At 51.6% G+C, this 57,671-nt stretch carries 47 protein-coding genes, 2 tRNA genes and 1 pseudogene (1 of these 50 running past the window's edge); 35 read left to right on the plus strand and 15 right to left on the minus strand.

What is annotated here, in order from left to right:
- Both PORUE0001_RS08960 and PORUE0001_RS08965 read left to right on the plus strand, forming a co-directional pair.
- The coding region (locus PORUE0001_RS08960; RefSeq protein WP_007366141.1) for a conjugal transfer protein TraO at nucleotides 1–482 on the plus strand (482 nt) is incomplete at its 5' end.
- Nucleotides 483–494: 12 nt separating this feature from the next.
- Nucleotides 495–926, plus strand: a complete 432-nt coding sequence (locus tag PORUE0001_RS08965) for a DUF3872 domain-containing protein (RefSeq protein WP_039865848.1) — start codon at nucleotides 495–497, stop codon at nucleotides 924–926.
- A gap of 111 nt (nucleotides 927–1,037) precedes the next feature.
- Here the strand turns inward: PORUE0001_RS08965 and PORUE0001_RS08970 are convergent, their stop codons facing one another.
- The 10 genes and pseudogenes from PORUE0001_RS08970 to PORUE0001_RS09005 form a co-directional block, all read right to left on the minus strand.
- Nucleotides 1,038–1,409: a hypothetical protein gene (locus PORUE0001_RS08970; RefSeq protein WP_039865849.1), complete on the minus strand. Its 372-nt coding sequence runs from the start codon at nucleotides 1,407–1,409 to the stop codon at nucleotides 1,038–1,040.
- An 85-nt stretch (nucleotides 1,410–1,494) separates the two neighbouring features.
- On the minus strand, nucleotides 1,495–2,475 hold the full coding sequence (locus PORUE0001_RS08975; protein WP_039865862.1) for an IS30 family transposase: 981 nt from the start codon (nucleotides 2,473–2,475) through the stop codon (nucleotides 1,495–1,497).
- 178 nt (nucleotides 2,476–2,653) lie between these two features.
- A pseudogene (locus PORUE0001_RS10990) lies at nucleotides 2,654–2,785 on the minus strand (PcfJ domain-containing protein); the annotation flags it as partial.
- Nucleotides 2,751–2,873, minus strand: coding sequence for a hypothetical protein (locus PORUE0001_RS11075; RefSeq protein ID WP_007366163.1), 123 nt, complete (start codon nucleotides 2,871–2,873; stop codon nucleotides 2,751–2,753). The pseudogene PORUE0001_RS10990 and the gene PORUE0001_RS11075, both read right to left, overlap by 35 nt.
- Before the next feature lie 3 nt (nucleotides 2,874–2,876).
- Nucleotides 2,877–3,290: a PcfK-like family protein gene (locus tag PORUE0001_RS08980; protein ID WP_007366133.1), complete on the minus strand. Its 414-nt coding sequence runs from the start codon at nucleotides 3,288–3,290 to the stop codon at nucleotides 2,877–2,879.
- Between the two features lie 22 nt (nucleotides 3,291–3,312).
- Nucleotides 3,313–3,744 (minus strand): hypothetical protein, encoded by a 432-nt coding sequence (locus tag PORUE0001_RS08985; RefSeq protein WP_007366152.1) that lies wholly within the window; start codon nucleotides 3,742–3,744, stop codon nucleotides 3,313–3,315.
- Between the two features lie 359 nt (nucleotides 3,745–4,103).
- A complete protein-coding gene (locus tag PORUE0001_RS10995) occupies nucleotides 4,104–4,436 on the minus strand; it encodes a hypothetical protein (RefSeq protein WP_039865863.1) in 333 nt (110 codons plus the stop codon).
- 167 nt (nucleotides 4,437–4,603) lie between these two features.
- Nucleotides 4,604–5,077, minus strand: a complete 474-nt coding sequence (locus PORUE0001_RS08995; protein WP_007366138.1) for a DUF1896 domain-containing protein — start codon at nucleotides 5,075–5,077, stop codon at nucleotides 4,604–4,606.
- A gap of 27 nt (nucleotides 5,078–5,104) precedes the next feature.
- On the minus strand, nucleotides 5,105–6,346 hold the full coding sequence (locus PORUE0001_RS09000; protein ID WP_198400692.1) for a site-specific integrase: 1,242 nt from the start codon (nucleotides 6,344–6,346) through the stop codon (nucleotides 5,105–5,107).
- 360 nt (nucleotides 6,347–6,706) lie between these two features.
- Nucleotides 6,707–6,794 (minus strand) — tRNA-Ser (locus PORUE0001_RS09005).
- A 490-nt stretch (nucleotides 6,795–7,284) separates the two neighbouring features.
- On the opposite strand from PORUE0001_RS09005, the gene PORUE0001_RS09010 reads away from it, so the two are divergent.
- From PORUE0001_RS09010 to PORUE0001_RS09045, 8 genes are all read left to right on the plus strand, one after another.
- On the plus strand, nucleotides 7,285–7,890 hold the full coding sequence (locus tag PORUE0001_RS09010; protein WP_007366150.1) for a nucleotide exchange factor GrpE: 606 nt from the start codon (nucleotides 7,285–7,287) through the stop codon (nucleotides 7,888–7,890).
- A gap of 35 nt (nucleotides 7,891–7,925) precedes the next feature.
- Nucleotides 7,926–9,086 (plus strand): molecular chaperone DnaJ, encoded by a 1,161-nt coding sequence (gene dnaJ / locus PORUE0001_RS09015; protein ID WP_007366159.1) that lies wholly within the window; start codon nucleotides 7,926–7,928, stop codon nucleotides 9,084–9,086.
- A 46-nt stretch (nucleotides 9,087–9,132) separates the two neighbouring features.
- A complete protein-coding gene (locus tag PORUE0001_RS09020) occupies nucleotides 9,133–10,377 on the plus strand; it encodes a DUF4105 domain-containing protein (RefSeq protein WP_007366156.1) in 1,245 nt (414 codons plus the stop codon).
- Nucleotides 10,374–11,927: an alkaline phosphatase family protein gene (locus PORUE0001_RS09025; protein ID WP_007366135.1), complete on the plus strand. Its 1,554-nt coding sequence runs from the start codon at nucleotides 10,374–10,376 to the stop codon at nucleotides 11,925–11,927. Before PORUE0001_RS09020 ends, PORUE0001_RS09025 begins: the two co-directional genes overlap by 4 nt.
- A gap of 11 nt (nucleotides 11,928–11,938) precedes the next feature.
- Nucleotides 11,939–15,271, plus strand: a complete 3,333-nt coding sequence (secA, locus tag PORUE0001_RS09030; RefSeq protein WP_007366137.1) for a preprotein translocase subunit SecA — start codon at nucleotides 11,939–11,941, stop codon at nucleotides 15,269–15,271.
- A gap of 132 nt (nucleotides 15,272–15,403) precedes the next feature.
- Entirely contained in the window at nucleotides 15,404–16,297 is an 894-nt protein-coding gene (locus tag PORUE0001_RS09035) for a YicC/YloC family endoribonuclease (protein WP_039865865.1), read from the plus strand.
- A 19-nt stretch (nucleotides 16,298–16,316) separates the two neighbouring features.
- Entirely contained in the window at nucleotides 16,317–16,883 is a 567-nt protein-coding gene (gmk, locus tag PORUE0001_RS09040) for a guanylate kinase (protein ID WP_007366131.1), read from the plus strand.
- 174 nt (nucleotides 16,884–17,057) lie between these two features.
- Nucleotides 17,058–18,284, plus strand: coding sequence for a THUMP-like domain-containing protein (locus PORUE0001_RS09045; protein WP_007366148.1), 1,227 nt, complete (start codon nucleotides 17,058–17,060; stop codon nucleotides 18,282–18,284).
- A gap of 121 nt (nucleotides 18,285–18,405) precedes the next feature.
- Here the strand turns inward: PORUE0001_RS09045 and PORUE0001_RS09050 are convergent.
- From PORUE0001_RS09050 to PORUE0001_RS09060, 3 genes are all read right to left on the minus strand, one after another.
- Nucleotides 18,406–18,476: transfer RNA gene (locus PORUE0001_RS09050), tRNA-Cys, on the minus strand.
- Nucleotides 18,477–19,222: 746 nt separating this feature from the next.
- Complete coding sequence (locus PORUE0001_RS09055; RefSeq protein ID WP_007366134.1) at nucleotides 19,223–20,137, minus strand: dihydroorotate dehydrogenase; 915 nt, start codon at nucleotides 20,135–20,137, stop codon at nucleotides 19,223–19,225.
- The gene (locus PORUE0001_RS09060; protein ID WP_232501445.1) at nucleotides 20,131–20,946 is read right to left on the minus strand and encodes a dihydroorotate dehydrogenase electron transfer subunit; all 816 of its coding nucleotides are present in this window, start codon (nucleotides 20,944–20,946) and stop codon (nucleotides 20,131–20,133) included. Before PORUE0001_RS09060 ends, PORUE0001_RS09055 begins: the two co-directional genes overlap by 7 nt.
- Nucleotides 20,947–21,182: 236 nt before the next feature.
- Here PORUE0001_RS09060 and uvrA point away from each other — a divergent pair, with 236 nt between their 5' ends.
- From uvrA to PORUE0001_RS09155, 19 genes are all read left to right on the plus strand, one after another.
- Nucleotides 21,183–24,137: an excinuclease ABC subunit UvrA gene (uvrA, locus tag PORUE0001_RS09065; protein ID WP_007366171.1), complete on the plus strand. Its 2,955-nt coding sequence runs from the start codon at nucleotides 21,183–21,185 to the stop codon at nucleotides 24,135–24,137.
- A 22-nt stretch (nucleotides 24,138–24,159) separates the two neighbouring features.
- Nucleotides 24,160–25,545: a hypothetical protein gene (locus tag PORUE0001_RS09070; protein WP_007366164.1), complete on the plus strand. Its 1,386-nt coding sequence runs from the start codon at nucleotides 24,160–24,162 to the stop codon at nucleotides 25,543–25,545.
- A 1-nt stretch (nucleotide 25,546) separates the two neighbouring features.
- On the plus strand, nucleotides 25,547–27,883 hold the full coding sequence (locus tag PORUE0001_RS09075; protein WP_007366145.1) for an ATP-dependent helicase: 2,337 nt from the start codon (nucleotides 25,547–25,549) through the stop codon (nucleotides 27,881–27,883).
- Nucleotides 27,884–28,041: 158 nt separating this feature from the next.
- Nucleotides 28,042–28,998 (plus strand): NAD(P)H-dependent flavin oxidoreductase, encoded by a 957-nt coding sequence (locus PORUE0001_RS09080; RefSeq protein WP_007366154.1) that lies wholly within the window; start codon nucleotides 28,042–28,044, stop codon nucleotides 28,996–28,998.
- Nucleotides 28,999–29,016: 18 nt separating this feature from the next.
- Nucleotides 29,017–29,961 carry a 4-hydroxy-tetrahydrodipicolinate synthase gene (gene dapA, locus PORUE0001_RS09085; protein ID WP_007366183.1) on the plus strand — a complete coding sequence of 315 codons (945 nt, stop codon included), beginning with the start codon at nucleotides 29,017–29,019 and terminating at the stop codon, nucleotides 29,959–29,961.
- On the plus strand, nucleotides 29,958–31,076 hold the full coding sequence (gene recF, locus PORUE0001_RS09090) for a DNA replication/repair protein RecF (protein ID WP_007366147.1): 1,119 nt from the start codon (nucleotides 29,958–29,960) through the stop codon (nucleotides 31,074–31,076). The genes dapA and recF overlap by 4 nt, the downstream gene beginning before the upstream one ends.
- A 231-nt stretch (nucleotides 31,077–31,307) precedes the next feature.
- Nucleotides 31,308–32,390: a 3-phosphoserine/phosphohydroxythreonine transaminase gene (serC, locus tag PORUE0001_RS09095; protein WP_007366168.1), complete on the plus strand. Its 1,083-nt coding sequence runs from the start codon at nucleotides 31,308–31,310 to the stop codon at nucleotides 32,388–32,390.
- Between the two features lie 104 nt (nucleotides 32,391–32,494).
- Entirely contained in the window at nucleotides 32,495–33,415 is a 921-nt protein-coding gene (locus PORUE0001_RS09100) for an NAD(P)-dependent oxidoreductase (protein ID WP_007366173.1), read from the plus strand.
- A 93-nt stretch (nucleotides 33,416–33,508) separates the two neighbouring features.
- Nucleotides 33,509–34,753, plus strand: coding sequence for a DUF1015 domain-containing protein (locus PORUE0001_RS09105; protein ID WP_007366136.1), 1,245 nt, complete (start codon nucleotides 33,509–33,511; stop codon nucleotides 34,751–34,753).
- A gap of 329 nt (nucleotides 34,754–35,082) precedes the next feature.
- Entirely contained in the window at nucleotides 35,083–35,670 is a 588-nt protein-coding gene (locus tag PORUE0001_RS09110) for an L-threonylcarbamoyladenylate synthase (protein WP_039865852.1), read from the plus strand.
- A gap of 63 nt (nucleotides 35,671–35,733) precedes the next feature.
- A complete protein-coding gene (locus PORUE0001_RS09115) occupies nucleotides 35,734–37,119 on the plus strand; it encodes an exopolysaccharide biosynthesis polyprenyl glycosylphosphotransferase (protein ID WP_007366165.1) in 1,386 nt (461 codons plus the stop codon).
- 10 nt (nucleotides 37,120–37,129) lie between these two features.
- Complete coding sequence (locus tag PORUE0001_RS09120; RefSeq protein WP_007366177.1) at nucleotides 37,130–38,926, plus strand: chloride channel protein; 1,797 nt, start codon at nucleotides 37,130–37,132, stop codon at nucleotides 38,924–38,926.
- 10 nt (nucleotides 38,927–38,936) lie between these two features.
- Nucleotides 38,937–39,911: a methionyl-tRNA formyltransferase gene (fmt, locus tag PORUE0001_RS09125; RefSeq protein ID WP_007366161.1), complete on the plus strand. Its 975-nt coding sequence runs from the start codon at nucleotides 38,937–38,939 to the stop codon at nucleotides 39,909–39,911.
- A 32-nt stretch (nucleotides 39,912–39,943) separates the two neighbouring features.
- Entirely contained in the window at nucleotides 39,944–41,230 is a 1,287-nt protein-coding gene (locus tag PORUE0001_RS09130; protein WP_007366181.1) for a 3-phosphoshikimate 1-carboxyvinyltransferase, read from the plus strand.
- Between the two features lie 18 nt (nucleotides 41,231–41,248).
- A complete protein-coding gene (locus tag PORUE0001_RS09135; protein WP_007366144.1) occupies nucleotides 41,249–42,910 on the plus strand; it encodes a DEAD/DEAH box helicase in 1,662 nt (553 codons plus the stop codon).
- A gap of 310 nt (nucleotides 42,911–43,220) precedes the next feature.
- Entirely contained in the window at nucleotides 43,221–45,377 is a 2,157-nt protein-coding gene (locus PORUE0001_RS09140) for an elongation factor G (protein ID WP_039865853.1), read from the plus strand.
- A gap of 538 nt (nucleotides 45,378–45,915) precedes the next feature.
- The gene (locus PORUE0001_RS09145; protein WP_039865854.1) at nucleotides 45,916–47,145 is read left to right on the plus strand and encodes a site-specific integrase; all 1,230 of its coding nucleotides are present in this window, start codon (nucleotides 45,916–45,918) and stop codon (nucleotides 47,143–47,145) included.
- A 5-nt stretch (nucleotides 47,146–47,150) separates the two neighbouring features.
- A complete protein-coding gene (locus PORUE0001_RS09150) occupies nucleotides 47,151–48,317 on the plus strand; it encodes a site-specific integrase (protein WP_007366170.1) in 1,167 nt (388 codons plus the stop codon).
- Nucleotides 48,318–48,504: 187 nt separating this feature from the next.
- Nucleotides 48,505–49,152 carry a hypothetical protein gene (locus PORUE0001_RS09155; protein WP_039865855.1) on the plus strand — a complete coding sequence of 216 codons (648 nt, stop codon included), beginning with the start codon at nucleotides 48,505–48,507 and terminating at the stop codon, nucleotides 49,150–49,152.
- A gap of 111 nt (nucleotides 49,153–49,263) precedes the next feature.
- Here PORUE0001_RS09155 and PORUE0001_RS09160 read toward each other — a convergent pair whose 3' ends face one another.
- Both PORUE0001_RS09160 and PORUE0001_RS09165 read right to left on the minus strand, forming a co-directional pair.
- Entirely contained in the window at nucleotides 49,264–49,566 is a 303-nt protein-coding gene (locus PORUE0001_RS09160) for a helix-turn-helix domain-containing protein (RefSeq protein WP_039865856.1), read from the minus strand.
- A gap of 5 nt (nucleotides 49,567–49,571) precedes the next feature.
- On the minus strand, nucleotides 49,572–49,850 hold the full coding sequence (locus PORUE0001_RS09165) for a helix-turn-helix domain-containing protein (protein WP_039865857.1): 279 nt from the start codon (nucleotides 49,848–49,850) through the stop codon (nucleotides 49,572–49,574).
- A gap of 442 nt (nucleotides 49,851–50,292) precedes the next feature.
- On the opposite strand from PORUE0001_RS09165, the gene PORUE0001_RS09170 reads away from it, so the two are divergent.
- From PORUE0001_RS09170 to hemH, 6 genes are all read left to right on the plus strand, one after another.
- Complete coding sequence (locus tag PORUE0001_RS09170) at nucleotides 50,293–51,483, plus strand: VapE domain-containing protein (RefSeq protein ID WP_007366172.1); 1,191 nt, start codon at nucleotides 50,293–50,295, stop codon at nucleotides 51,481–51,483.
- A gap of 401 nt (nucleotides 51,484–51,884) precedes the next feature.
- Entirely contained in the window at nucleotides 51,885–52,829 is a 945-nt protein-coding gene (locus tag PORUE0001_RS09175; RefSeq protein WP_007366175.1) for a toprim domain-containing protein, read from the plus strand.
- Nucleotides 52,830–53,163: 334 nt separating this feature from the next.
- Complete coding sequence (mobV, locus tag PORUE0001_RS09180; protein WP_007366142.1) at nucleotides 53,164–54,420, plus strand: MobV family relaxase; 1,257 nt, start codon at nucleotides 53,164–53,166, stop codon at nucleotides 54,418–54,420.
- A gap of 660 nt (nucleotides 54,421–55,080) precedes the next feature.
- Nucleotides 55,081–56,493 carry an MATE family efflux transporter gene (locus PORUE0001_RS09185; protein ID WP_007366162.1) on the plus strand — a complete coding sequence of 471 codons (1,413 nt, stop codon included), beginning with the start codon at nucleotides 55,081–55,083 and terminating at the stop codon, nucleotides 56,491–56,493.
- Between the two features lie 11 nt (nucleotides 56,494–56,504).
- Nucleotides 56,505–57,656 carry a metallophosphoesterase gene (locus PORUE0001_RS09190; protein WP_007366174.1) on the plus strand — a complete coding sequence of 384 codons (1,152 nt, stop codon included), beginning with the start codon at nucleotides 56,505–56,507 and terminating at the stop codon, nucleotides 57,654–57,656.
- A 4-nt stretch (nucleotides 57,657–57,660) separates the two neighbouring features.
- Nucleotides 57,661–57,671 carry the beginning of a ferrochelatase gene (gene hemH / locus PORUE0001_RS09195; protein ID WP_007366182.1) on the plus strand. It continues 979 nt past the right edge of the window, so only the first 11 of its 990 coding nucleotides appear in the window; its start codon is at nucleotides 57,661–57,663; its stop codon lies beyond the right edge, outside the window.

Genomic DNA, 57,671 nt, shown 5'->3' on the forward strand with positions numbered 1-57,671 from the left:
AGCTGGTCGGCTCTATTCCGATTATCAAGGGGGAGAGACTATGCGCAAAGGAGAGCTTTGGGGTAGGTCTTGCGTTCGCACACTACTTCAAGCGGGCGAACTACGCTTTTCTCTTGGCGGAATATGAGCAGCAAGGGTTGACTTATCGCTCTTACAATGTTCCACTGCGTGATGCGCTACTGCATTTCGGCTATATGCACCCGATACTCTCAGATAGGGGGAAGAATATCTTTGGCTACTTGGGGCTATCCGCTCTCTGCGGTTATGAAGAGCTGAACGAGGATAAACGGTTACTACCCGATGGGGCTACACTCCTGGACCGATCTCGCTTTACTTATGGAGGAGCGATACATAGCTCGGTGGAACTGTTCCTAACAGACAATCTGCTCTTCGTCCTCAAAGCTCAAGGGCGACTGCTCTTCGGCTCTGACCTGCATCGTTTTCGTCCTGCTATCTCAGCAGGCTTCAAGTTTAACCTCTAAACACCAACAACAATGAAACAGAAAATGCTGAATACGCTTTGGGTAATGGGGGGACTCGCCCTTGCTCTGTTTTGTCTATCTGCTTGTAATCGGGAGCTGGATGTTCAGCAGTCTTATCCGTTCACTGTCGAAGCGATGCCCGTGCAGAAGAGTATAGCGAAGGGAGAAACCGCCGAAATCCGTTGCTTTCTCAAACGCGAGGGCAACTTTGCCGGCACTCGCTACACCATCCGCTACTTCCAGCCTGATGGCAAAGGAACGCTGAAAATGGACGATGGCACGGTCTTCCAACCCAACGACTGCTATCCGCTCACGAAAGAGGAGTTCAGGCTCTACTACACCTCATTCTCCACTGACCGCCAAACCATCGACATCTACGTCGAGGACAACCACGGACAGCTCCAGCATCTCTCCTTCGACTTCAATTATAAGCGTACTGAGTAATGAGATTTTCTTTATGATTTACTGAACAAGTGTATTAGTAACTTTTACGTGAAAGGCGACTGGCTGTGATAGCCAGTCGCCTTGAGTTTAGGGATTTGCGACTATTTTGTGTTAAAATCTATCCTCAATCATTATGCTGCTATCAAAATTAGTCCAGTCATATTCTTCAGGAGAGAAGTTTCTAGGAAGCAACATAACATTAAGACGTTTTAGAATAACGAATAAATCATTCATATCTTGTTCTTTCTCAAAACCTATAGATACGACCTCTTTCGTATCAGAGCTTTGATCCTCACAAATGAATCTAAAGGACAAATGTCCTTCTCCTGCATAAAAATCAATACCAATAGGTTTATACCTATCGGTATCAACTCCTTTTTGCTTGAGATATTTGTCCATATTAAACAAGGCATTTTCATGCCCATCAGCCGCAGAAGTTCCCTTTAAATCACCATACTGAACCGATGCATTCCAATCTTTCATATTTTCTATCTTTTTAACTGGTTAATACTGCGCAAATATACAGCTTTTATTCGAAACCACAAAGACAAAACAAGAATTCGTAGATTCAACTATCAAATGCAACTGAATTGGTTTCGTCGATCTTTTGATAAAAAAGCTGTCCAGGAGTTAGGAAGTTTAGCTTCTTGCGAGGTCTGTTATTAAGGAGCTTTTGTACTCTTCTGACCTCCTCCGTGGAGTAGTTGTTGAAAGCGACTTTCTTCTTAATGTATTGTCTTATGAGCTTGTTGGTGTTTTCTATGCAGCCCTTTTCCCAAGAGCAGTATGGGTGTGCGAAGTAGATGTCTACGTTGAGAGCTTTGGCAATCTCTTTGTGTAGAGCGAATTCAGAGCCATTGTCTGTGGTTATGGTTAACACGGCGTTGTGTTTCCTGTATGGAGCTAGCATCAAGTAGACGGCATTTGCTACGTCTTCTGCTTTTTTACCATTGGACAGTTTCCGAATCAGAGTCATGAGCGTATTCCCCTCTACAAGGGTAACCATTGCTCCTTGGTTGTTTGGCCCCACGATAAGGTCAAGCTCCCAGTCTCCGAAACGCTCTCCATTAGCTTCTTTAGGTCTGTCATCTATGAAGGTCCTGTCTTTGATAGGTCCGGCGTTCTTTCCGACAGAGCGTTTCCGATGCTTCAGGCTGTGGCGACAGTGTTTGTAAAGAGAGCCGTCGCACTCTTTATCTTCGCGGATAAACTGGTATATACGTTCGACTGAAACCATTGGGATGTCCTTATTCTTGCAGTGTCCTACGATTTGCTCTGGAGACCACTGATGCTTGGTGAGAAAGAGTTTTATAATTCGCTCCATCTCACTGGTGAATGTTCGGTAAGAGCGTAAGCGTCTCTTTCTTTTGTCTGCTTTCATTTGGGCTTCAGTGGCTGTATAGGTTCCATCTTTGTTGCTGTTACGTTTGATTTCTCTTGAGACGACCGACTTGTCTTTTTCTATAGTCAGAGCAATCTCTTTTTGAGTTTTACCCTGTTTGAGTAATTGCGCAATTGTGTATCTTTGCTGTGCGGTTAGTTGACTCATATCTTGGTATTCATTGGACCGACCGCTAAGATAACAATTATCCGCTTCAGTAGGAGCAAGAGGGAGAGCTTTTCTCTCTCTGCTTCTCTGAATAATATGTTGGATTGTGCTTAGGGTGCGATCCATTTTTTTTTGCAGGTATGAGTTGCATTTACTAATTGAATATACGCACTATTGGCTTGAGGTGGTATTCGCTGGCAAACACGCAGTGGTGCACCGCAGTCCCTTCCTCTAAGTACTATTGTACACTCTCAAGCAGTCGTACTTGAATCGGGTCATCGGTAAAGGCAATCCCGAAGAATTGGCTCTTTTGCCCACTCCTTTTGAGCAGCGGTTATCTCGGGGAGGTGATGGCTCAGTTCTGCCACCTCCTTCTGTAGTATAGTTCTTGGTTTCATAGGTCAAAAGAGTGTCTTTTGAATAGTTACTGCTTCTGCTTGTTTGGCAGTACGTGCCTTAGCTCGCTTGCTGAGCTGTTGGTACTGCTCGTATTGGTAGCGATGAAGTGCTTCTTGTCGTGCTTCTGCTTTCTCTTTCTCCGTGAGTTCCACCACGTGATTGACGGCTACTCGGCAAGAGATAGGATTACCCACCTCAATGTTGTCTTCATCGTAATAATGGACTGCCATTGAGTAGATTTCATCATCGGCAAAGCCGTTGCACCCGCTTCTCTGTACCTCATTCAAAATGTAGGTGATGCACTCCTCAATGCTCTTGTTTGGCTTCTGTAGGTTGGGAGCAAATAGAGGGTCGGTTATAGCACGCTGATTGAGATATTCGGCTATCGTTCGGGTAAAGTGTTCTGTTCCTTTCATCGTCTTATCTGTATTTATGTTGTTAGTACTTGGGTATCTCCACGATTTGGTTGATGCGTCCGTATAGGTAGGCTCGTAGTGAGGTACGGTCGGGGGCATAGTATTCTGCCCATTGTCCGTATTGATTGACGAGGTATTTCTTCAAGACGTCGAAGAAGTCAAATCTCCAACCTTGTAGCGGTACGGCTGTGCGGAAGTAGCTGTTGCTATTCACAGCTTCACAGAGCCAATCCTTTTCCTCTCGGCTCATTCGCTCGCCACGATTCAGTTTTACACGCAAGAGGTAGACCTTGCTCGCTTGTAGGCTCTCCAATGGATTCACGTCCCACTGCACGAACTTACTCGCCAATGGTTGCTCACTTACACTCAAGTCGTTACTTATGCGGTAATGAGAGGAGGAGCTATATCCTTTTTCTTTCATTGATGATGTCATGTTTACTTTCTGCTTATTCATAAGAGACCTTTTTTTATGCGTTCAAAGATCGGAGTATGCTGATTCCTTTTTTCAAGCAAAAACAAGGTAGCGGGGCGAGACTTACACAAGGTTTTGGCGGAAAATACTACCCGAAGCGAACAGCATAGGGGTGGAGATTTTCCAGACAAACCGAATGGCCTGACCTTGGGAAAGTTTTTAAGCCCCGTACTACCTTTGCGATGAAAAAGGAACAGCATCCGTCTTGGCTCCGCATACGGGGGAACAATGAAAAGGGAAGCAAACGCGCCACGCCCAAAACAGAGAAATAAAAAGGGTGACCGACTCCTAAGAGAGCCGATCACCCAAAGTGTGTTGTGGGATAGAAACCTTGTGCTACGTCATAGCACGCAAAGCAGTATTACGGCTAGTACAACAATCCAAAAGAGGTAGCGTAGCAGCGTAAATGTGATTTGCAGAACGGTACGAACGATGAATCGTAGTACCACAAAACCAATCAGTATCAATAGAGCTGTTACGACCTGTGCTGTGACTAACTTAGAGAGTAAGTACACTCCACCCGATAGGATACCTATAAGTAAGGTAAGTCGGATGATGCGAGACCATTTGATCTCGTTGCTTGGAGTTGTTTTGGACGCAGCTTGTAGTGGTTCCTCTTTATCTGCAGGAACACTTGCCCGTATGAAGGCTGGACTGTGCAGGTCTTTGTTCATGAGAAATCTATTCATATTCTGAGTCTTTTAGAGTTTTCAAGAGCAGAGCCAAGAGACTATGCGACATAAAGACAAGAGATAGAATATACTCTTGACGTATGGAGCAGAGAGACTATCTTGGCTCTTGAAGCTCAAAAGGCTCACGAGATAGGGATAAGCTACATTGTCTACTCTAATGCACTCACATCGCCTATCATGGGAAGTTGATTAGCTTCGATAAGAAGTACAACTGTTCCTGTCAGTTCTGTGTAGAGCGTATCATATTCAGGTGTTGCAACAAATTCATCCGTAAGATTGTATTTGTCAAAGGTCCCTTGGATCGCTCGATTCTTTAGCAATATCGGAGCAAGTCGTTCGGGGAGTGGGGAGGGAAGCTCCTTTTCAAACTCATTCTCCAAGACGGACACAAGCGTGTCGTATTTGGAGAAATGCAGGTCACGATACAGTACTTCACTCGCCATACTCTCTGCCTCGGGATATGAGAATCCTTCTTCCACAGCATCACAGTAGGTAGTAAGAGCTTCATCAGCTCGTGCCGTGATAAATGGTTTGTCTTCCACCTTTTCAGGGAAATGCTCACTAAGGTAGCTCTCTAGCTTTAAGCGAAAGTAGGATAGTTCTTTCTTATTCGTTGTCTTCATCTTCTTATTTGGTTTTAATGGTTGCACTTATTGCCAGCTATTCTCCCCGATACCCATTGCCGTATTGAACTTGCCTAGCTTGTCAGCAAACTGCTCCATGTCATGTTCAATCTTCTTATTGGTGATACGGGCATAGATTTGCGTTGTTCGGATATTGGTATGCCCTAGCATTTTAGAGACACTCTCTATCGGAACTCCCTTGCTCAGTGACATTGTCGCAAAGGTATGTCGAGCTAGGTGGAAAGTCAAGTTCTTCTTGATACCACATATATCTGCAATCTCTTTGAGGTATGAATTGGTCTTCTGATTGCTAAGGATAGGGAAGAGCTTGCCATCACGATATGTTTGGTGGCTATATTTACTGATAATGCGCTTAGGGATGTCGAGGAGCAGCACATTGGTCTCCACGCTTGTCTTCTGTCGCTTAGTCATAATCCACTCTTTGCCACCAAGCATCACGATATTGTCGGGTGTAAGATTAGCCACATCAATGTAAGCTAAACCTGTAAAGCAGGAAAAGATGAAGATGTCTCGTACCAGCTCCAATCTCGGGATATTCAACTCCTTGTTGACGATCTGTAAGACCTCTTCATCAGTCAAGAACCCTCTATTCACTGGTTCTAAGTGAAATCGGAAGTTGACAAATGGATCGTGATGTAGTACGCCCAACTTTTGCCCCAAAATGACGATAGTCTTGAAGGTCTTCATCGTTTTAGTGGCGGTATTAGGATTTTGCCCCACCACTGTGCGTAGGTATAGGTCAAAATCATGTATGATCATATAGGTTAGCTCCGTGAGCTTGAGGTCGCTGCGTCTGAGTTTATCTTTTAGGAACTCAGAAAAGCGTCTTTTGCAGACCTTATACTTTTGAAGAGTGGGCGCAGAGACTGAGATGCCAACTCGAGCTGCAACATCTTCATTGTGTTTGTCGAAGAGTTGCATGAGGGTATCTATATCTTGTTTTTTGCCAAGATGTTCTGACTTGATACGCTCTAACGAAAGCTCATCTGTCATTTCTAACTTGCGAAAGATGGCTTGTAAACCACTTTGGATGTTATCCAGTTGCAAGTTCGTATTTAGAGCTTCGGTGTGACGCCCTTTTACTCGCTCTTTTTCGCGATCCCATTGGGACTGCACGATGGTGATGCCAGTGGAGCCTAGTGACATCCGCTCATTGTTGAGATAGATGCGTAGCATTACTGGCGTTTTTCCTTCCTTGTTCACATAGTTGCTACGAAGGTAGAATGCTGTTCTGAAAATTGATTGCATACATTGTCTGTTTTTATTGTAGCCAAGCATAGAAAGTTTGCAACCAGAAAAGCTACACATTTACGGTGCCAAGAACTCTCTACAACTCGCCTACAAAGTTGCACATAATTGTTTGAACTACAGCAATCTACAAGTACTCTAAACAGACTCTCTACGTACTCTTGGCTACAATTATTTTTTGCGAGAAAAAAGTGTAGCCAGATTGTAGCCATTGGAGAGTATTTTGGGCGTTTCGGCTATCTCTGTAACTACTCTGAAGAGGTAGAGGACTATAAAACAAAAGTATCGTAACTCGTTGGAATTACGATACTTATACTTTTTCAGTAGTACTCTCTGGCGGTGCTGCCAGAGTACTTAAAGCGGAGAGAGAGGGATTCAAACCCCCGAAGCGGACAAGCCGCTTTCCGGATTTCGAGTCCGGCCCATTCGGTCACTCTGGCATCTCTCCTGAAAGGGTGGGCGAGGCCTCCTATTAGGCTCTCGTCTACGGAGTGCAAAGTTAGCAACTATAATCGGAATGAGCAATAGGCAACTTGATCTCTACCGAGGAAATCGGAAATCTCCAGCGAGCAAACGAAAATCCTTCACGGAGGGCCGAAATAAAAGTTCGGAAGAATGAAATGAAACTTCGGAAGAAAGAAATCAAAGTTCCGAAGAATTCTTTCGTTTCTCCGTGGATAATCAAAAAACTTCACCGAAGAATTGCCCGATTTCCTTCAATATAGACGTAGATGAACCGAACTTGTATCATGCGTCAGACCTGAGCGCTTGGCTAGATAGGGGAGACGGCAAGGAATTTAGTTGTACATTTGTCCTGCATTATGCGATATGTTAATGAGACTTGGTGACAGAATGGCTGAATTTGGGTGGACGGTGTCGCTGTTGCGCCTCTTTGGCAGGGTTATTGTATGGTCTCGTGATAGAAATATAGAGCTACTATGAAAAAGGACAATAAGAAAGGTGGCAAGCCTACGGAGCCACAACATATAGAAGCCTCTCAGGAGACTGAAAATAAGCAGGATGCATCACAGAATAGCTGTGAGGCGACTGATGAGTGTGAGACGGATGCGGCAGCGACTCAGTGTGAGGAGCAGCGACTGGCTGAGCTACAGGAATCTCTGAACAAGCTCAATGATCAGCACCTCCGCATGCTGGCTGAGTACGATAACTATCGCAAGCGTACGCTACAGGAGAAGAGCGACCTGATCAAGAATGGGGGCGAGCGAGTCCTCAAGGAGTTGCTCCCGATCGTGGACGACTTTGAGCTCGCGGTCAAGCATGCCCGTGAGAGCAAGAGTGAGGAGGATCCGATTATAGAGGGACTACTCCTTATATATAATAAGCTGATTGGTTATCTAGAGAAGCAGGGTGTCGTGAGGATCGAGGCGACTGGTGCGCCCTTTGACGATAACCTACATGAGGCCGTAGCGATGATTCCAGCACCTACTCCAGAGCAGAAGGGGCAGGTGATCGACTGCGTTCGCACGGGCTATATGCTTCACGACAAGGTGCTACGCCATGCGCATGTGGTCGTCGGCAACTAAGAGGCATGGAGCTTTGATCTGCACAAGATAGATATATGGCAACGAAGAAAGACTACTATGAGCTGCTGGGTGTCTCACGAGACGCTTCGGCAGATGAGATAAAGAAGGCTTACCGCAAGCAAGCCTTAAAGTATCACCCCGACCGTAACCCTGGTGACAAGGAGGCTGAGGAGCACTTTAAGGAGGTTGCTGAGGCTTACGATGTGCTGAGCGATCCCGACAAGAAGAGTCGCTATGACCAGTTTGGGCATAGTGGCGTAGACGGAGCCAGTGGCTTCGGCGGCTTTGGCGGTGGTGGCGGCTTTACGGTAGATGATATATTCTCCCGTTTTGGCGACATCTTCGGAGGAGGCTTTGGCGATTACTTTGGCGGCGGTAGAGGCGCTGGCTCAGGTAGAGCGCAGCGTCCTATGGGTAGTGACCTGCGCGTTACGGTGCGTCTCACGCTAGAGGATATCAATAGTGGGGTGGAGAAGAAGCTCCGCGTCAAGAAGTTGATCCAGTGTGATAGCTGTCATGGTCAGGGCACCACAGAGAGCGATGGCAAGCGCAGCTGCTCGACCTGTGGAGGTGCTGGTGTCGTTTACGACGTGCGCAACTCAATCTTTGGTCAGATGCGTACGCAGTCAGTCTGTCCTACCTGTGGAGGCTCTGGTGAGGTGGTCACGAAGCCTTGCGCTAAGTGCCACGGCAAGGGTGTGACGCAGGGTGAGGAGGTTGTCTCCTTTCGCATCCCCGCAGGAGTCGTGGGCGGTATGCAGCTGACCCTGCAGGGCAAGGGTAATGCAGCCCCCCAAGATGGCATCCCTGGTGACCTGCTTGTTGTGATCCAAGAGGAGCAGCACAAGGACTTCATACGCAACGGTAATGACCTGATCTACAATCTGCTTATCCCCATTCACACTGCGATACGTGGTGGACAGGTGACGGTACCGACGATCGATGGTAGTGCACGACTCAAGATAGAGCCTGGTACGCAGCCTGGCAAGGTGCTCCGTATGCGTGGCAAGGGACTCCCCTCTGTACAGGGCTACGGACGTGGCGACCTGATGGTCAATGTGAATGTCTTCATTCCGCAGAAGACCTCTGCAGAGGATGAGTCACTGATTGATCAATTGGCAAAGGCTGAGCACTTTAATCCGACGGAAGCCGATCGTAAGGCTATAGACAAGAAGTATAGGGAGATGCTTGAGTAAGCATCCCCTATACCTTAATATATGGGATACAAAGACCGCTAATCGTATGGTACGAATGAACGCTGTGTGGGCTAGACTCACACTACTTATAGCATCGCTCTGCATAGCTCTGAGCAGCACAGCCTCAGCGCAGGAGCCTCTCAGTACTGACTCGCTGATTACTGCGACTGCCGAGGGGCATCATCGTATCATCAGTATACTACTCTGTACACCCTCGCAGGCAGATGCCTACACGATCTATGGACACGCAGCGATGCGGGTGCGTAGCTTAGACGACCTAGAGGACGACTATGTGTACAACTACGGGGTCTTTGACTTTGACCAGCCAGGCTTCTACACTAAGTTTATCAAAGGTGAGACGGACGGTTACTTCGTTCAGCAGGAGCCGTGGAACTACTTTATCTACCGCTACCATACTTATGGGCAAAACGTCTATGAGCTAGAGCTAGACCTCTCTCCCGAGCAGGAAGAGGCGATATGCTCTTACCTAGCGTGGAACATTAAGGAGGAGAATAAGTACTACCTCTACAACTTCGCCTTTGACAACTGCGCTACACGACCATATTCTATTGTCAAGCAAACGCTCCCTAAGGGATGGCGCATAGAGTTGCCTCAAGTGGCAAAAGAAGAGTCGCTACGCAGTCTCATCGATGCCTATGCGGATTACCATCCGTGGTATCGTCTCAGTACGCAGCTAGCCTTGGGAGCGCCGGCCGACACGACTATGACGGTCGAGGATCGGCTCTTCCTACCGATGGAGATGGATCGGCTCTTGCAGCAAGCGACACTGGTCACTCCGACGGGTGCGAAGCCTCTCGTGAGCAATCGCATCGTCTATGAGACACCGACACCAGCTCCGCAACCAGTGGCTCATTGGTGGCAAGAGCCTGTCGTATGGTTCTCACTCTTATTAGTCGTCTCAGGCGTGCTGTGCTACTTGCGTCGTAGTCGCTACTGGATACCTTTAATGATGACGGCCTACGCTTGTGCGGGCTTCATCTTGAGCTTCCTAACATTTGTCTCGATACATCCCTGCACCGATCCTAACTACAACTTGCTGGTCTTTCATCCGCTCCTGCTCTTGGCTTGGTTTGCCTTGGGAAGGGGAGGCAAAGCTCAGCGCATTGCACGCTACTTTCACTCAGTAAACACGTTGGCAGTAGCGCTCTTCCTGATCTTGGTCGCTTGTGCTGTGCAGACTAGTTCGTTGCCCATCATCTTGCTCGCCATTCACTCGGCACTTCTCTCGGTAGCCTACCTGACCTATTCTAAACGACAAACACGCAGATGAGATCTATTCGCTATCTACTCCTCGCATTGACCTTGCCACTGGCACTCTCCGCACAGCGCGCAAGACCTGACATACTGGTGCAGATCTATGTCAAGGGGCTGCGCACCGACCTGCTGGATAGTTATCGAGCAGGGTGGGGAAGCAATGGATTTAACTGGGTGATGAAGCAGGGGACTGTGGCGCCTGACATTCGCTATCCATATCCATTGCTAGACGAAGTGGCACGACTGGCTTCGCTCTCTGCTGGTGCTATGCCGGAGATACATGGCGTGTACCAGGCTGAGCGGTATGATGCGGTGACACAGCGCTCGGAGTCTACCTTTGCCAATAGAGACTATCGTGGCATCAACAGCGCAGAGCAGCTAGCTCCCGCAGGTGCTTTGCGCAGCGAACTTCTCACAGACGTACTCAGAGGCTCTTCTCAAGGCGATGCGATTGTCTATGCGATAGCTAGCCGTGCCAACGATGCCATTGCTGTGGCGGGGCACGATGCCGAGGGCGCTATATGGATCGATAAACACAGCGGTTGGTGGGCTACGACCAACTTCTATGGCGGTTTGCCTGCTCTAGCTCTTAAGGCAAACAATGAGCAGCACATGCTGGGCGGACGCACGACACCAACCATTTGGAAGCCTCTTGCGAAAGGCGCGAAGGAGGGTAGCTTTGCGCATACCTTCGAGGGAGCTTGGCGTATGAGCGACCTCTTGACCTCTCCTTTTGCCAATGATGCGATCACCGACTTGTCTAAGGAGTTCATACGCTACGCTCACAAGGCGCATCGCACGTCGCCTACGCTCATCGTTATGGTCTTAGACCTGGAGGTGGGCGCTCGTGGGGTCGCCTATGCGGACTATTCGCCAGAGCAACAAGACGCCTACGCTCGGCTTAATGAGCAGGTGCAGCAGACGACTGCTCTGCTACAAGAGTTGTACGGCACAGACCATTATGCGCTCAATATCATCGGAGTTCCTGTGGCGAACTTAGCTCAGCCGAAGACTCCTTCTCGTCGTTCGGTCGTCACCTTTGACCCTGCGAAGTGTATTGCACTGGCCAATCTTTACCTCTCGGCCATCTATGGACGCAACGACTGGGTCATCGCCTACAGCCATCAGACGCTCCATCTAAATAAGAAGGAGATAGCAGATAAGAAGGTGGATATGGAGGATATGAGCAATAATCTTGCTACTTTTGTATCCGAGATGGAAGGTGTCATCGGGGCAATCCCCGCATATCAACTACAGAGGGGGCTGTCACAGCCTGCTTGGGCTAAGCCTCTGTACTCGCGTAGCTATCGTAGCTATGCGGGCGATGTGCTACTAGCTCTAGCTCCCTTTGCAGTGGTGGCTGGAGAGAAGCAAGGCACTGAGCAGCAGAGGCAGAGACGTGTCTCAGCGCCTTTTATCTTGATGGCTCCAGGAGTAGCTTCTCAAAGGCTTACGGAGCCTATATCCTATGACGCGGTCGCACCTTCGCTCGCATACCTACTCTGTGTCCCTCAGCCGATGAGTGCTGACGGCACGCCACTCTTTACCCTATTCAATCAGAAATAATAAACCACTTTATGGCTCTCAGTAATATCATCACAAAGCTCTTTGGTAGTAAGTCTCAGCGAGACCTCAAGGAGATAACACCTTACATTAAGAAGATCGAGGAGGTTGAACCCTCCATACAGGCTCTCAGCGATGATGCTCTGAGAGATCGGACACAACAGCTACGCAATGAGATCAACGAGTACGTTGCCTCGGAGCGTGCAGAGATAGCTAAGCTCAAGGAGGGCATCGAGGATCTCGACATAGATGCCCGTGAGGAGGCTTGGTCTAAGATTGATAAGATAGAGAAGGAGGTACTGGAGAAGATCGAGGTCAAGCTCGACGAAATCCTCCCCACGGCCTTTGCTATTGTCAGGGAGACTGCACGACGCTTTGCTAATAATGAGCAGATCATCGTCACCGCCACGCAGATGGATAGAGATCTATCGATAGACCACGACTTCGTAGAGATCGATGGCGACAAAGCGATCTATCACAACCACTGGGTGGCAGGAGGCAACGAGATCACCTGGGATATGGTGCACTACAAAGTACAGCTCATCGGTGGTGTCGTACTGCACAAGGGTAAGATAGCCGAGATGGCGACAGGTGAAGGTAAGACGCTCGTCGCTACCTTGCCAGTATTCCTCAATGCGCTACCAGGGAATGGTGTCCATGTGGTCACGGTCAATGACTATCTGGCTAAGCGTGACTCTGAGTGGATGGGGCCGCTCTATATGTTCCACGGGCTGAGCGTTGACTGTATCGACAAGCACAAGCCTAATAGCGAGGGCCGTCGCAAAGCTTACAATGCGGACATTACCTTTGGTACGAACAATGAGTTCGGCTTTGACTACCTGAGAGACAACATGGCGACAGCGCCCTCAGACCTCGTCCAGCGTCCGCACAACTACGCAATTGTGGATGAGGTGGACTCGGTCCTTATCGATGATGCCCGTACACCTCTGATCATATCTGGTCCTACGCCTCAGGGAGAGGATCAGCTCTTTGAGGAGTACCTGCCCAATGTCGAGAAGGTGGTCAACGCTCAGAAAGATTTAGTCTCTAAGCTGCTCGTAGAGGCAAAGAAGAAGATCGCGAGCGAGGACAAGAAAGAGGTAGACGAAGGCTTCCTCCTCCTCTTCCGTGTCTTCAAGGGACTACCTAAGTACAAGCCTCTGATCAAGTTCCTCAGTGAGCCAGGCATTAAAGCCTCTATGCTCAAGACCGAGGAGATCTATATGGCGGAGAATATGCGTCAGATGCACGTCGTCACCGATCCGCTTTACTTCGTCATTGACGAGAAGATGAATAGCATCACCCTCACCGATAAGGGTATTGAGATGCTTTCGAAAGGTGCAGAGGATGCCTCTTTCTTCGTCCTCCCAGACATTGCCTCTCAGCTGGCCGAGCTGGAGGGTGAGGGGCTTGCTCCCTCTGAGTATGCTGCTAAGAAGGACGAGCTCATTACCAACTACGCGATCAAGAGCGAGCGTGTCCACACGGTCAATCAGCTCTTTAAGGCTTATGCCCTCTTCGAGCGTGATGATCAATATGTGGTGATAGACAATAAGGTGATGATCGTCGATGAGCAGACCGGTCGTCTCATGGATGGCCGTCGATACTCGGACGGTCTGCACCAAGCTATCGAGGCTAAGGAGCGCGTCAAGGTCGAGGCCGCTACGCAGACCTTTGCAACCATTACCCTGCAAAACTACTTCCGTATGTACCACAAGCTGGCTGGTATGACCGGTACGGCTGAGACCGAGGCGGGAGAGTTTTGGGACATCTACAAGCTTGACGTGGTGGTCATCCCGACCAATCGCCCCGTCATCCGTGATGATCAGAACGACCGTATCTATAAGACGGCTCGCGAGAAGTACAATGCAGTCATCGAGGAGATCGAGCGCCTCATAGCGGCTGGTCGTCCAGTGCTAGTAGGTACGACTTCGGTTGACATCAGTGAGTTGCTCAGTCGTATGCTCTCGCTGCGCAAGATTCCCCACCAGGTGCTTAATGCTAAGCTACACCAGAAGGAGGCTGACATCGTCGCTCAGGCTGGTCAATCAGGCACCGTGACCATCGCAACCAACATGGCTGGTCGTGGTACCGATATCAAGCTTTCGCCAGAGGTGCGAGAGGCTGGTGGACTCGCCATCATCGGTACGGAGCGACATGAGTCACGTCGTGTGGATAGACAGTTGCGTGGTCGTGCAGGTCGTCAGGGAGACCCGGGTAGCTCTGTCTTCTTCATCTCGCTAGAGGATCACTTGATGCGACTCTTTGCGAGTGATCGTATTGCTTCGCTGATGGATCGTATGGGCTTTGGCGAAGGTGAAGCTCTTGAAAATAAGATGCTCAGCAACTCTGTGGAGCGTGCGCAGAAGAAGGTCGAGGAGAACAACTTCGGTATCCGTAAGCGCCTCCTAGAGTACGATGATGTGATGAACTCACAGCGTAAGGGTATCTACGAGAAGCGTCGCCACGCCTTGATGGGCGAGCGCATCGGTATGGACGTGCTCAACATGCTCTACGACGTGACCGAGGCGATTGTCAATAAGAATAAGGAGGCGGACGACTACGAGGGCTTCCGCAACGAACTCCTCTCGGTGCTAGCCGTAGAGACTGAGTTCACGCCAGAGACCTTTAAGTCGGCTCATACGAATGAGGTAGTTGACAAAACCTTTGAGACAGTTTATCAGGCACTCAACCACAAGGGGGAGAAGATCGCCTCCGTCGCTTACCCGATCCTGCACAACCTCTACGAGACGCAGGGCGACAAGTTCAAGCGCATCATCATCCCGATCACGGATGGTAATAAGGTGTACAACATTCCTTGCGACCTCGCCGAGGCAGACCGCACCGAAGGCAAGAGCATCGTCAAGGAGTTTCACAAGACGATCATGCTCTACACCCTAGATGATGCTTGGAAGGAGCACCTCCGTGAGATGGACGAGCTGCGCAACTCCGTGCAAAACGCTAGCTACGAGAACAAGGATCCACTCCTCATCTACAAGCTAGAGTCTTACGAGCTCTTTAGCGACATGCTTGATGGGCTCAATCGCAAGACCGCTACGATCCTCACGCGTGGTCGTATCCCAGTCCCCGAGAACGATGAGAACGGCTCTAGTCTCTCCGTTCGTGAGGCTCAGACCGAGCGACGCACAGACCGTAGCCAGTACCGTGAGACCAAGGACGAGATCGCCAGCCAGCAGGAGGCGCAGCGTCAAGCTGGACAAGCCGCCACACAGGCTTCACAACCTAAGGCTCAGCCTATCGTCAAGGAGCAAAAGATCGGTCGCAACGACCCATGCCCTTGCGGTAGCGGTAAGAAGTATAAGAATTGTCACGGGCGCAACGCCTAGGCATTATCATATAGGGGCAGGCTTTGGCAAAAAGCTTTGCCCCTTTTTGCTATTTCCAAAAGTCAATAGGGGCGCAGTAGGGTAGTGTACGAAGCTACCTTTGCTTTGATCCCCACCACACAGCGTAAGACTATGATTTACTCTATGACAGGATATGGTAGCAGTCAGCTACTCCTAGAGGGTGTCACCTACGAGGTCTCGATCCGCTCCGTCAATAGCAAGCAGCTCGACCTCTCGCTCCGACTTCCCTCCATCCTACGAGACCGAGAGATAGAGCTTCGTGGCATCTTGATCCCCGCACTCTTCAGAGGCAAGGTCGACGTGACCATTCGCACGGCCGACAATTCGCTAGGCACCTCCCCCCATGTGCAGATCAATGCCCCTCTCCTTCATGCTTACTACGATCAGATCCATAGCGCTATAGAGGCCGAAGGGATACCTCAACCAGAGGATCTGACACGTCTCTTGCTCAGCTACCCAGGCGTCATCGTAGAGCAGGGCGAAATGCCCCTCACCGACGAAGATATGCAGCTACTGAGCCAAGCTATCGGGGAGGCGATTGATCAGTTCAACGCTTTTAGAGTGCAAGAGGGCGCATCGCTCGAGCGCATCTTTGTGGAGAAGCTAGATCGCATCGCAGCCTTGCTCGCAGAGGTTGACCCTTATGAGCAGAGCCGTATCACAGACCTTCGGAGCAAGCTCGAGGAGCGACTAGCCCAGCTCACCTCCATACAGTACGACGAGGCTAGGCTAGAGCAGGAGCTCATCTACTACATCGAGAAGCTGGACATCAGCGAGGAGAAGAACCGACTCGCCAACCATATCCACTACTTCCGTGAGGTGCTAGCCCAGACAGGTGACCCCGATCCCTCTAGAGGCAAGAAGCTCGGCTTCATCGCTCAGGAGATGGGGCGTGAGATCAATACACTCGGCTCTAAGAGCAACAACGCCGCCATGCAGCAGCTCGTCGTCCAGATGAAAGACGAGCTAGAGCAGATCAAGGAGCAAGTCCTCAACGTACTATAAAACCTAAGCGACAAAAGCTATGTCACATCTCATCATTATATCTGCCCCCTCAGGCTCTGGCAAAAGCACCGTCATCCAGCAGCTCATGCAAGACGAGAGCCTGCGCCTCTCCTTCAGCATATCCGCCACGAGCCGTCCGCCACGTGGCAATGAGCAGCATGGCGTGGAGTACTACTTCTACACGCCTGAGCAGTTCAAGAAGTTGATTGCCGAGGATCGTCTCGTTGAGTATGTGGAGGTCTACCCAGGCAAGTACTACGGCACGCTCCGTAGCGAAGTTGATCGGCTAGGTGCTATGGGACGCAACATCCTCTTTGACGTCGATGCCGTTGGGGCGATGCGCATTCAAGAGGCTTACAGAGACAAAGTCGTCAGCATCTTCCTCATGCCACCCACCTTTGCGGAGCTGCGTCGTCGGCTAGAGTCACGAGGCACCGAGAGTCCTGAGCTGGTCGAGGAGCGCATGCGTCGTGCTTCGTATGAGATCAACTTTGCCGAGCAGTTTGACCACACCGTTGTCAACGACGACCTCAAGCTCTGCGTCTCGCAGGTCGCACAGATCATCCGCGACACCATCAGCAAGTAGCGCACATAGCGTAAGTCTGCTTCATCAAGAAATAGAAGGCTCAGTCGTCTCCATATAGACGGTTGAGCCTTCTTTCGTTCGTATCGTACTGGTTCCATACAGAGAGGCGGGGTAGGGGAGCTTTGCAGATATCTGCTTATCTGCTAACTTTGCGCTGTAGACAACGAAGTCAGTATGTTATCACAGCAAGATATAGAGCAAGCAGTGTCGCTGAGTAGGCTTTGGGCAGACAGATCGCCCGATAGGATTCTCTTCGAGCGGAGTGAGTTGGAGCCTGAGCTGAAGCGCCAGATCGCTCTACAGGTGTCCCTCCTACCGAAGATGCAACGCAAGGTGCCACACTTCCTCCAGGGTGGCGGATATGTCCCGCACAGGGTCAATTTCGAGCAGTCTAGCAGTGAGTTTACGGCACGCTACAAGCAGGAGTTTGTCACGGACCGTGACCGTGTCCTAGATATGACTGGCGGGATGGGGATTGATGCGCTATCTATGGCTTCTGTCGCAGAGTGTAGCTTGATCTATGAGATAGATCCAGTGATGGCGCAAGCCTTGACTTACAATGTACACAAGCTCCTGCAGCGAGACAATGTGACGGTGCGCTGTGGAGATGCACTCGCGGAGATGGATAGCTCTACGCTAGAGGGGGTAACGCTCGTCTATGCTGATCCAGCACGACGCGATATGGACGATCGAAACAAACGACTCATTAGCATGGATGAGTATAGTCCAGCACCTCTTCAGATCATAGCTCGGCTACAAGAGCTGGGCTATGCGGGGCGTCTGCTACTCAAGCTCTCTCCCATGCTAGACATTCACTGGATATTGGAGCAGCTGCCACAAGCCGCTGAGCTTCATATCGTACAAGTGCAAGATGAGGTCAAGGAGCTACTGGTTGCCATCTCAATGGCTCCGCAAGAGACAAATGTAGCGCTTCATCTAGCTCTGATAGATCGCTTGGGAGAGGTCAGTCGGTGGAGCTTTCCCTACGAAGCATTGTCCTCAGTCCGCACGCCCTATGCGACTAGCGTAGAGCGGTATATCCATATTCCACAGCCACTTCTGATGAAAAGCGGAGCCTACCACCTGATTGCCCAGGAGCAGTCGCTTTCCCTGCTCGGGCCTAACAGCCACATATACACCTCCTCGCAGGCATCCACGAGCCCTCTGTACAAGAGCTATCGGCTGATAGAGGAGATAGACTATAGCAAGTCAACCCTCAGGGGCAAGAGCCTGCACTCCCTGCGTCAGCGCTATCCAGCGCTCACGATTATGTCCAGGCACTTCCCGCTGACAGCTCAGGAACTCAAGAAGACGCTCCGAACCGACGAGAGTGATACCTACTACCTGCTCGCCACGACCCTAGGAGAGCAAGCGCGTAAGCTACTGATCCTCACCTCTTGAGACTGTTGCAACAGTAAGCTCTTGCTAGCGAGCGTGTGAGAAGAAGAGGGTAGAAAAAAAATCCTCCACAAGTACCAGGACTCGTGGAGGAAACAAAGATATGAAAAACTATTTATTGGAGAGGTTCGTGGCGGATTTGAACCGCCGTACACGGTTTTGCAGACCGTTGCCTAACCACTCGGCCAACGAACCATTACCTTCGTGATTACGCCTGCAAAGGTACAACAATTTTTGGACAAACCAAATGCTTTGCCCCCCTGAGTTTGAAATTTGGAGACTAATTCCTCTTTTGAGGTGCTGGAGGAGAGTCCTGATCGGTATATTATTGCATTTTGAGCGTGGCGGGAGAGCGTCATTTGTAGAGGAAGTTGCTTGCTTAGGCGGTTACTCCTCAGAGTGTAGTCGTATATTCTCCATTACAAGAAGCCCCATAGTCTGATATACTCTTGATCTCAATAGGATAGAAAGCTAGATGCAGTCTTCAGGTGGTTTCCATAATTTGCAGAAATCTCATGTACTCCACCAAATTCTGATGAATTATTAGTTTTATACAACCAAGTCAGTATTTCAGACTAAACATAATACCCATTCTGAAAGTCGTGAGGGTTTTGTAGGGCTGTCTAAGAAATCTCTCTCAGGTTCAGGAACATCGGTCTAAGGCGTCTTCGCTGATGTCAGTTTCTACCGAGGAATTTCCCGATAACTCACGAGAAAACGAAAATCCTTCACGGAGGGCCGAAATAAAAGTTCGGAAGAATGAAATGAAACTTCGGAAGAAAGAAATCAAAGTTCCGAAGAATTTTTCCGTTCCTCGCTGGATAGTCAAAGATTGCCACCGAGGAATCTTTTGATTTCCTCCATAGTTCAAACGTGTAGCCAGAAGATCTATCACAAGATCTCAGAAGACTTCACTCTGTCGTTAGACAATTTTTAAGTCTTTAGCAAGACAAAGCTCCGATCAGCTCATTGACGTCTGATATATGATTCTCTTCTAAATAGTTGGAGAGTCCGTGGACAAGCTTAGAGGCAATGTCTGGCTCTACAAAGTTGTAGGTGCCGACTTGTACGGCTGTGGCGCCAGCTAGTAAGAACTCAACCACATCCTCCACAGAGGCGATGCCACCTAGTCCTATGACTGGGATGGATACGGCTTGCGACACCTGCCACACCATACGAACGGCTATAGGCTTGACAGCTGGGCCGCTCAGTCCTCCAGTGATTGTGGATAGCTTCGGCTTGCGAGTCTTGACATCGATCGCCATGCCGAGGAGCGTATTGATCAGAGAGAGACTGTCTGCGCCAGCCTCTTCGGCAGCGCGAGCTATCGCTGTAATGTCGGTGACATTGGGCGAGAGCTTGACCATCAGGTGCCCTTTGTAAGCTTTGCGCACCGCCGAGACCACTTCGTGGGCGCTCTCGCAGTTGACGCCAAAGGACATACCGCCTTCCTTGACATTCGGACAGCTAATGTTTAGCTCTATGGCGCGCACCTTCGGGTGATCGTTTAGTCGCTCAGCGCAAGCCACATAGTCGTCTATCGTAGAGCCACTCACATTGACGAGAACCTCGGTATCGTAGTGACTTAGCTGAGGAAGGATATGCTCTACGAGGTAGTCCACTCCCCTATTCTGCAGGCCTACACAGTTGAGCATGCCAGCCGTCGTCTCTGCCATACGTGGATAGGGATTGCCTTGTCGTGGGTGTAGCGTAGTCCCCTTGACTATAAATCCACCTAGCTCATTAAGATCTTGAAAAGGATCAAACTCCAGACCATATCCGAAAGTACCAGAAGCAGTTAGAATAGGATTCTTCAGGATAATGCCTCCTCCTATATTGACCGATGTGCTTACCATAATAGTTGATCAAAGTTAAAGACAGGGCCTTCCGTACAGACACACGTGTTCCCCTGGTTTGCAATGTTTTCCACACAGCATAGGCATGCTCCCACGCCACAAGCCATGAGGTTTTCGAGAGAAGCCTGCCCTGGCACGTTGTGCGCTTTTGCCCAGTTGTGGATAGCACGCATCATAGGGCGAGGACCGCAGGTATAGACCATAGAGTACTTGTCTAGCTCTAGCTCAGGAGCCGCTAGAACGGCCCCCCGTGTGCCATACGATCCGTCATCAGTCGTGTAGCTGTAGGAGCAGCCGATCTGCGCTATCTCATCTCGCAGTATCAGTAAGGAAGCGGTGCGAGCGCCTATGATCAGGTGCGGTCTCACTCCCGATAGCTGCTGCAGATGACGCGCGAGCATGATGATGGGTGCCATCCCCACTCCACCAGCGATTAGGAGCGGGCGCTCGCCAGCTATCGTGGGGTCTGTGGCAAAGGGCGTACCTAGAGGTCCGACAATGTTTACCTTGTCTCCCTCTGTAAGGTCGCATATATAGTTGCTACCACGTCCCACACGCTGCACCAAGAGCGTTAGGCATAGCTCCTCTCTAGACCACTTGTATATGGATATGGGGCGCCGCAAGAGTATTCCCGCAGGGCGACAGTCTACCTGTACAAACTGCCCTGGCGCTACACCTTGTAGCCACGAAGCATCGCTAGAGGAGACCTCTAGTCTTAGGGTAAGTAGGTGATAGCGTGGCGCTACCTGCTCGTTGTGCAGGATAGTCGCATCAACGATAGCAGGCTGTGATGTTGTGATCCGATCCATATACATTGATTTGTAAGCGTGTTAGGAGCTATGGTCCCCAGGGGCTGGATAGCTTCTACAGGGACAAAAGTACAGCTTTTTGCTGGCTTAAAAGCAAAGCTTAGCGAGCAAATTAGCATTTTGAGGAAGCTCTCGGATCTTATAGTGCGTCAATCCTATTCAAGAAGCGACACCACTGTACTCTCTGTCGTAATTAATCCTTATATTTGTAGGCTTAGAACGGCATTTCTAGATAAATGGATCAGAATAAACAGACAGTTCCCCATACAGAGCGACCCAGCGATAGCGATACGCACGCCTCTGCTGCAGATCAGGGGCTATGGGCGATGGGTGCTATCGAGGTGCATGGCGCTCGTGTGCACAACCTCAAGAATATAGATGTCTCACTACCTCGTCACAAGTTGACCGTCGTGACGGGACTCTCAGGGAGTGGCAAGTCTTCGCTTGCCTTCGACACCTTACTAGCAGAGGGACAGAGACGCTATCTAGACACTTTCTCCTCCTATGCCCGTAGCTTCATCGGGGGCGGTGGCGGACGACCAGATGTCGATGAGATCGTAGGACTCAGCCCTGTCGTAGCTATCGAGCAGAAGAGCGCCTCGACCAATCCCCGCTCTACCGTCGGCACTGTGACAGAGATCTACGACTACCTACGTATCCTCTATGCACGTGTCGGCACCCCCTACTCCTACCTCACGGGCAAGGAGATGGTGCGCTACACCGAGGAGCAGGTCGTGGAGCATATCATGGAGCAGTACGCCGACGAGGGAATCTACATACTAGCTCCCGTCGTGGTTGATCGTAAGGGTCACTACCGCGAGCTCTTTGAGCAGATGAGAAGACGAGGCTTCCTGCACGCTTACATCGATGGTGAGGTGTGCGAGCTAACGCCTGGGATGCGACTCAACCGTTTCTCCATACACTATGTCAGCGTCGTGGTGGACAAGTGCTCCGTACGAGAGAGCAATAAGCAGCGTATCACCGAGGCGGTAAGCATAGCGATGAAGCTCGGTGAGGGTGTCATCGACGTGATGCGACGAGATAGCACAGAGATACAGCATCTGAGCAAGCGACTGATGGACCCCGAGAGCGGTATCGCCTATCCAGACGCTTCGCCAGCAGACTTCTCGTTCAATTCGCCTCGTGGCTACTGCAAGCGTTGCAAGGGCTTGGGCCGTGTGGGCGTACTAGACATAGATAAGGTCGTGGCAGATCCCAAGGTCTCCATACGTGATGGAGCCATCGTACCTATCGGACGCTACAAGAAGCGCAGCCTACTCTTTACCTCTATTGATGAGATCTTGACAGAGCACGGTTGTACGATAGACACTCCCTTTGAGAAGATTCCAGCAGAGGCTGTTGAGCAGATCTTCTTTGGCATTGACTCGGACGACTCCGACGATGAGGGCGAGGCGCACTTCGCCTTCGAGGGTGTCTCCCAGTATGTTCGGAATCTAGCCGAGGATGATGACGCTACAGCCTCTATGCGTAGTTGGGCGGAAGAGTTCCTGACGGAGCAAACTTGTCCCGAGTGCAACGGACGACGACTCAACCCGATAGCTCTCAGCTACAAGCTAGCGGGTTACACCATCGCCGACCTGACGGAGCTAGACCTAGACCGTTTAGAGGGACGACTGCGTGAGATCGAAGGGCAACTGACGAAAAACCAACAGAAGGTGGCGCACGAAGTCATCAAAGAGATACTTCTCCGACTCACCTTCCTTCTGGATGTGGGGCTTTACTACCTGACGCTCGCTCGCCCCTCCGCTTCGCTCAGTGGTGGCGAGTCTCAGCGCATACGACTAGCCACGCAGATAGGCACGGGACTGGTCGAGGTACTCTATATATTAGATGAGCCAGGCATTGGTCTGCACCAGCGAGACAATCGTATGCTCATCGATGCGCTCAAGAAGCTTCGTGATGCGCAAAACACGGTCCTCGTCGTAGAGCACGATCGTGATATGATGCTCGCAGCGGACTACCTGATCGATATGGGACCAGTAGCGGGGCGTCTCGGCGGGCATGTGACCTATCAGGGACCTCCCTCTGAGATTGGCGACACGCACACGCTCACCTGCGACTATCTGACCAATAGACTAGCCATCCCTCTACCTACGAGCTACCGACAGCCTACCGATGACGCATGGCTACGTCTCAAGGGCTGCACTGGCAATAACCTTAAGAACGTAGATGTCTCTATCCCGCTAGGCCTCTTCGTCTGCGTCACAGGCGTGTCGGGGAGCGGTAAGTCTTCACTCATCAACGGTACGCTGGTGCCGATCATCTCGCAGCATCTATATCGTAGCAAGCAGGCGCCACTACCCTACTCCTCTGTCGAGGGCTTGGAGCTGATTGACAAGATAGCTTTCGTGGACCAGTCGCCACTAGGTCGCACGCCGAGGAGCAATCCGGCAACCTACACGGGACTCTTTAGCGAGATACGCAATCTCTTTGTCCAGGTTCCCGAGAGCCGTGCTCGAGGGTACAAGCCAGGGCGCTTTTCCTTTAATGTCAAAGGCGGACGCTGCGAAGAGTGCAAGGGTAATGGCTACAAAACCATCTCGATGAACTTCCTCCCCGACGTGACCATCCCGTGTGACGTGTGCCGTGGCAAGCGGTATAACCGTGAGACCCTCGAGGTACGCTACAAGGGCAAGAGCATTGCCGAGGTGCTAGACATGACCTTCAACCAGGCGGTCGAGTTCTTCGAGCATATCCCTGCCCTCTACCGCAAGCTCGCTACGCTGCAGCGTGTCGGGCTAGGCTATGTCAAGCTGGGTCAACCCTCCACGACCCTATCGGGCGGAGAGAGCCAGCGTGTCAAACTCGCGACCGAGCTCTCGAAGCGAGACACGGGACGCACCCTTTACGTCCTCGATGAGCCGACAACAGGTCTACACTTTGAGGACATACGCGTCCTGCTCAAGCTGGTCAACGAGCTGGTAGACCGTGGCAATACGGTACTCATCATCGAGCACAACCTGGATGTGATCAAGAGCGCCGACTACCTTATTGATATGGGACTTGAGGGCGGACGCAATGGTGGCGAGCTCATCTTCGCTGGCTCGCCTCTAGAGATGGCCCAGTGTCCCGACAAGCAGAGCTACACAGCGCAGTATCTCAAGGAGGAGATGCAGCGCACCCCAAAGACTGAATCAGACGAGCAGGCTTCCTCAGCCTCTCACTCATAGACACCTATTTATCTACTGGATTATGGAACAGACAGATCCCAAGAAGCTTTCCAACCGCTATTGCCCCGAAGGCATGAGCGTTGAAGCATGGCAGATAGCCCTTCGCAAGCAGTTTGCCGAGCAAAACGAGTTTACCGTCTCGCACCTAGACAACAACCGCATTTGGGGCGACTACATGGTGCAGAGCGGTTCAAATCATTATCGTGTCGCCTTCCGTGGCGTACGGAGCGACCGCAACTACTGCGCTTGTCTAGACTTTCGCACCAGCGGGCTAGGTACTTGCAAGCACGTTGAGGCGGTCATTAACTACCTCTCGGAGGAGGTCCCCGGCTATCCCTGGGGCACCACACCCTTCCAGCCCGATCGCACCTCTATCTTCATCAGCTACAAGGGCGGACGCACCATCGAGTGCAGCATAGGCAAGGGAAAAGAGGAACTCTACGCCGACTGGCAGGCACGCTACTTCGAGGGGACGCTTCTACCACCGAAGCATTACCACCTCATAGACCAAATAACAGAAGAGGCCAAGGAGCTCTCCAGCACCTTCCAGTGCTACGACGATGTCTACGAGATGATCCGTGGCTATCTCCGTCTGCACAACTGGCGCGGACTAGTCGCCCGCACGCTCCCCGATGGCGAGCTACCGCAGCCCTATGCGCAGGCTATCGCTAGCCCCGAGATGCGCCAGACGCTTTACAAGCTTCTGCACCAGAGCTACAGCATCATACCAGCGCCTCATAGCGAGACGATCATAGAGCCTATCATAGCGCTGATGCGCTTCGTCTCGGTCCATGACGCTGGGCGCATGCTGATTGTGGTGCGCAGTGAGGCGGAGCAAAGCCTTTGGTACACGCTCCTCGACCAGAGAGGCGTCACCGAGGGCGTTACCGTGGCGCTCTCCTCCGAGGTTAATAGGCAAAACACAAGCATCTCAGGAGCCTACAGCCTAGTCTTTGTCGCTTGTGGCGAAAAGCTCAGCAAGTGGACCGATCCCATCTCCATTGCGCTCAAGCGCCTTGCCATCAAGCATCTCTACATCTCGGTACCGCACCTATCGCTCTTCACGCCCCTGCAGTTCTCCTCTATCACGCAGCACATCGACCCCTATTTGCTAGGGCCGACCTACCTCTTTATAGAGGATGCCAAGCAGTTCTTCCCGATGACAGACCTCCCCGAGCGTCTCCCCGAGCGTCTCGATGGTTTGGTCACCTTCCTGCCCGATGACCCGACCATCCGCACCTACGAGCCTCAGCTGCCGAGCACTCCGAGCAAAGAGCCCGTATGCGACGACGAGGCGCTCCCCTACCAGCTCCTCCAGGCGCTACGTGACGCCATCGCCGATCCCAAGCGACGCATCCGCCTGCTCGATACGCTAGACTCGATCCTTCAGGAAGAAGAGCAAGAGTAATATGGTAGACCTCACTGCACTCAACGAAGCACAGCGAGTTGCCGTCGTCTATAACGAAGGTCCCGCCCTAGTCATCGCTGGGGCGGGCTCGGGCAAGACCCGCGTCATCACCTACAAGCTGGCTCACCTCGTAGACCAGGGATGGAACCCCCAGCGACTCTACGCACTCACCTTTACCAACAAAGCTGCCGGCGAGATGCGCTCACGTGTCAGCGAAATGCTTGGCGAAGGCATCGCCTATAGGCTTCGCATGGGCACCTTTCACTCCATCTGTGGACGTATCCTACGACGCTACGCCCCACTGCTTGGCTACAGCCAGGACTACTCCATCTACGATACCAGTGACACCAAGGCGCTCATACGCAACTGCATCAAGGAGCTAGACCTTAGCGACAAGAGCTACACCCCGACGCGTGTCCTCAAGCGCATATCCGATGCGAAGAATATGCTCATCTCCCCGCAAGCCTACGCCGCTAATCAGGAGATACGCAAGTACGATACGATGAATCAAGAGGGCGAGCTATACAAGCTCTACAGCCTCTACACCCAGCGCTGCAAGGAGAGCAACTCGATGGACTTCGACGACCTGCTCTTCCTCCTCAACGTCCTCATACGAGACTTCCCCGAGGCGCACCAAGAGATCAAGAGCGGCATAGACTTCCTCCTCATCGACGAGTATCAGGATACAAACACCTCGCAGTTTGAGCTAGCCCGTCACCTCGTCGCTGACCACAACCGCATCTTTGCCGTGGGCGACGATGCCCAGAGCATCTACTCCTTCCGAGGGGCGCGCATTGCCAATATCCTAAGCTTCAAGCAAGCCTTCGCCGGCGCCAAGCTCTTTAAGCTAGAGCAAAACTACCGCTCCACAGGCCATATCGTGAGCAGTGCCAATGCCCTCATTGAGCACAACCAGCAGCGCATCCCCAAGGAGGTCTACACCGACCTCGGCGAGGGCGAGAAGCTACAGCTCTACCACTACACCTCGTCCGACGAAGAGGCGACGCGACTCATCGACATCATCACGCAGCGACACGATGAGGAGCAGATACCGCTCTCTGATCAGACCATCCTCTACCGCACGAACGCACAGAGCCGTAAGTTCGAGGAGGTGCTTCTCTCGGAGGGCATCCCCTACGTCATCTACGGAGGCATGGCCTTCTACGCTCGTGCCGAGATCAAAGACGCTATAGCTTATCTCCAGCTCATCATCAACCCGCACAACGAGCTGGCACTGCGCCGAGCCATCGCCTATCCACGCAAAGGTATTGGCGACAAAACCATCGAGAAGGTAGCTCTCTATGCGCAACAGCATAGCCCGCAGCTATCGCTCTATGACGCCCTATGCGCCGCCATCGACAGTGCCGACCCCGTCGGTCTAAGCCGAGGCGTACGCAACAAGATAGCCTCCTTCGTCAATCTCATTGACTCGCTCGCCTCCGCTTATCAGCACTACGCCAAGCTCGAGGAGTGGATCGCCCATATACTCCGTGAGAGCGGCATCGTCGCTGAGCTCACACGCGAAGACACCGTCGAGAGCCAGGCCAAGCTCGACAACCTCAAGGAGTTTATCAGCAGTGCCTCCGAGTTTGAGGCTCGCTATCGACAAGACCCACTCAACCTCTTTGCTGAGGAGCCACTAGGCACCGAACTGCTCAGCGCCTTTGCCCAGCAGATCCCCCTCCTGACCAACCAAGACCAAGACAATGTCGAGCAGCAGAGCGGAGTTGCCCTACAGGATCGGCTACAGCTCATGACCATCCATGTCGCCAAGGGACTAGAGTTCCCCTACGTCTACATCGCTGGCGTAGAGGAAAACCTCCTCCCCTCCTCACGTAGCCTCGACACCGCCGAGATGATCGAAGAGGAGCGCCGACTCCTCTACGTCGGCATCACACGAGCCCAAAAGCTCTGCACCCTCAGCTATACCAGCATACGGACACGCAACGGTAAGACCGAGCTCATGATCCCAAGCCGCTTCATCGCTGAGTTACCACGGGCGCACTACACCCTCCACGAGGAGGCAGCTCCCATCGGTACCAGCGTGCGCAGCTATGCCAACAGCTACCAGCCAACGACCAACAGCCAACGGCCAACAGCCACCAGCCCCAGCGCTAGCTCCGCCACGGCACAACAGATGCTTGCGAAGAGTTCGCCCGTCAATGCCCTCGAGAGCCTTGACGGCTACCACGTCGGCGACCGCGTGCGCCATCCACGTCATGGCGACGGCGAGATACAGCGCATCGAGAGCGCCATGGGCGGCAAACTAACCATCCACTTCGACGATGGCAAGACCCGCGAAGTCCTCATCCGCTACACCCACCTAGACCATATATAAGTAAGACCTCAGATTAACCTAATAACCCTAATACATAAACACCTATGGAACACAACAGTTGTGACCATCATCAATCCCCAGCTCATCGACAAGGCGTGACGGATATGTGGGCTGATTTGCGTAGCTTTGTGCAGGTTTGAATTTTGAATTAAGACGATATGAAGAATAGACTCTGCGACCTGCTAGGCATTCGCTACCCGATCATCGCGGGCGGTATGATCTGGTGTAGCGGTTGGCGACTGGCCTCGGCTGTGAGCAATGCGGGGGGACTGGGCCTCCTGGGGGCTGGCTCGATGTACCCTGAGGTGCTACGCGAACATATAGCCCGCTGCCGTGAGGCTACGGATCGACCTTTTGGGGTTAATGTGCCGCTGCTCTATCCTGAGATTGATACGTTGATCCAGATCATTATCGAGGAGCAGGTGCCTATCGTGGTTACCTCGGCGGGTAGTCCCAAGCGCTTTACGCTTCTCCTCCATGAGCACGGTATCAAGGTGATGCACGTGGTCAGCAGTACGAAGTTTGCGGTCAAGTGCCAAGAGGCGGGTGTCGATGCGGTGATTGCTGAGGGCTTTGAGGCTGGCGGTCACAATGGTCGTGAGGAGACGACGACGATGTCGCTGATACCGGCTGTGGCGCAGGCTATTGACCTGCCCCTCGTGGCGGCTGGCGGGATAGCTTCGGGGCGCTCTATCGTGGCGGCTCAGAGCCTGGGTGCCGAGGGGGTGCAGATCGGGACGCTCTTTGCGCTGAGTGAGGAGAGTAGCGCGCATGCAGCCTTCAAGGAAGCGTGCGTCAAGAGTGACGAGGGGGACACGATATTGACCCTCAAGGAGCTCGCTCCGACACGTTTGCTGAAGAACGACTTTTACCAACAGGTTGCCACCCTGCAAGCTCGGGGCGCCTCTGCCGATGAGCTACAAGAGCTACTTGGGCGGGCTAGGGCGAAGCGTGGTATCTTCGAGGGAGACCTCGCAGAGGGCGAGCTAGAGATTGGTCAGGTGGCTGCGCAGATAGAGCAGGTGCAGCCGGTGGCTCAGATCTTCGACAATCTTATTGCTGAGTACAATGCGGCTCGTGCGGAGCTACTGGATATGAACTGGACAAATTGCTAAGGGCTATACCTTATACATATGTACGACAAATATACTTACCATCCTTATCGCCATCTGACGGGTGCTGGCGTGGCGTTGATAACTCCATTTCTAGAGAATGGGCAGGTGGACTCGGCTTCGCTGAGCCGTCTGACAGAGCATATAGTCTCGGGCGGATGCGACTTTGTGGTGCTACTCGGCACTACGGGCGAGTCGCCTACGGTCGTTTATCCTGAGCGGTTACTACTGATTGATGTGGTGCGCCGCACGATCAATGGGCGCTGTCCACTGGTGATCGGTGTCGGGAGCAATAACACGCAGGATCTGTGCCAGCGTATGAGCGATCCGATCTATGACAATGTCGATGCGATCCTCTCGGTGGTACCTTATTATAATAAGCCAACGCAGGAGGGGCTGTACCTACACTTCATGGCTGTTGCCGAGGCGAGCAAGAAGCCGATCATACTGTACAATATCCCCTCGCGTACGGGTTGCGACCTACAGCCTGAGACGGTGGCTCGGCTACAGCGTGACTCGGCAAAGATCATCGGTATCAAGGAGGCTTCGGGGCATGTGGAGCGGATTGATCAAATCCGTGAACTGTGCCGTCCGGACCTGCTGGTCTACTCGGGCGATGACCACCTGACGAAAGATATCATTCGTGCAGGAGGTGACGGAGTCGTCTCGGTCGTAGCAAACGCTTATCCGCAAGCGATCAAAGCGCTCGTATCGGCTCTGATTACGGAGCAGCGGGAGCAGGCGGATGAGATTGATGCGCTCTTTACGGAGATGTATCAGTTGCTCTTTAAGGAGGGCAATCCTGTGGGCATCAAGGGACTGCTGCACACCATTCATCTCATAGAGACGAGTGCGGTGCGCCTGCCGCTCTGCCACGCTACGGAGCAACTCACGAGCCACCTACGTGCGGCACACGAAGAGCTACTCGCCCCTCTGCAGCAGTTAGGAATAGAGCCTAAACTATGATCCTGAGTTCGCTGAGTGTCATCAACTTTAAGAATGTCGCCACGGCAAACTGTCACTTTGCCCCCAAGCTCAACTGCTTCTTCGGGGGCAATGGGATGGGCAAGACCAATCTCCTAGATGCCATCCACTACTTATCGGTGGTGCGTGGCCATCTAGGTACGACTGACCGCTATGCCATACGCCACGGAGCGCAGGAGGCGATCATCCAGGGCGAGTACCTATGGGACGATGGGCAGGAGGACAAGATCAGTCTGCGCATCTCTGCCGAGCGGAGCAAGCAGCTCTCTCGCAATGGGCGTCTCTACAAGCGTCACAGCGACCATATAGGGCGCTACCCTCTGGTTATCATTTCGCCACATGATCAGAGGCTCATACGTGGTGGAAGCGACGAGCGCAGGCGCTCCGTGGACCGTATCCTCTCACAGCAAGATGCGACCTATCTGGCGAACTTGATCAACTACAACAGAGCTCTCGATCAGCGCAACAATATGCTGCGCAACCAGATCCACGAGCCAGCTCTGATGGATATCCTTGAGGAGACCTTAGCAACGACAGGTCTGGCGGTTACGACGATGCGACAAGCTTATGTCGAGGAGCTTGTCCCCACCTTTGATCAGATCTACCAGCACCTAGCTGCGGGCGTAGAGCGTGCGGTCCTATCCTTTAGCGCAGGGAGTGCCAGCACTGCCGAGGAGCAGCTGCGTATACTGCGCAATGGTCGTCAGCGGGACTACGAGTATGGCTTCACAGCGACCGGTTGCCACAGAGATGACTTTGAGATGCTCCTCGGAGAGAACCTGATGCGCAAGATAGGCTCCGAAGGACAAAACAAGACTTACCTTATCGCCTACAAGCTAGCTGAGTACCGCTATCTGCAGCAGCACTTGACGAATCAGACGGCTCCCCTACTCCTCCTCGATGACATCTTCGACAAGCTAGACAGCGACCGTGTGGAGCGCATCATCGAGCTCGTCGCTACGGATACTTTCGGGCAGATCTTTATCACCGACACGAACCGCAAGTACCTCGATGAGATCATCTCCTCGAAGCAAGTCCCCTATCGACTCTTCCAGATTCAGGAGGGTTCCCCGACAGAAGTCACCGCAGGGTGCTAGTCATTTTGTAAGAAAAGAGTACTCTTTGGGCTTGAAAAAAGGACTTTAGCGCAAAGTCTTGTGGAAATAGTTTGTTTCTCCACTTTAATTCCGTATCTTTGTAGGGGCAAAGAGAGGAGACTCTAAAAAGCTTTCCCTTTGTCCCTTCTAAACAAAGCAAAAGGAGGACGTCCAGCCCTCCTATTGCACACATAAACAAGCATATAATCCCAAAACAATAAATATAGTAAGATGAAAAAGCACAACTTCTATGCTGGTCCCTCGGTACTGAACCGTGGCGTGATCGAGCGCACTGCTGATGCGGTGCTGAACTTTGCTGACATGGATCTCTCACTCCTTGAGATCTCACACCGCAGCAAGCAATTCCAAGCTGTAATGGACGAGGCCGTAGCTACATTCAAGGAGCTACTGGACATCCCCGAGGGTTACGAGGTACTCTTCCTCGGTGGTGGTGCTAGCCTCCAGTTCTACATGGTACCGCTCAACCTCATGGGCAAGAAAGCAGCTTACCTCAACACAGGTACGTGGTCTACCAACGCTATCAAGCAGGCTGGCTACGTAGACAAGGTATTCGGCACGGAGACTGTTGTTGTCGCTTCTTCAGAGGACAAGAACTTCACCTACATCCCCAAGAACTTCACCATCCCCGAGGATGTAGACTACTTCCACTACACTTCCAACAATACCATCTACGGTACAGAGATCCGCAAGGACTTCGACTGCAAGGTACCTCTCGTAGCCGATATGAGTAGTGATATCTTCTCTCGTCCAGTAGACGTAAGCAAGTACGACTGTATCTACGGAGGTGCTCAGAAGAATATGGGCCCTGCAGGTACAACCTTCGTAGTAATCCGCAAGGACGCTCTAGGCAAGTTCGAGCGTGTCATCCCAACGATGCTTGACTACCAGACGCACGTCAAGAAGGGCTCTATGTTCAATACACCTCCTGTCCTACCTATCTACACCTGCCTCCAGACCATGAAGTGGTACAAGGAGATGGGCGGTGTCAAGGCTATGGAGCAGCGTGCTAAGGAGAAGGCTGATGCTCTCTACACAGAGATCGACCGCAACAAGCTCTTCCGTGGTACTGTTGAGGCTGAGGATCGCTCTCGTATGAACGTATGCTTCGTCCTCAATGACGAGTATGCTGAGCTACAGGATGACTTCTTCAACTTCGCTACCGAGCGCGGTATGGTAGGTATCAAGGGTCACCGCTCTGTAGGTGGCTTCCGTGCATCTCTCTACAACGGCCTCGAGATGGAGAGCGTACAGGCTCTGATCCAGGCTATGCAGGACTTCGAGAAGAAGCACTAATCTCTCTCATTACTTACATAACACTATCTGTCCTACCCCGCAGCACCTCACACCAACAGGGGGTCTACGGGGTAGGCTCCTAAATAAAGATATCACTCAATACTATGACTAAAGTACTTATCGCAACGGAGAAGCCCTTTGCACCAGTCGCTGTAGATGGCATTCGTAAGATTGTAGAGGGTGCTGGCTTTGAGCTAGTACTCCTAGAGAAATATACAGAGCGTCAGCAACTCCTCGACGCTGTCAAGGATGTAGACGCTATCATCGTACGTAGCGACAAGGTCCAGGCTGACGTCTTTGAGGCTGCTAAGAATCTCAAGATCGTCGTACGTGCTGGCGCTGGCTATGACAACGTAGACCTAGAGGCTGCTACCAAGCACAATGTCTGCGTGATGAACACCCCAGGACAGAACTCTAACGCTGTCGCTGAGCTCGCTTTCGCGCTCATGCTCGCTATGGTTCGCAACCACTTCAACGGCAAGTCTGGCTCTGAGCTCAAGGGCAAGAAGCTCGGTATCCAGGGCTTCGGACACATCGGTCGCTGCCTAGCTAAGATCGCTCACGGCTTCGGCATGGAGGTCTACTACAACAAGCGTCACCGTCTTGATGCCGCTGAGGAGAAGGAGCTCGGGCTCACCTACTGCAGCCAGGAGGACCTCTTCAAGCAGTGCGACATCGTATCGCTGAATACGCCTAAGACCGCTGAGACTGTCAAGAGCATCAACGGTAAGTATGTCAAGATGATGCCTCAGGGTGGTCTTATCGTCAATACAGCTCGCAAGGAGATCATCGACGAGGAGTGCTTCCTCGCAGCTCTCAAGGAGCGCACAGACGTACGCTACGCTACCGACATCCAGCCTGACATGCACGAGGAGTACCAGAAGGAGCTACAGGATCGCTACCTAGCTACCGCTAAGAAGATGGGCGCTCAGACGGCTGAGGCAAACATCAACGCTGGTCTTGCTGCTGCTAACCAGATCGTCGGCTTCATCAAGGATGGTTGCGAGACCTTCCGCGTCAACTAATCTGTAGACGACTTAGAGACTTTGGTCTCCTCACCTAGAGGGGACCGAAGTCTTTCTTTTTCTCTCTCACCACACACTCAAAGACTCTTTATTATGGCTATAATCAAACCATTCAAAGGATACAGACCACCTCAAAACCTTGTTGAGAAGGTCAACTCTCGTCCCTACGACGTGCTAAACTCTGACGAGGCTCGCAAGGAGGCTGAGGGCAACCCCATGTCTCTCTACCACATTATCAAGCCAGAGATCAACTTCCCCGCAGGCACCGACGAGCACGATCCCAAAGTCTACGACGAGGCTGTCAAGCAGTATCAGCACTTCAAGAAGGAGGGCTGGCTCGTACAGGACGACAAGGAGTGCTACTACGTCTATGCTCAGACGATGAACGGCAAGACACAGTATGGTCTCGTCATCGGCGCTTACGTCGAGGACTACCTCAACGGTGTCATCAAGAAGCACGAGCTCACACGTCGTGACAAGGAGGAGGATCGTATGAAGCACGTCCGCATCAACAATGCGAACATCGAGCCGGTCTTCTTCGCTTACCCTGACAATGCTGAGCTAGACAAGATCGTCGCTAAGTACACGGCTCAGAAGCCTGTCTACGACTTTGTTGCCAACGATACCTTCCAGCATCAGTTCTGGATCATCGACCAGGATCAGGACATCAAGCGTATCACCGAGCTATTTGGTCAGATGCCCGCGCTCTACATCGCTGACGGTCACCACCGTAGTGCTGCTGCAGCGCTCGTAGGTGCTGAGAAGGCTAAGCAAAACCCCAATCACCGTGGTGATGAGGAGTACAACTACTTTATGGCTGTAGCCTTCCCCGCTAACCAGCTCACCGTCATCGACTACAACCGTGTCGTCAAGGACCTCAACGGGCTCACCAGCGAGGAGTTCCTCAAGAAGCTTGAGAAGGACTTCGTCGTCGAGAAGAAGGGCACAGAGATCTACAAGCCCTCTAAGCTGCACAACTTCTCGCTCTACCTCGATGGCAACTGGTACTCGCTCACCGCTAAGCCAGGCACCTACGATGATAGCGATCCTATCGGCATCCTAGACGTCACCATCTCGTCGAATCATATCCTCGATGAGATCCTCGGCATCAAGGATCTACGTAGTGATAAGCGCATCGACTTCGTCGGTGGTATCCGCGGTCTCGGCGAGCTCAAGAAGCGTGTTGACTCAGGCGAGATGAAGGTCGCACTAGCCCTCTACCCCGTCACGATGAAGCAGATCATGGATATCGCTGACACGGGCAACATCATGCCACCTAAGACCACCTGGTTCGAGCCTAAGCTCCGCTCTGGTATCGTCATCCACGAGCTCAGCTAGAGCACGACTCATCTATAGACAATTAGGGGGACTGTACCTTTTGCGGTGCGGTTCCCTTTTTCTATTCTGTTGTGGCAACCGCTTATCGGTCAGAATAGCGTAACTATCAGTGCCACTAGGATGAAACTATAGTTCCAACTAGGTGAAACTAAAGTTTCATGCGGGAGAAACTAAAGTTTCATACGGGAGAAACTGGAGTTTCATACAGGAGAAACTGGAGTTTCATGCGGGTGACACGGTTTACTCTAGCGGTATCCCGACTGATTTCGTACCTTTGTGCTGGAAGTCTCCCCAATGTGGTGGAGACATATACCTCTCTAGATAGCTTTATGAATCAAGTATCTCCTTCTCCTGAGACTCTATCCGCAGCGCGTGAGGCGGTCGATGTATTACAGCGTGGTGGTATCATCCTCTACCCTACTGACACGATCTGGGGCTTGGGATGCGATGCGACCAATGAAGAGGCGGTGGATCGTCTCTCGGCTCTTAAGGGTCGCCCCACGGGCAAGCCTATGCTGATGCTGGTTGATAGTGACATGCGCATACCATCTTATGTGCGTACGGTGCCGTCAATGGCGTACCAATTGATCGATGTAGCGGTGCGTCCGCTCACGATTATCTACCCTGGGGGGCGTAATGTGGCTCCGCAACTACTGGCGGAGGATGGCTCGATCGGGATACGCATCGCGAGCGATACGCTCTGTCAGGAGATCTGCCGACTACTACGCCGACCTCTCGTCTCCACCTCGGCCAATCTGGCGGGGACCACTTCACCGCACAATTACTCGGAGATTGACCACGAACTGATCAAGTTGGTCGACTATGTAGTCCCGCTACGCCAAGAGGAGCACATCGACGGAATGCCCTCAGACATTATCAAGCTGGGGCTCAATAATGAGGTGCGGGTCATTCGCTAGGTAAACGGTTGGTCAAAAGCTCCTAAACGGTCCTTTAGTGGCTCCTAATCACGTTCCCCATCTATGAGCAAGAAGTCTCGACAAGCTACGGTACGTCTGCGCTACATCGTCTCTGATCTTGTGGCGGTACTGCTGGCGACGACACTCTTCAACGTGGTGCGCTACGTAGTTGAGGATCAGAGCGCAACCTTTGGCGAGCTGTCGCTCTTCCTCTTCAATACGAAGATGTACTGGGTGACGCTCGTGGTGGTGCTCTTCTGGATGGGCTTCCTGACGCTCTCGGGGTACTATAATAAAGTATTGGCGAAGAGCCGCATCGACGAATTCTTCCTGACGGCTGGGAGTGTCTTCGTGGGGGTGGTCATCGAGTACCTCTTCCTCGTGGTGGACGATGTGATCGATGGGCGCAGTGCGCATCTGCTCCTCTTTGCGCTCCTCTACCTGACGCACTTTCTCCTCATCTATGCGGGTCGTCTGACGATTACTTTGCAGCAGATCCGGTATGACCGGACGCCAGAGCATTGGCCACATATCCTGCTCATCGGTACGCCTGAAGTGATGGACAAGTTGCAGGCGGTGCGTATGGAGATGCACTACCACGCTGTGGCTGAGCTCCCCTTCGGCTCAGAGCCTGTCACGCTAGAGCAGGTGCAGGCGATACTAGAGGAGCAACCGATTGAGGCGATCTATATGGTGGCCAATGAGGCGGATACGCTACGAGCTACGCATCTGCTCTATGAGCTGTACCGCTGCAAGCTACCGATCAAGATATACCTAGAGGGGGTCATGGGTGTACGCTCCTCGCTACAAGCGCGTACGCTCCGTGGGCTACCGCTACACGACGTGACGCAGACGCAGATGAGCGAGATGGAGCGCAATGTGAAGTGGCTCTTTGACCGTCTCTTCTCGCTAATCTTGCTACTGCTTCTGTCGCCTCTCTTTGCGGTACTGGCGGTCTTGGTTAGGCGCTCTTCGGAGGGTCCCGTCTTTTACCGTCAGGAGCGTGTGGGGCGCAGTGGCAAGCCTTTTTGGATCTATAAGTTTCGCACGATGTACACAGATGCAGAGGCTGCGGGTCCTCAGCTGAGCCATGAAGGAGACAAACGGGTCACGCCACTGGGAGCCAAGCTACGCAAGTACAGACTAGACGAGCTACCCCAGTTTTACAATGTATTGCGAGGCGATATGTCTATCGTAGGGCCTCGTCCCGAGCGCACTTACTATATCAAGCAGATCCTCGAGCGGGCACCCTACTACTACCTACTACACCAGCTACGGCCGGGCATCACATCGTGGGGAATGGTACGGTACGGCTACGCCTCGACGGTCGATGAGATGGTCGAGCGACTCTACTACGACTGGCTCTACTACGAGCATATATCGATCAAGCTCGACCTAGCGGTGCTGCTCTGCACGGTGGGCACTATTATCAAGGGAAAAGGAAAGTAACACGGCTGCGATGACGACTACGACTACACGAACATCACTACTACAACGCTTCATCCTATGGCGAGAGACGCATATCAGTGAGCGCATCTTCGTACTGATCTTATCTTTTATCATCGGTATCTTGACCGCCCTGGCTGCCTTTGCGCTCAAACAGTTGATTGGCACGATACAGCATCTCCTGATGCCCGCTATACGGCAGGCTAATGTGTGGTACCTGATCCTGCCTCCTATCGGTGTACTGCTGACGGCGGGCGTGGTCAAGCTCTTCATCCGTGACGACATAAGCCACGGCGTGACGAAGGTACTGGGCGCTATGTCACAGCGCAAGAGTCGTATCAAGCCACACAATATGTGGTCGTCGCTCCTAGCTAGTTCGATCACCATTGGCTTCGGAGGCTCGGTCGGTGCTGAGTCGCCTATCGTGATGACGGGAGCCGCCATCGGGAGCAATACGGGACGGCTCTTCAAGCTGGAGCAGCGTCAGCTGATGCTCCTCGTGGGGTGTGGCGCTGCAGGAGCTATTGCGGGTATCTTTAAGGCACCCATTGCGGGCTTGGTCTTTGTGGTGGAGGTGCTACTCCTCGACCTGACGCTAAGCAGTGTGCTACCGCTACTGATTAGCTCGGTCACATCGGCTACGACCGCTTACCTGCTGACGGGACAGCAGGCGATGTTCTCCTTCTATCAAAACGACCCCTTTACGGCAGAGCGTATTCCCTACGTAATTCTGCTCGGTATCGCCTGTGGCTTCACTTCGCTCTACTTCTCCAAGGTGATGTTTGCCCTGGAGAGTTGGCTCAAGGGTCGCAACAACTTCTTCAAGCGTTACGGCATCTCGATGCTCATCCTCAGTGTGGCTATCTTCCTCTTTCCTCCGCTCTTTGGCGAGGGCTACAGCACGCTCAGTGATCTGATGGCGGGACAGTACAGCTCCGTGACGGACAATAGTATTTTCGCCTCCTTCGGGAGTAACTACTGGGTCATCTTCGCCTTCCTCCTCTGTACGATGCTGGTCAAGGTCTTTGCCTCCGTAGCGACCAATAGCGGTGGCGGGTGCGGCGGACTCTTTGCACCTAGCCTCTTCGTGGGGGGCTTGTGTGGCTTTGTCTTTGCCTATGCGCTAAACTTCTTCCCCTTCATTGAGGTCTACCTACCGCAAAAGAACTTTGTCCTCATGGGCATGGCTGGCGTGATGGCGGGCGTGATGCACGCTCCGCTGACGGGAACCTTCCTCATCGCTGAGCTAACGGGGGGCTACAACCTGCTCCTGCCACTCATGCTGGTCGCTATCTGCTCCTACGGGACGATCCGCATCTTCATGCCTCACAGTATCTACTCTCTACGCTTAGCGCAAAAGGGCAAACTGATGACCCACAGCAAGGATCAGGCGGTTCTCACGGTGATGAGCATCGACAATGTGATCGAGACGGACTTTGATAAGGTCTACCCCGACATGACGCTCGGTGAACTGGTTCAGGTGGTGGGGCGTGCGAAGCGCAATCTCTTTCCTGTGGTGGAGCGAGAGACTGATAAGCTCCTTGGGGTGGTTTCGCTCGATGATATACGCAACATCATGTTTCGCCCTGAGCTTTACGATCGCTACAAGGTGGATCGCATTATGGTTTCCCCTCCAGCCCGCATCCAGAGCAATATGCACATGGATCATATCATGCACCTCTTTGATGAGACCAAGGCGTGGAACCTCCCCGTTGTAACACCCGAGGGACAGTACCTCGGCTATGTCTCCAAGTCTAAGATATTCAACACCTACCGAGAGGTGCTCAACGTCCTCTCACCTGACGAATAAACAGCTAGCTATGAAGAAAGATCAAGTCCGCATTATCTTTTACGGCACCGCTCCCTTTGCGACGGCGTGCCTAGAGCGTCTCGTCGACGAGGGCTACCCTATTGTCGCTGTCGTCACGGCTCCCGACAAGCCAGCGGGACGTGGGCACCGCCTACAGCCCTCTGCGGTCAAGGTCTGTGCGACCAAGCTTGGACTACCTATATTACAGCCGACAAACCTACGAGACGAAGCTTTCGTCCAGCAACTCACGGAGCTAAAGCCAACGCTCGGCGTGGTAGTCGCCTTCCGCATGCTACCTCGTGAGGTGTGGAGCCTGCCCCCGTGGGGAACGGTCAATATACATGGTTCGTTACTTCCGCAGTATCGTGGTGCTGCTCCGATCAATTGGGCGCTAATCAATGGTGAGCGGGAGACGGGCGTGACCCTCTTTCAGCTACGTCACGAGATCGATACGGGAGACATCATTGCCGCTTCGGCTTGTCCGATCGAGCCGGAGGACGACTTCGGCACGCTTTACGACAAACTGATGGCTCTTGGCGCAGAGCTACTGGCTCACGGCTTGAGCTTGCTAATGCAGCACGATGGTCGCTACCCGCAAGCTCTACCGCAAGAGGAGCACCCTGACCTGCGCCCTGCTCCTAAGCTTACGAAGGAGAACACGCGCATTGACTGGCACCAGTCAGCTCACGAGATACACAACTTGGTACGTGGCCTAGCGCCTCAGCCTGGAGCCTGGACGATGCTGGAGCTTCCCAACGAAGAGCCGCTACTTGTCAAGATCTACGCTACCACGCTCCCGCAGCAGGAAGCGAACGAGCGACCCGTGGGACAGTGCCTCTCTCCTCGCAAAGGTCAACTAGCCGTGCAGTGTGGCGATGGACTTCTCTTGATTGATCAGCTAAAGCCTCAAGGCAAGAAGCTTCTCTCGGCACGTGACTGGCTCAACGGACTCAAAGTCTCTGTCGAGGAGGTTCGCTTTGTCTAGTCGCTTCCACACAAGCAAGTAGCACATATCTAGTGACCCCACAGCTATCCATCACCCTGCCTCCCTCGAAGAGTCTCTACAATCGGCTCTTTGTGATGGCACGACTGGCGCACCTGCCGATCCCCTCGCTGTGGCGTCAGATAGATCTCTGCGAAGACTTGGCGGTGATGCTACACGCCTCGGGGAGTAGCGAGGGACGCATATCCGTAGGGGCTTCGGGCACGGCTATGCGCCTCCTGACCGCACTCTTTGCTTTGACCACAGAACGAGAGGTTCTGCTGGTCTCTCCTGTTCGTCGTATGACCGAGCGACCGCTTGCACAGCTCATTACACTACTCTCTCAGCTCGGAGCCGACCTCGCCCAACCATCGTCCCAAGAGCCTGTCGAAGGTCTTTACCCACTGGTGCGCATTCGTCCGATGAACCCGCAGCAGAAAGGTCTACTCCCCACGCTAACCCTGCCGAGCGGACTAGAGAGTAGCCAGACGGTCACCGCCCTACTCCTCATTGCGCCCTATCTGCCCCACGGACTAGCCCTTCGCTGGCAAGACGACCAGCTTCCCAGCGCCTCTTACATCCAGTTGACCTGCTCCTTAATGCAGGCGTGCGGCATTGACCTCTCAGTTGATCGCCACGGGATCTATGTTGCTCCAGGAACCTACTGCGAGGCAACGCTCACACGCTTACTCTCGCATCCCATCGGCGACTGGTCCTCAGCACAATACCCTCTCCAGTGGGCGCTCATGACGCCACGACCCTGCCAGCTTTTCTTGACCAACGTTCCAGCGCTGAGTTTACAGCCCGACGCCCGTGCCTTAGAGCTACTACAGATCTCCCCCGAATGGCTAAGCGCCGGCGACGACACCCTCTGCTTTGACAGCGAGTTCCTGCAAAAGCATCTGCGTAAGCTCACGTTTGGGAGTATTTCCCTGTCAAACAATCCAGACTTCGCCCCCACACTCATTGCCCTCCTCCTCTACTATCAGAAGAAAGCGCAGCTCCGTGGACTGGACCACCTACGCCTCAAAGAGAGTGACCGCATCGCCCTCATCCTGCGCAATGGAGAGCAGCTCGATTATCAGCTCAGCTACGAGACGGAGAGTGGCTTTTGCTTAGCTGGCAGCGCACCAAGCTCCGTTCACACTCCCGTACCCATTGCCACAGATGCCGACCACCGCATGGTGATGGCGTGGGCTCCTTTCGCCTGGTATCACCAGCTACAGATTGAGACCCCGCAGGCGGTTGACAAGAGCTACCCCACCTTCTGGCGAGACCTTCGCAAGCTCTGCGAGATCATCGCGACACCTTTATATATATGAGCACGAATCCTCTTCACTATGACCTTTGACACACTAGACCTTTCGCCCGAACTCCTTCGTGCCACCACCGACCTAGGCTTCTCCGAGCCGATGCCCGTACAGCAGGAGGTCATTCCATACCTATCCACTCATCGAGGGGATCTGATTGCGCTCTCCAAGACTGGCTCGGGCAAGACCGCAGCCTACGGACTACCCCTCTTAGAGCGCATCATCCAGGCAAAAGGCTCCGCACCCTGTGGGCTCATTCTCACGCCAACACGAGAGCTCGCAATACAGGTACAGAGCGACTTAGTCGCTCTGGCAAAGTACACCTCTGTTCGCCAGATCCTAGCACTCTACGGCGGTGCCTCCATCGAGGAGCAGATCCGTCAGCTCGCCAAGGGATACCATATTATAGTAGCCACTCCTGGCAGACTCTGCGACCTGATCAGGCGCAAAGCTGTCAAGCTACGCAAGGTCTCGGTCGTCGTCCTCGACGAAGCCGATGTGATGCTCGATATGGGCTTCCAGCGAGATCTGCAGGAGATCCTGCAGGCGGTGCCACAGCAGGTGGAGCATTGGCTCTTTTCCGCCACGATGAGCCGAGAGGTGCGGGAGATAGCCGACAACTATATCAGCGATGCCCACGAGGTGCAGATAGGTGCGCTCAATAAAGCGAATGCCGACATCAAGCATCTCTACGTAGCGGTCCCAGCACGGCACAAGTACGCTGCTCTGAAGCGTGTCGTCGACTACTACCCCAACATCTACGGAATCATCTTTTGCCGTACACGTGCTGAGACCAAAGAGATTGCCGAGTGGCTCATACGAGATGGGTACAATGCCGATGCGCTACATGGTGACCTTAGCCAAGCGCAGCGAGATATGGTGATGAACCGCTTCCGCATACGCAACCTGCAGTTGCTCGTTGCGACCGATGTGGCAGCACGTGGACTCGATGTCGACGATGTCACTCATGTGCTTCACTACGGCCTGCCCGCAGATCCCGATAGCTACACACATCGCAGCGGACGCACCGCTCGTGCTGGCAAGACGGGTCTCTCGATAGCCATCTGCCATCTACGCGACAGCAAGCAGATACGCATCATCGAGCAGCACGCTGGCATTCGGATTGAGTCGATGCCCCTCCCCTCTGGTCAGGAGATTTGTAAGAAGCAACTCTTCGCTCTAGCGACCAGGATCGAGTATGCCGACAGCAACGAGCATGGCACCCAGTACGATGAGCTACTCAATGCGATTGTGCAGAAGCTCGCCTGGCTCCCTCCCGAGGAGATCATACGTCGTGTTCTCACGCTGGAGGCGGACCGCATCATGCGTTACTACGCCAATACGCCCGACCTCTCAGCCCAAGAGCTGGCAACCGAAGAGCCTAAGTATAGGACAAAAGGTTCCCCCGAGGAGCATCGCAAAGCGCCCAAAAAGCGTAGCCGCACCGATCTACCGCCCATGACCTCGCTAAGGATCAACCTCGGCAAGCGCGACAAGCTCTATCCGAACCGTCTCCTAGAGTTGATCAACCGCACGCTCCCCTATAAGATCACCATTGGCAAAATAGATCTCAGTCCCAGCTACAGCTACTTTGAGGTAGCCAGCGAATGGGCCGAGACAGTTGCAGCAGCCCTGAGCGAAGAGGAGTACAACGGACGCCCCATCCGTGTCACCATCCAGAAGGATCGGTAAAAGCCATAAGCCTGTAGACTACCCGCTCTAACTAAAAGCATAGCCAAAAGGAGTCGTCTGTGCTCTCTTTTCCACGCTCAGGCACCTTTTAGGTATTGCAAAAGTGTTATTTATTTGCTACCTTGCGACAAGTTTAGTGAGAAGCTAGTCAAGTAAGCCTAAGTAAGGGGAGAAACAAAGCATCCAGCCACCCTCCTTTCGCCCACCTCCGAGTAGCACATTCGCTAGACTTACACATTGACGACCGCTACACTAGCTAGTGGCGTCTAGGTGGTTACAATCAAATTATTCACTCTAAGTATAACAGGCTATGCAATTGTATCAGACATCAGACATTCGAAACATCGCCGTCATCGGCGGCTCGGGTAGCGGCAAGACAACTCTTGCCGAGGCTATGCTCTTTGAGAGTGGCGTCATCAAGCGTCGCGGGACTATCGAGGCACAAAACACCGTGTGCGACTACTTCCCCGTAGAGAAGGAGTATGGCTATACCGTTTTCTCTACCCTATTTAGTGTCGAGTTTGCTAATCGCAAGCTCAACTTCATCGACTGCGCAGGCTCCGATGACTTCGTCGGTGGCACTGTCGCTGCACTCCACGTGACCGACTCAGCGCTCGCTGTGGTCAATGCCAAGGAGGGTGTCGAGGTCGGCCTGATCAACCAGATGCGTATCATAGAGCAACTGCATAAGCCTGTGCTCTTTACCATCAATCAGCTGGATAGCGACAAGGCAGACTACGAGAGCACAGTCGCTGGACTCAAGGCTCGCTACGGTGGCAAGGTGGTTGTCATACAGTATCCCGTACAGGAGGGTCTTGACTTCCACCAGGTAGTCGATGTGCTCAATATGAAGATGTACCAGTGGAAGCCCGAAGGCGGTACTCCCGAAGAGCTCGAGATACCAGCAGATCAGCGAGAGCGTGCCGAGGAGCTTCGCCAAGCACTGATCGAGTCAGCTGCTGAGCACGAGGAGCACCTGATGGAGACCTTCTTTGAGAAGGGGTCGCTCGACGAGGAGGAGATCGTGCAGGGCATGCGCAAGGGTATCGTCCTCGGCGATATGTACCCCGTTTTCTGCGTTAGCGCACTCAAGGATATGGGTGTACGTCGTACGATGACCTTCCTGGGCGATGTAGCACCACGCGTCACCGAGTCTGCGCTCCCCGTCACAACGGAGGGCGTAGAGGTAGCGCCCGATGCTACCGCTCCCGTGAGTCTCTACTTCTTCAAGAGCACTGTGGAGCCACATATCGGTGAGGTCTCTTACTTCAAGGTCATGAGCGGTACGCTCAAGGAGGGTATGGACTTGACCAATGCAAACAATGGCTCCAAGGAGCGCCTCGGCCAGATCAATGTGGTAGCTGGTGCGCAAAAGGAGAAGGTGAGCCAGCTCGTCGCTGGAGACTTTGGAGCTGCCGTAAAGCTCAAGGATGTACGTCGTGGAGCCACTCTCAACGATAAGGGCGTGGACTACCAGTTCCCCAATATTGAGTACCCTGCCCCCAAGTACCGCCGTGCTATCGTACCAGTCAATGGTGCCGATGCGGAGAAGCTAAGCGAGGCGCTCACACGTATGCAGGAGGAGGATCCCACATGGATTGCTCAGCAGAGCAAGGAGCTACGCCAGCTCATTGTGTATGGTCAGGGAGAGTTTCACCTACGTACGCTCAAGTGGCGACTGGAGAACAATGACAAGATCCCCGTCACCTTTGAGGAGCCACGCATCCCCTACCGTGAGACTATCACGAAGGCAGCCCGCGCTGACTACCGTCACAAGAAGCAGTCGGGCGGTGCTGGGCAATTTGGCGAGGTGCATCTGATCGTCGAGCCTTACGAGGAGGGCAAAGAGCTACCGAGCGTCTTCCGCTTCAACAACCAGGAGTTCAAGATTACCCCTCGAGACACCCAGACCGTCGAACTAGCCTGGGGTGGCAAGCTAGTCTTTGTCAATAGTGTCGTAGGTGGCGCCATCGACAACCGCTTCATGCCAGCCATCCTAAAGGGTATCATGGAGCGCATGGAGCGTGGCCCGCTGACGGGCTCCTATGCTCGTGATGTGCGTGTGATCGTCTACGATGGTAAGATGCACCCCGTGGATAGCAATGAGATCTCCTTCATGCTGGCTGGGCGCAACGCCTTTAGCGAAGCCTTCCGCAATGCAGGGCCTAAGATCCTCGAGCCTGTCTACAGCGTCAATGTGACCGTACCCGCAGACTACCTCGGTGATGTGATGAGCGACCTGCAGGGACGCCGTGCGCTGATCATGGGTATGAGTAGCGATGGCAACTACGAGCAGCTCTCTGCCAAGGTGCCTCTCAAGGAGATGAGCGACTACTCCACTTCGCTCAGTTCGCTGACGGGTGGACGCGCCTCGTTTGTCATGAAGTTTGACGCTTACGAGCTCGTACCGTCAGATGTACAGGAGGCACTCTTGAAGGCCTACACAGAGGAGAGCGAGGAGGAGTAACAGACGGCTCCCCGCCACCCTACTAAGTTCTAAGAGCGGTCTCAAGTCACGACGACTTGAGGCCGCTCTCTATCTGCTCTCAAGAGCGTAGTCGACAGCTCTCCCGAAGGGCACCATTTGTCGCTTCGTATCGTGCTGATTTCTTCGCAGATACGAGTTCCAAAAATGGTTCCCCTCTTGGAACTTTTTAGTTCCAAGGGAGGAACTCTTCAGTTCCAATAGAGGAACTATTAGGGGGAAGGGCATTAGGGAGAGGATTGCGGGTAAGTAAATGGAAATGAGAGGGATTTGCAGTGTTTCTCTATGTTCTACACAGAGGGTAAAAGTGCAGAAAGCGTGGATTTGTGCAGAAGTTCCGTTACCAAATCGTTAGCCCATTCTCCGAATGGTAACGAAGAGGTAGGAGCAGGTAACTGACGGAAGAGTTTTCGGTAAGTGAACTCTCTGCGATTTCGTTGCTGTTGCTCTGATATACAACGCTTTGCGTAGCTGAGAACGCTTCGGTAACGGGTAACTTTGCCCATAAAAACAGAAGCGTATGCAAACAGACAAAATGAAGGTGTTGCTCTACCTCAAAAAGAGCGGATTGGACAGGTCGGGGCAAGCTCCGATTATGGGGCGGATAACCTATGGGCGAACCATCGCCCAGTTCAGTTGCAAGCTCTCGTGCGACCCCAAGCTGTGGAATGCTCGTGAGAGCAGGCTGAACGGCAAGAGCCGTGAAGCTGTGGCAACGAATGGCAAGTTGGAGCGCTTGCTTTTCTCGGCGCAGTCGGCTTATCAAACCCTTTGTGAGCGAGGGATTGTCTTTACAGCGACTGACATCAAGGAGTTACTGCAAGGTAGTATGCAAAGTCAAATCACCTTTTTGGAGCGGTACGATCGAATGGTTGAAGAGATGAAGCAAAAGGTGGGGATAGAAATCAAGGGAACGACTTTAAGTAGTTACTTTACTATTCGAAAGCATCTGAGAGCCTTTATTGAGGAGAAGTTCCACACTTCAGATATTGCTTTCGGACTGATAGAAGAAGACTTCTTGGATTGCCTACAACGCTACTCTGTCGGAAAGCTGGAACATTCACAAGGTCATTATCGTAAGATGGCTTTAGCGGTGAAGAAGGTCTGCCGTTTGGCATATCGTGAAGGGTTGATAACGCGACAACTGTTTGCTCACGTAACGATTGAACGAGGAGAGAACAAGCGACCTCGTGCATTGGATAGGGCATCGTTGGATAAGTTGCAGAGCCTGACCTTTGAGCCGTATGAGGTGGAGTTGGAGACTGCTCGAGACCTCTTTCTCTTCGCCTGTTATACGGGTGTTGCCTACTGCGATATGGTCACTCTTAGTCGGGAGCATCTCTTTACTGATGATGAGGGGGCATTATGGCTTAAGTTCCGCAGACAGAAGACCAATACGCTTTGTCGTGTGAAACTCTTATCTGAAGCGGTCCGTCTGATGGAGCGACATCAATCGGAAGAACGAACTACGCTCTTTGCTCCCATTGCTTATTCGGTTTACCTCGCCCAACTCAAAGCCCTACAACTTCGAGCTGGTATCTCTATTCCCCTTTCGGCACACGTTGGTCGCCACACTTTTGCGACCTTGATAACTTTGGAGCGAGGAGTGCCGATCGAAACGGTGAGCCGCATGTTGGGGCATAGCAATATCCAAACGACCGAGCGATATGCTCATGTGACTCCGAAGAAGCTTTTCGATGAGTTTGAGCAATTCCTCTCTTTCACTGAAGAGCTAACCTTAACCTTGTAAGAGCTATGCGTAGTACATTCAGAATACTATTCTACATCAATAAGAGCAAGACCAAAGCAGATGGCACAACGGCAATCCTTTGCCGTATCACCATAGACGGAGCGAGCGCGGTTATAACCACAGGCGAAAGCACTGCCCCAAACGATTGGAGCGTGAAGCGAAGGGCGACAAAGGAAAAGAAGACCAACCAACGCTTGCAAACCTTTCGGGAGAATGTAGAACAAGGCTATAACACCTTGCTCTACAAATATGGAGCAGTAAGTGCCGAGTTGCTGAAGAACTATTTGCAGTATGTCGGGCAAACTCCAACGACCCTGCTCGCTCTTAGTGCGGAAGAACTCAAAGCCCAACGAGAATGCAGTAGTGCGGGTACGTATAGAAACAATCGGTACGCTGATAGGTTGCTTAACTCTTTTGTGCGCAGTCGCAGTGAGCAGGATGTCCCCTTGTCGGCTCTTACGATTGAGTTCTTTGAGGATTATCGCTTCTATCTGAAGAGGGCGGGCTATGCGCCTGCAACGATAAATGGCCATCTCTGTTGGTTGAGTCGATTGATGTACCGAGCCGTCAGTCAGGGGACGATACGCTTCAATCCGTTTGAAGAGGTGAAGTATGAAGTCGTGGAGCGCAAACCTCGTTTTCTGAGTAAGGGCGATGTGTCAAAGCTCTTGGCATTCCCGTTTCAGGATAAAGGAGCAGAGCTAAGCCGAAGGATGTTTCTTTTCTCCGTCTTTACAGGCTTGGCATTTGTTGACTTACAGGGGCTACGAGCTTCGCAAATCGAGACGAACAGCGAGGGGAAGCGGTATATTCGCAAAGCACGCCAAAAGACAGAAGTCGAGAGCTTAATCCCACTGCATCCGATAGCGGAGCAGATACTCGCTCTTTACACAAAAGCGAAGAGCAGAGGAGACTACAAGATATTTCCCGATACAATGAGCGACTGGAAGCTACTCCGTCATCTCAAAGCCGTGGGGTTGGCTTGTGGCATCCGCACTCCGTTGACTTGGCACTGTGCAAGACACACGTTCGGCACGCTGACTTTGGAGGCTGGTATTCCGATAGAGAGCATCGCCAAGATGATGGGGCATTCGTCTATTGCCAGCACGCAAATCTACGCCCAAGTCACCGACCAAAAGATTGCAAAGGATATGGAGAGGTTGATGGAATGACTGATGGAAGATATAAACAGAAAGTGTGTGGTGTATATTCGGTTAAGAGAGGTATTGATGGGTATAATCTTTTTTCTTACTTTTGCCACTGAGATATCTGTGGAGTATTCTTCCTCAAATAAAAAGAGCAAGAGGAGGGGAGTTTACTCTACTTTACACAAATAAATCCTCTTGTTCAAACGAACAAATGGCACAGATGAGAAAAATGCTCGTATTGATTTGTTCAGTTGGTCTTGTTTTGCTTTCATCATGTAAGAATAGCAAAAACGAGCCAATTGTAACAGAAGAACCAACGTTAGAAGAAATTCATGCGAATGGGGCAAAAACGCTCAATGAGATTTTGCTGGAGTATGAAAAAAGCATACAAGGAGAAGGAGAGGTCTCAGAAGTACCTCAATCAAAAACACCCTTGCGAGGCTATAAACCTGTGCAAAGGACAACGTATTATGGATTTACGCGAGACCACTATCTGGCTGGAAAGCCACAGCTGTGTTATCTTAATGTAGATCTATATCGTGGATACTATCTTGTTGACATCCACTCCGTTGTTTTGGAAGTAAAAGCAAAACCTTTTACTGAGTACGAACAAGTAGAATCGCCTAAGTGTGGTTACATTCCAACTACCTATACAGATACTTCTCACACAATGCCTAATCGCTTTGATAATCCCACTAGAGGGTGTTTTAATGATGGTTATCAAGCAGGTGGTCGTCAATACTTCAGGACCTATTACATCAAAGTCGCTTACAGCATAAGTGGCGAACAGATAAATCGGACTCTTCCTGATTACCCCCAAAACTTTGAATGGAACGTTGCTTATAGAGAAGCAGAATAAAGGTCATTGACAAAAACTGTAGAATAGGGTGTGTCGAAAAGGACACGCCCTATTTTATAAAAGTCGCCCTTCTATTAACTGTTTAGTTGAAAGTAGCAACGAGCAAGCTTGCTAAACTCCCAAATTAATCGGATGATAGTTCTCACTCAGTATTCTGTTTATGTCTGAGAGCCGATAGAGGATTTTCCCTGCGATTTGGGTGTAAGGGATAATGTTTTTATCCCGATAGTCTTGCAGGGTGCGAGGGGAAAGGAACAGTCTCTCACAAACCTCCCTTCCTGTGAGATAGATTTCACCTTCAAAAAGAGGACGATGAGTTTGAGCTATGCTTCTCACTCGATTCGTCAAACCTTTAATGCCAGAGATGAGTTGTTTCATCTCTGGTGTTTCTTTATTGATCGTTTCGTACTCCATAGTCGTTAACCTTTACGAGTGTTAGAGTTAGCGAGGAGAGCTTCCACATCCTCACGCTTGTAATAGCATTTATGTCCGATTTGGATAAAGGGCAGCACAGACGAGTCCCGATAGTGCTGCAATGTTCGCTTACTGATGTTCAGTATTCGGCATACATCCCCATTGTGTAATAAGTCAGGGAATTGAGCTGGTGGCGCAAACTGTTCATTGAAACTCTTTGTCAGCTCCTCGATGCACTCTTTCAGTTCCTCCCAAGCGGAAGTGTCAATGGCTGTAAATCTCATTTTGTTGTTGTGTTATTTGCGTTGTTATTACTTTCTGACGCAAAAGTAAGCAGGCTCTTCCATTATTCCTCCAAGCGCAGAGACAGCGGGATATACGAGGAAATGTCAGGAAAAGTGGCTCTTGACCACTGTCTGATTGTCCATACTTTATTCCATTGCGTCACTAGTTCAAGCAATCACTTCAATCCATCGAAGTAAAGCAACGCACCCCATAGCAAACGACACACTTTTCGTTAGTGCTATTTGCACACTCATAGAGCCTCTTTTCCTCCATTTGGATTGTGAAAAGGGGCTTTTCGTTGTGTCGTGTCAGAGAAAAGCGATGCACTCAGAAGCAAGAAAACCGTCCTTGTGCTTCTTGCGAAAAAACTCTTCTAACTTGGCTTTAGCTCTCGAAAAGGAGCTAATCATCAAAACAATGTAATACAAAGCAATCCGCACAATGAAAATAGGAGAAAAGGATAGCCCCTCCAAAAACGACCAAATAGAAGCGTATCTTTCCGCTCAGTACCAGTTTCGGTACAACACTGTGTTGCACCGAGCCGAGTATCGTCTACGAGGAAAGGGCGATTACACCTCCGTAGACCGCTATCGTATCAATACCCTCAAGCGAGCCTTGGACAAGGAAGCCAACATACAGACCTCAACAGATAATCTGTACAGCATTATTGAGAGCGATTTCTCCCCACGTATCAATCCCGTGCAAGACTATTTCCGAGCCTTACCGCTGACGAAAGGTAATGCGGAAGCTATCACAGCTCTTGCCGACTGCGTGCAAGTAACCAATTCTGAGAAATGGGAGGAATACCTTACCAAGTGGCTCGTGGCTGTAGTAGCCAATGCTATGGACGACAAGCAGTGTCGCAATCACACCTGCCTTGTGCTGACAGGCGAGCAAGGCAAGTTCAAAACGACCTTCCTAGACCTGCTCTGCCCTCCAGCTCTATCCGACTACCGCTATACAGGCAAGATATATCCGCAGGAGAAAGATGTGCTGAGCCTTATCGGGCAAAACCTCCTCATCAACATTGACGACCAACTCAAAGCCCTCAACAAGCGAGATGAAAACGAACTGAAGAACCTTATAACCTGTCCGCAGGTGAAGTACCGTATGCCTTACGAGAAGCACATTGAGGAGCGACCCCACTTGGCAAGCTTCGTGGCTTCGGTCAATGGCAACGACTTCCTCACAGACCCTACAGGGAGCAGGCGTTTCCTCCCCTTTGAAGTCTCGGCAATAGATATAGACAGTGCTAAAGAGATCCCGATGGATGCTGTTTACGGTGACGCCAAGCGACTACTGCATGAAGGCTTTCGCTATTGGTTCAATGATGAAGAGATTATCGAACTGCATAGAAACAGTGAAGCATTTCAAGTCTATACGACAGAGATGGAGCTGTTGCTCCGCTACTTCACATTTCCCTCGGAAGCTGAGACGGCTACGAAACGCTTCTATATGACCAATTCGGAGATTGTAGGGTATCTCTCCTGCTATACCCGACAACCCCTCTCTCCCAAACGGATGGGCGAAGCCCTGCGAAAGGCAGGCTATACGAGGGAGTGTCGCAGGATAAATGGCAATCCCGTATATGTCTATGCCGTCCGTAAGATTTACCCCGAGCAACCACCATAGCACTCTGTTGTTGCACTCCCTTTGTAATACCCCTTTCTCTTTTCTTTCCTATTCTCCTTACTACGTTACTACAACTAAGGATAATACAGTGAAAGAGAAAGGATTACAGAAGACATTCATCTTACGACAGATGTTACTACAATCCTTCTACGCTTCTACAGCTTAATAGAGGACAAGTGGTGTAGACAGATGGTGTAGTAGGATAAACCCCGACAAAGTGTTACACTTTTCTCTTTCACTGTCAATCACTTATCCTAGTGTAGAAACGTAGTAAGATAAAAAGGGGAAAACTCCAAAAAGAGAAAATAGAGAGAACAGAACATGCAATGAGACAGCAAACAAAGAATACGAAGAACCCGTGAACAATGAATACGAACAATCCAAATCCAAAGACAACAGCAATGAACAACGAATATTACGATCTACAACATCTTAAGGCAATACCAATAGCCGACTATCTGCATACTACCTATGGTATCGAACCTGCCAAGCGGTACAACGGCTATGCCCTTTATCATGCACCCTACCGAGAAGACTTCAATGCTAGTATGAAGGTAGACTTTTGGGAGAACTTGTGGCACGACTATGGTACAGGTCAAGGCGGAAGCATCATAGACCTTGTGATGCGTATGCAAGGGTGTAGTGCTTATGAAGCAATGAAGCATCTTGCTGGAAAGCGAGAGACAGTAATTGCACCCTCTTCCTTTCATCGTGAAGATCACATAGAGCATAGAAGAGATGAGCAGAGAGCAAATAATAGAAGGCATATTCTTTCCATCAGCGATGAGTTGCCCTCACATCTGCAACGCTATCTTCGAGAGGTTCGCAAGATAGATCTTGCAGTGGCAAGTGGGTATCTCCGTCACATCCACTACGAGGTAGGTGGACGAGAATACTCCGCCATCGGATTTCCCAATCGTTCTGGTGGATATGAGCTTCGGGATGACAACGCATTCAAGGGAACTATTGCGCCAAAGGATATATCTGTGATTGCAGGACGAGAGGACAACGCCCCTCTCTGCATCTTTGAAGGCTTTATGGATTTCCTTTCCCTTCTTACGATAAATGGGAAAGAAACGGCTCCTTGCCTTGTATTGAACTCGGTCAGCAACATTTCACGAGCCATCGCCTATCTCCAAGAGCAAGACATTGACTCCGTTCGAGCGTTCCTCGATAATGACCCCGTAGGACGACAAGCACTCCTTACTATCCAATCATCAGGTGTGACGGTAGAGGATATGAGCAGGCACTATGCCCGATACAAAGACCTCAACGAGTTTCTTGTAGCACAACGAGAAGCGCAGAAACAGAAAATAGTCCCTCGCAAAAGGGGGCTTAGACGATAACGCAAAAGAGCGAAATTTCAACAACGGAACAATCGGGTATTCGAAGAGACTAGAGCTGTAAATCGTATAGATGTGAGCCTTTGTTTCAAGAGTTATGGCACTCCTTTGGAGTTGCAAGTTTGCTGGGGCAAACTTAGAAACAAAGACTCAGTGCATTAAGAGAATGCAAGCACTTCAAAGGCAGGCTGGGGAATAGGGCGGAGCGGGCATTTGGAGAAATGCCATAGCTCATTAGGGCATTTTCTTCACGCTCCACTTCGTTACTGCTAAAAAAGCCCTCCTGAGCCAAGGGGAAACAGCCCCTTTGGATACCCCCTAAAACTATATCCAACTTATGGGCTACGCAGTATTACACATAGACAAGGCTCGGGGCAACGACTCGGCAATGAGTGCCCACATCGAGCGAACATTCGTGCCGAACAATGTCGATGCCTCTCGCACGCACCTCAATCGAGACTTGGTGCAATTCCCCGCAAATGTCACCAACCGCACAGAAGCTATTGCACATCGCATAGCAACGGCTGGTATCTACCGAAAGGTTGCGGACAATCAAGTTAAAGCACTTCGTTTCATCCTCTCAGGATCACACGAAGATATGCTCCAACTTGAAAGCGATGGACGCTTAGAGGAGTGGTGCCATAGTACGATGCAGTGGCTTTATACCACCTTTGGCAAGGCAAACGTGGTGGCAGCCACACTTCATGCTGATGAAGAGACCCCGCACATACATGCGACAGTTGTCCCAATTGTCACGGGAGAAAGGAGAAAAGCCAAACAGGAAGCTGAGAATGGCAAGCGTAAGTACAAGACAAAGAAAAACAAGATAAGGCTCTGTGCTGATGATCTCCTTACACCCAAGAAGCTCGAGGAGTATCAAACCTCCTACGCAGAGCAAATGCGACCATTTGGGCTGAGTAGAGGGGTACAAGGATCTGAAGCCAAGCATCGTACTAATATGGAGTATTACAAAGAGCTCCTCAAAGAGACCAAGCAGAAACAACTTGAGGAGGAAGAACTAATTCAAAAGGTTAGAGAGTTGGAAAAGCAGGCAGGCAAGCTCCGAGTAAAAGGTACGCTCTACTCGCTCTTTGGCAACTCCGAACTTGACAAGGCGGAACAGCGCATCGAAGAGTTGGAGCAAGAAGTCGAACGGCAACAACATCTTTCGGAAAAGGAGAAAGCCGAAATCCGCAAGGAGGTCATTCTTCTTCAGGACACCATTAGAGATAAGGACAAGACTATCTCTGAACAACACCGAGAAATCAAGGTGTACGAGGAGGAGCGGAGTTTTATCAAACGCTTCTTCCACAGCTTCTACCTCTTACTCAACATTCGCTTGATGCTCCGCAAAATGGGCTTTGATGATGATACGGTGGTCAAGATGCACAAAGATCAAGAGATAGTCCGTGGTACGGCTACAGCATATTCAAGAATGTACAAACGAAACTTCACGGAGGAAAATGCGGAGCTACGCATTATAACCAACGAGAAGCGTCAGCCTATTCTTACCATTAATAGACTATCTGTTCCAGATTGGTGCGAACAGAAATGGAAACAGCTTGTCAATCGGAATCGCTCGCAACGACTGTAGAGATAAGACATCTCCTTCCCCTTTCATTGTAATGTTTGGACTCCGACTTAAACTTTTAAGAAGAAAATCACGTAAGAACGCTCACTTTCTCCCACGAATCACTACCTTTGCAAGTGATAATAGTGAGCGTTCTTTGGCTATCCAAAACGATGTACTTCAAAGCACTCCGCTCATTTCTAAATCGTTACCTATCCACATCCATCCAAACGGTAACCTCTTGCTTCTCAGCTAGATAGCCTGCAACCAAAAAAATGCGGAGGAATTTCAAAATCCCTAGGGAGGGATTTACAGGGCTGACGCATTATATATAGTTATTGCTGTCCAGTGAAAGCTTTTTGAGGGGGCATCGGGTAGATCGTTCTGCAGAAATGAGCTAACTATCAATACCACTTGGGTGAAACTAAAGTTTCCTAGGCATGAAACTAAAGTTTTCTAGGTATGAAACTAGAGTTTCCTAGGCATGAAACTAGAGTTTCCTACGAAGAAAACTGTAGATTGGTCGAAGTCGAGTAGTCGGACAGCAATACTATATAATGAATTCATCCAAGTCTAGCTTGTCGCTAATGTGTAGCTCCTAACGGAGCAATTATAATGCGTCAGCCCTGGAGGGATTTATCATTTCCAACGGTGGAAAATCTTTTATTTACTACCTTTGCACTGATGAATGATAGAGAGATAGAGGCTCCTGAGCAAGCCGAAGACAATAAGCGGACGCAGGACTTGCGGACGCAACCTATCCCTAAGCTACTGCTGCAGTATGCTATACCAGCCGTGGTGGGTACGGTCGTGCAGGCGCTGTATAATATCGTGGACACGATCTTCATCGGCCAGGGCAGTGGCGAGCTTGGCATCGCTGCGGTCTATATTGGGTTCCCCTTGATCATCCTACTCGTTGGCTTTAGCATGCTTGTGGGGACGGGTGCCTCTGTCGGTGTGTCGATCGCTCTAGGTAGGCGGGACTCGGATCGTGCGGATCGCATCCTGAGTAATGCTGTCTATCTGACTTTTGGCTTCTATATCTTGGCGGTCACGCCCTCGATCATCTTTCTAGAGGATCTATTGCGACTCATCGGAGCGAGCGACAATATCATCCCCTTGGCAAAGGACTACCTCCACATCTATCTGCCAGCCGTCATACTGAGCAACCTGACCTACGGGTACAACAATGTGATGCGTGCATCGGGCTACCCAACGAAAGCGATGATTACGATGATCATCGGAGCGGTGATCAATGTGGTGCTGGACTACTTCTTTATCATGCACTTCGGATGGGGTGTCAAGGGCGCAGCCTGGGCAACGGTGATTGCGATGTTCTGTACGATGGTTTTCGTGCAGTATCACTTCTTCCAGCGCAAGAGCGTGGTGCGCTTCAAGCGACAGAATATGAAGCCCTCGGGCTCAATCCTCCTTTCGATCATCAGTGTCGGTATAGCACCCTTTGCGATGCAGGTGGCGGGCAGTGCCGTGAGCTTTGTGCTCAACCATAATTTCGCACGCTTTGCTAAGTCGGTGGCTGAGGCGGATCTATCCATAGCGACCTACGGTATCATCAACAACTACACAACACTCATAGCACTCACTATCATCGGGGTAGCGCAGGGTATGCAACCTATCGTGGGGTACAACTACGGTGCGGGACATATTGAGCGCTCTCTGAGCTGCTACAAGCTGGCTGTCGGGGTCAATACGGTCATCTCTATACTAGGCTTTGCGGCTGCCATGCTACTACCGGAGCAACTCTTTATCCTCTTCAACGCATCGCCTGAGTTGATTGAGATAGGTCGGCGTGCGATACGTATAGTCTTCTGCGTCTTCTTTGTCGTGGGCTTTCAGATTACCACCTCACAGCTCTTCCAGAGTCTCGGGCTGAGCCGTCAGGCTATCTTCATCAGCTTGACACGGCAGATCATCTTCCTCCTACCAGCACTACTGATCCTCCCCCACTTCTACGGCATCGATGGCGTCTGGTATGCGATACCTCTGGGCGATCTCTTGGCGACGGTCGTCTCGGCTTCGATGATTATCTACTACTTCAAGAAGTGGACTAGCGAGCAACCTTCACCCTTAGCGTAAGACCTCCTAATATGCACGTACTCCTCTACACGCTCTTCATACAACTCATAGGTATCCTCTACCTCGTGTGGCGTGGAGGGCAGGCAATGCCTCGTGGCTGGTGGCGACGGTCGCTGCGTGGGGTGCTACTAGCCGACTTGCTCTTCGTCCTTGTGGTGGTTTTGCTGCGTCATCAGCTTTCGTCAGCGCTACTTACCTTTAGCATCGTCTTCGTCTGCTCGTGGGCTTTCGTACTCCTATATATCGTACCCCTAGTGCTCCTGATCAATGGCGGACGACTGCTCTACAAGCGCATCACGGGACAAACGGTTCGCTCACGGCTAGGCGACAGGGGATACCAGCGAGCTAAGTGGGTTCTCTTCTTCGCTACGGTAGCGATCTCGGCAATCCTCATGATGTATGGCTACCAGCAGGCTGCGACACCGCACATAGTGGAGCATAAAGTGGAGCTAACCAAGCCACTCGGCGCTGATCGGGAACATCTGCGGGTGCTCTTCGTGTCAGACCTTCACTTTAGCGAAACGATCGGACGACCCTTTGCGGAGCGATTGGTGGAGCTTTACAAAAAGACCGCGCCTGACCTGATGCTCGTGGGTGGGGATATCTTTGACTACTACCCCGACCCTGCTTATCTAGACAGCATCCCAGAGATTATGCAGCAGATCACACCGCCACTGGGCTGCTACTACGTACTGGGCAATCATGAGTATCGCTCCGACATGGCGAAGAAGAAGGCCTGGATCAAGCTCGTCGGGGGAACGCTCCTCGTGGATTCTATCGCAACGCCTGGCGGAGTAGTGACACTCATCGGACGGGATGACTATACGCAGCGTGGGCGGGCTACGCTCTCTGAATTAATTGGTCAGATACCGCAGGAGAGCCAGCAACTGCCACGTATCCTCTTCGAGCATCAGCCGAGACAGCTAGACAGCCTCGCAAGCAACGGCATTGACTTGGCACTCTATGGACATACACACGATGGACAAATCTTCCCCTTCACCCTACTGGTGCGTGCTTACTATCCGATAGCGCACGGATTCACTGAGCGATACGGTACGCCTGTCTACGTCTCTAGTGGATATGGCGCTGCGGGGCCAGCGATGAGACTCTTTACCAATAGTGAGGTGGTGGTCTTCGATTTGTACAGCACTAGCAAGCAATAAAGCCTTGACACAGCA

The sequence above is a fragment of the Porphyromonas uenonis 60-3 genome, from assembly GCF_000174775.1.
GTDB lineage: Bacteria > Bacteroidota > Bacteroidia > Bacteroidales > Porphyromonadaceae > Porphyromonas > Porphyromonas uenonis_A.

What these genes read in the sequence shown, in the direction of transcription:
- PORUE0001_RS08965 (WP_039865848.1), top strand. Translation starts at nt 495, where the DNA reads ATGAAACAGAAAATGCTGAATACGCTTTGGGTAATGGGGGGACTCGCC.
- PORUE0001_RS08970 (WP_039865849.1), bottom strand. Translation starts at nt 1,409, where the DNA reads ATGAAAGATTGGAATGCATCGGTTCAGTATGGTGATTTAAAGGGAACT.
- PORUE0001_RS08975 (WP_039865862.1), bottom strand. Translation starts at nt 2,475, where the DNA reads ATGAGTCAACTAACCGCACAGCAAAGATACACAATTGCGCAATTACTC.
- PORUE0001_RS11075 (WP_007366163.1), bottom strand. Translation starts at nt 2,873, where the DNA reads ATGAAACCAAGAACTATACTACAGAAGGAGGTGGCAGAACTGAGCCAT.
- PORUE0001_RS08980 (WP_007366133.1), bottom strand. Translation starts at nt 3,290, where the DNA reads ATGAAAGGAACAGAACACTTTACCCGAACGATAGCCGAATATCTCAAT.
- PORUE0001_RS08985 (WP_007366152.1), bottom strand. Translation starts at nt 3,744, where the DNA reads ATGAATAAGCAGAAAGTAAACATGACATCATCAATGAAAGAAAAAGGA.
- PORUE0001_RS10995 (WP_039865863.1), bottom strand. Translation starts at nt 4,436, where the DNA reads ATGAACAAAGACCTGCACAGTCCAGCCTTCATACGGGCAAGTGTTCCT.
- PORUE0001_RS08995 (WP_007366138.1), bottom strand. Translation starts at nt 5,077, where the DNA reads ATGAAGACAACGAATAAGAAAGAACTATCCTACTTTCGCTTAAAGCTA.
- PORUE0001_RS09000 (WP_198400692.1), bottom strand. Translation starts at nt 6,346, where the DNA reads ATGCAATCAATTTTCAGAACAGCATTCTACCTTCGTAGCAACTATGTG.
- PORUE0001_RS09010 (WP_007366150.1), top strand. Translation starts at nt 7,285, where the DNA reads ATGAAAAAGGACAATAAGAAAGGTGGCAAGCCTACGGAGCCACAACAT.
- dnaJ (WP_007366159.1), top strand. Translation starts at nt 7,926, where the DNA reads ATGGCAACGAAGAAAGACTACTATGAGCTGCTGGGTGTCTCACGAGAC.
- PORUE0001_RS09020 (WP_007366156.1), top strand. Translation starts at nt 9,133, where the DNA reads ATGGTACGAATGAACGCTGTGTGGGCTAGACTCACACTACTTATAGCA.
- PORUE0001_RS09025 (WP_007366135.1), top strand. Translation starts at nt 10,374, where the DNA reads ATGAGATCTATTCGCTATCTACTCCTCGCATTGACCTTGCCACTGGCA.
- secA (WP_007366137.1), top strand. Translation starts at nt 11,939, where the DNA reads ATGGCTCTCAGTAATATCATCACAAAGCTCTTTGGTAGTAAGTCTCAG.
- PORUE0001_RS09035 (WP_039865865.1), top strand. Translation starts at nt 15,404, where the DNA reads ATGATTTACTCTATGACAGGATATGGTAGCAGTCAGCTACTCCTAGAG.
- gmk (WP_007366131.1), top strand. Translation starts at nt 16,317, where the DNA reads ATGTCACATCTCATCATTATATCTGCCCCCTCAGGCTCTGGCAAAAGC.
- PORUE0001_RS09045 (WP_007366148.1), top strand. Translation starts at nt 17,058, where the DNA reads ATGTTATCACAGCAAGATATAGAGCAAGCAGTGTCGCTGAGTAGGCTT.
- PORUE0001_RS09055 (WP_007366134.1), bottom strand. Translation starts at nt 20,137, where the DNA reads ATGGTAAGCACATCGGTCAATATAGGAGGAGGCATTATCCTGAAGAAT.
- PORUE0001_RS09060 (WP_232501445.1), bottom strand. Translation starts at nt 20,946, where the DNA reads ATGGATCGGATCACAACATCACAGCCTGCTATCGTTGATGCGACTATC.
- uvrA (WP_007366171.1), top strand. Translation starts at nt 21,183, where the DNA reads ATGGATCAGAATAAACAGACAGTTCCCCATACAGAGCGACCCAGCGAT.
- PORUE0001_RS09070 (WP_007366164.1), top strand. Translation starts at nt 24,160, where the DNA reads ATGGAACAGACAGATCCCAAGAAGCTTTCCAACCGCTATTGCCCCGAA.
- PORUE0001_RS09075 (WP_007366145.1), top strand. Translation starts at nt 25,547, where the DNA reads ATGGTAGACCTCACTGCACTCAACGAAGCACAGCGAGTTGCCGTCGTC.
- PORUE0001_RS09080 (WP_007366154.1), top strand. Translation starts at nt 28,042, where the DNA reads ATGAAGAATAGACTCTGCGACCTGCTAGGCATTCGCTACCCGATCATC.
- dapA (WP_007366183.1), top strand. Translation starts at nt 29,017, where the DNA reads ATGTACGACAAATATACTTACCATCCTTATCGCCATCTGACGGGTGCT.
- recF (WP_007366147.1), top strand. Translation starts at nt 29,958, where the DNA reads ATGATCCTGAGTTCGCTGAGTGTCATCAACTTTAAGAATGTCGCCACG.
- serC (WP_007366168.1), top strand. Translation starts at nt 31,308, where the DNA reads ATGAAAAAGCACAACTTCTATGCTGGTCCCTCGGTACTGAACCGTGGC.
- PORUE0001_RS09100 (WP_007366173.1), top strand. Translation starts at nt 32,495, where the DNA reads ATGACTAAAGTACTTATCGCAACGGAGAAGCCCTTTGCACCAGTCGCT.
- PORUE0001_RS09105 (WP_007366136.1), top strand. Translation starts at nt 33,509, where the DNA reads ATGGCTATAATCAAACCATTCAAAGGATACAGACCACCTCAAAACCTT.
- PORUE0001_RS09110 (WP_039865852.1), top strand. Translation starts at nt 35,083, where the DNA reads ATGAATCAAGTATCTCCTTCTCCTGAGACTCTATCCGCAGCGCGTGAG.
- PORUE0001_RS09115 (WP_007366165.1), top strand. Translation starts at nt 35,734, where the DNA reads ATGAGCAAGAAGTCTCGACAAGCTACGGTACGTCTGCGCTACATCGTC.
- PORUE0001_RS09120 (WP_007366177.1), top strand. Translation starts at nt 37,130, where the DNA reads ATGACGACTACGACTACACGAACATCACTACTACAACGCTTCATCCTA.
- fmt (WP_007366161.1), top strand. Translation starts at nt 38,937, where the DNA reads ATGAAGAAAGATCAAGTCCGCATTATCTTTTACGGCACCGCTCCCTTT.
- PORUE0001_RS09135 (WP_007366144.1), top strand. Translation starts at nt 41,249, where the DNA reads ATGACCTTTGACACACTAGACCTTTCGCCCGAACTCCTTCGTGCCACC.
- PORUE0001_RS09140 (WP_039865853.1), top strand. Translation starts at nt 43,221, where the DNA reads ATGCAATTGTATCAGACATCAGACATTCGAAACATCGCCGTCATCGGC.
- PORUE0001_RS09145 (WP_039865854.1), top strand. Translation starts at nt 45,916, where the DNA reads ATGCAAACAGACAAAATGAAGGTGTTGCTCTACCTCAAAAAGAGCGGA.
- PORUE0001_RS09150 (WP_007366170.1), top strand. Translation starts at nt 47,151, where the DNA reads ATGCGTAGTACATTCAGAATACTATTCTACATCAATAAGAGCAAGACC.
- PORUE0001_RS09155 (WP_039865855.1), top strand. Translation starts at nt 48,505, where the DNA reads ATGGCACAGATGAGAAAAATGCTCGTATTGATTTGTTCAGTTGGTCTT.
- PORUE0001_RS09160 (WP_039865856.1), bottom strand. Translation starts at nt 49,566, where the DNA reads ATGGAGTACGAAACGATCAATAAAGAAACACCAGAGATGAAACAACTC.
- PORUE0001_RS09165 (WP_039865857.1), bottom strand. Translation starts at nt 49,850, where the DNA reads ATGAGATTTACAGCCATTGACACTTCCGCTTGGGAGGAACTGAAAGAG.
- PORUE0001_RS09170 (WP_007366172.1), top strand. Translation starts at nt 50,293, where the DNA reads ATGAAAATAGGAGAAAAGGATAGCCCCTCCAAAAACGACCAAATAGAA.
- PORUE0001_RS09175 (WP_007366175.1), top strand. Translation starts at nt 51,885, where the DNA reads ATGAACAACGAATATTACGATCTACAACATCTTAAGGCAATACCAATA.
- mobV (WP_007366142.1), top strand. Translation starts at nt 53,164, where the DNA reads ATGGGCTACGCAGTATTACACATAGACAAGGCTCGGGGCAACGACTCG.
- PORUE0001_RS09185 (WP_007366162.1), top strand. Translation starts at nt 55,081, where the DNA reads ATGAATGATAGAGAGATAGAGGCTCCTGAGCAAGCCGAAGACAATAAG.
- PORUE0001_RS09190 (WP_007366174.1), top strand. Translation starts at nt 56,505, where the DNA reads ATGCACGTACTCCTCTACACGCTCTTCATACAACTCATAGGTATCCTC.